Annotated in this window: 54 protein-coding genes; 35 read left to right on the top strand and 19 right to left on the bottom strand. The window is 33.3% G+C overall.

Features of this window, described 5'->3' with window-relative positions; translation table 11 throughout:
- Positions 1-19: 19 nt before the first annotated feature.
- Both B3L86_RS12605 and B3L86_RS12610 read right to left on the bottom strand, forming a co-directional pair.
- Positions 20-1,390 carry a dihydrolipoamide acetyltransferase family protein gene (locus B3L86_RS12605; RefSeq protein WP_291119785.1) on the bottom strand — a complete coding sequence of 457 codons (1,371 nt, stop codon included), beginning with the start codon at positions 1,388-1,390 and terminating at the stop codon, positions 20-22.
- 138 nt (positions 1,391-1,528) lie between these two features.
- Positions 1,529-2,698 carry a glycosyltransferase family 2 protein gene (locus B3L86_RS12610; RefSeq protein ID WP_291119787.1) on the bottom strand — a complete coding sequence of 390 codons (1,170 nt, stop codon included), beginning with the start codon at positions 2,696-2,698 and terminating at the stop codon, positions 1,529-1,531.
- Between the two features lie 178 nt (positions 2,699-2,876).
- Here B3L86_RS12610 and B3L86_RS12615 point away from each other — a divergent pair, with 178 nt between their 5' ends.
- From B3L86_RS12615 to B3L86_RS12665, 11 genes are all read left to right on the top strand, one after another.
- Complete coding sequence (locus tag B3L86_RS12615; protein ID WP_291119790.1) at positions 2,877-4,736, top strand: ABC-F family ATP-binding cassette domain-containing protein; 1,860 nt, start codon at positions 2,877-2,879, stop codon at positions 4,734-4,736.
- A gap of 97 nt (positions 4,737-4,833) precedes the next feature.
- Positions 4,834-5,676: a class I SAM-dependent methyltransferase gene (locus tag B3L86_RS12620; protein ID WP_291119793.1), complete on the top strand. Its 843-nt coding sequence runs from the start codon at positions 4,834-4,836 to the stop codon at positions 5,674-5,676.
- Positions 5,677-5,756: 80 nt separating this feature from the next.
- The gene (locus B3L86_RS12625) at positions 5,757-6,446 is read left to right on the top strand and encodes an ABC transporter ATP-binding protein (RefSeq protein ID WP_291119796.1); all 690 of its coding nucleotides are present in this window, start codon (positions 5,757-5,759) and stop codon (positions 6,444-6,446) included.
- Positions 6,447-6,632: 186 nt separating this feature from the next.
- Complete coding sequence (locus B3L86_RS12630) at positions 6,633-7,493, top strand: ATP-grasp domain-containing protein (RefSeq protein ID WP_291119799.1); 861 nt, start codon at positions 6,633-6,635, stop codon at positions 7,491-7,493.
- Between the two features lie 109 nt (positions 7,494-7,602).
- Positions 7,603-8,172: a cob(I)yrinic acid a,c-diamide adenosyltransferase gene (locus B3L86_RS12635; RefSeq protein WP_291119801.1), complete on the top strand. Its 570-nt coding sequence runs from the start codon at positions 7,603-7,605 to the stop codon at positions 8,170-8,172.
- A gap of 178 nt (positions 8,173-8,350) precedes the next feature.
- Entirely contained in the window at positions 8,351-8,572 is a 222-nt protein-coding gene (locus B3L86_RS12640; RefSeq protein WP_188361882.1) for a DUF2795 domain-containing protein, read from the top strand.
- A 78-nt stretch (positions 8,573-8,650) separates the two neighbouring features.
- Entirely contained in the window at positions 8,651-11,998 is a 3,348-nt protein-coding gene (secA, locus tag B3L86_RS12645) for a preprotein translocase subunit SecA (RefSeq protein ID WP_291119805.1), read from the top strand.
- A 204-nt stretch (positions 11,999-12,202) separates the two neighbouring features.
- Positions 12,203-13,039: an MlaE family ABC transporter permease gene (locus B3L86_RS12650; protein ID WP_291119807.1), complete on the top strand. Its 837-nt coding sequence runs from the start codon at positions 12,203-12,205 to the stop codon at positions 13,037-13,039.
- Complete coding sequence (locus B3L86_RS12655) at positions 13,036-13,785, top strand: ABC transporter ATP-binding protein (protein ID WP_291119811.1); 750 nt, start codon at positions 13,036-13,038, stop codon at positions 13,783-13,785. Before B3L86_RS12650 ends, B3L86_RS12655 begins: the two co-directional genes overlap by 4 nt.
- A 6-nt stretch (positions 13,786-13,791) precedes the next feature.
- Positions 13,792-14,556, top strand: coding sequence for an MlaD family protein (locus B3L86_RS12660; protein ID WP_291119814.1), 765 nt, complete (start codon positions 13,792-13,794; stop codon positions 14,554-14,556).
- 45 nt (positions 14,557-14,601) lie between these two features.
- Positions 14,602-15,174, top strand: coding sequence for a hypothetical protein (locus B3L86_RS12665; protein ID WP_291119816.1), 573 nt, complete (start codon positions 14,602-14,604; stop codon positions 15,172-15,174).
- Between the two features lie 142 nt (positions 15,175-15,316).
- Here B3L86_RS12665 and B3L86_RS12670 read toward each other — a convergent pair whose 3' ends face one another.
- Positions 15,317-16,714, bottom strand: a complete 1,398-nt coding sequence (locus B3L86_RS12670) for an FAD-binding oxidoreductase (protein ID WP_291119820.1) — start codon at positions 16,712-16,714, stop codon at positions 15,317-15,319.
- A 32-nt stretch (positions 16,715-16,746) separates the two neighbouring features.
- Entirely contained in the window at positions 16,747-17,658 is a 912-nt protein-coding gene (locus tag B3L86_RS12675; RefSeq protein WP_291119823.1) for an AEC family transporter, read from the bottom strand.
- A 119-nt stretch (positions 17,659-17,777) separates the two neighbouring features.
- Here B3L86_RS12675 and meaB point away from each other — a divergent pair, with 119 nt between their 5' ends.
- The 4 genes from meaB (at position 17,778) to B3L86_RS12695 (ending at position 20,576) form a co-directional block, all read left to right on the top strand.
- A complete protein-coding gene (meaB, locus tag B3L86_RS12680) occupies positions 17,778-18,863 on the top strand; it encodes a methylmalonyl Co-A mutase-associated GTPase MeaB (protein WP_291119825.1) in 1,086 nt (361 codons plus the stop codon).
- A gap of 148 nt (positions 18,864-19,011) precedes the next feature.
- Positions 19,012-19,245: a helix-turn-helix transcriptional regulator gene (locus B3L86_RS12685; RefSeq protein ID WP_188361891.1), complete on the top strand. Its 234-nt coding sequence runs from the start codon at positions 19,012-19,014 to the stop codon at positions 19,243-19,245.
- A complete protein-coding gene (locus B3L86_RS12690) occupies positions 19,238-19,564 on the top strand; it encodes a HipA N-terminal domain-containing protein (protein ID WP_188361892.1) in 327 nt (108 codons plus the stop codon). Before B3L86_RS12685 ends, B3L86_RS12690 begins: the two co-directional genes overlap by 8 nt.
- Entirely contained in the window at positions 19,551-20,576 is a 1,026-nt protein-coding gene (locus B3L86_RS12695) for a HipA domain-containing protein (RefSeq protein WP_291119830.1), read from the top strand. Before B3L86_RS12690 ends, B3L86_RS12695 begins: the two co-directional genes overlap by 14 nt.
- 57 nt (positions 20,577-20,633) lie before the next feature.
- Here B3L86_RS12695 and B3L86_RS12700 read toward each other — a convergent pair whose 3' ends face one another.
- The 7 genes from B3L86_RS12700 to B3L86_RS12730 all read right to left on the bottom strand — a co-directional run bounded on the left by B3L86_RS12700 (position 20,634) and on the right by B3L86_RS12730 (position 28,236).
- Complete coding sequence (locus B3L86_RS12700) at positions 20,634-20,861, bottom strand: hypothetical protein (protein ID WP_188361894.1); 228 nt, start codon at positions 20,859-20,861, stop codon at positions 20,634-20,636.
- Between the two features lie 47 nt (positions 20,862-20,908).
- Positions 20,909-22,087, bottom strand: coding sequence for an AIR synthase related protein (locus B3L86_RS12705; protein ID WP_291119835.1), 1,179 nt, complete (start codon positions 22,085-22,087; stop codon positions 20,909-20,911).
- An 81-nt stretch (positions 22,088-22,168) separates the two neighbouring features.
- Positions 22,169-22,999, bottom strand: a complete 831-nt coding sequence (locus tag B3L86_RS12710; RefSeq protein ID WP_291119838.1) for an OmpA family protein — start codon at positions 22,997-22,999, stop codon at positions 22,169-22,171.
- Positions 22,996-23,880, bottom strand: coding sequence for an OmpA family protein (locus B3L86_RS12715; RefSeq protein ID WP_291119841.1), 885 nt, complete (start codon positions 23,878-23,880; stop codon positions 22,996-22,998). Before B3L86_RS12715 ends, B3L86_RS12710 begins: the two co-directional genes overlap by 4 nt.
- 290 nt (positions 23,881-24,170) lie before the next feature.
- Positions 24,171-26,360, bottom strand: a complete 2,190-nt coding sequence (locus B3L86_RS12720) for a glutamine synthetase III (protein ID WP_291119844.1) — start codon at positions 26,358-26,360, stop codon at positions 24,171-24,173.
- 149 nt (positions 26,361-26,509) lie between these two features.
- A complete protein-coding gene (locus B3L86_RS12725) occupies positions 26,510-27,445 on the bottom strand; it encodes a calcium/sodium antiporter (protein ID WP_291119847.1) in 936 nt (311 codons plus the stop codon).
- A 269-nt stretch (positions 27,446-27,714) separates the two neighbouring features.
- Complete coding sequence (locus B3L86_RS12730; protein WP_291119849.1) at positions 27,715-28,236, bottom strand: hypothetical protein; 522 nt, start codon at positions 28,234-28,236, stop codon at positions 27,715-27,717.
- A 105-nt stretch (positions 28,237-28,341) separates the two neighbouring features.
- Here B3L86_RS12730 and B3L86_RS12735 point away from each other — a divergent pair, with 105 nt between their 5' ends.
- Positions 28,342-28,908, top strand: coding sequence for a DUF1543 domain-containing protein (locus tag B3L86_RS12735; RefSeq protein WP_291119852.1), 567 nt, complete (start codon positions 28,342-28,344; stop codon positions 28,906-28,908).
- Positions 28,909-28,941: 33 nt separating this feature from the next.
- On the opposite strand, the gene B3L86_RS12740 is transcribed toward B3L86_RS12735, so the two are convergent.
- Entirely contained in the window at positions 28,942-32,916 is a 3,975-nt protein-coding gene (locus B3L86_RS12740) for a hypothetical protein (protein WP_291119855.1), read from the bottom strand.
- A gap of 324 nt (positions 32,917-33,240) precedes the next feature.
- Here B3L86_RS12740 and B3L86_RS12745 point away from each other — a divergent pair, with 324 nt between their 5' ends.
- Both B3L86_RS12745 and B3L86_RS12750 read left to right on the top strand, forming a co-directional pair.
- On the top strand, positions 33,241-33,393 hold the full coding sequence (locus B3L86_RS12745; protein WP_291119858.1) for a hypothetical protein: 153 nt from the start codon (positions 33,241-33,243) through the stop codon (positions 33,391-33,393).
- Positions 33,394-33,406: 13 nt separating this feature from the next.
- On the top strand, positions 33,407-33,817 hold the full coding sequence (locus B3L86_RS12750; RefSeq protein ID WP_291119860.1) for a nuclear transport factor 2 family protein: 411 nt from the start codon (positions 33,407-33,409) through the stop codon (positions 33,815-33,817).
- Here the strand turns inward: B3L86_RS12750 and B3L86_RS12755 are convergent, their stop codons facing one another.
- Complete coding sequence (locus B3L86_RS12755) at positions 33,818-34,822, bottom strand: metal-dependent hydrolase (protein ID WP_291119862.1); 1,005 nt, start codon at positions 34,820-34,822, stop codon at positions 33,818-33,820.
- Positions 34,823-35,019: 197 nt separating this feature from the next.
- On the opposite strand from B3L86_RS12755, the gene B3L86_RS12760 reads away from it, so the two are divergent.
- Together B3L86_RS12760 and B3L86_RS12765 are read left to right on the top strand one after the other, a co-directional pair.
- A complete protein-coding gene (locus B3L86_RS12760) occupies positions 35,020-36,060 on the top strand; it encodes a Fic family protein (RefSeq protein ID WP_291119865.1) in 1,041 nt (346 codons plus the stop codon).
- Positions 36,061-36,224: 164 nt separating this feature from the next.
- Positions 36,225-37,097, top strand: coding sequence for an alpha/beta fold hydrolase (locus B3L86_RS12765; protein ID WP_291119868.1), 873 nt, complete (start codon positions 36,225-36,227; stop codon positions 37,095-37,097).
- A 50-nt stretch (positions 37,098-37,147) separates the two neighbouring features.
- Here the strand turns inward: B3L86_RS12765 and B3L86_RS12770 are convergent, their stop codons facing one another.
- On the bottom strand, positions 37,148-40,582 hold the full coding sequence (locus tag B3L86_RS12770; protein ID WP_291119871.1) for a methylmalonyl-CoA mutase family protein: 3,435 nt from the start codon (positions 40,580-40,582) through the stop codon (positions 37,148-37,150).
- 281 nt (positions 40,583-40,863) lie between these two features.
- Here B3L86_RS12770 and B3L86_RS12775 point away from each other — a divergent pair, with 281 nt between their 5' ends.
- On the top strand, positions 40,864-41,574 hold the full coding sequence (locus tag B3L86_RS12775) for a DUF4197 domain-containing protein (RefSeq protein ID WP_291119874.1): 711 nt from the start codon (positions 40,864-40,866) through the stop codon (positions 41,572-41,574).
- Positions 41,575-41,761: 187 nt separating this feature from the next.
- Here the strand turns inward: B3L86_RS12775 and B3L86_RS12780 are convergent, their stop codons facing one another.
- A complete protein-coding gene (locus tag B3L86_RS12780; protein ID WP_291119880.1) occupies positions 41,762-42,547 on the bottom strand; it encodes an alpha/beta fold hydrolase in 786 nt (261 codons plus the stop codon).
- Positions 42,548-42,663: 116 nt separating this feature from the next.
- Here B3L86_RS12780 and B3L86_RS12785 point away from each other — a divergent pair, with 116 nt between their 5' ends.
- Positions 42,664-42,819, top strand: a complete 156-nt coding sequence (locus B3L86_RS12785; RefSeq protein WP_291119883.1) for a hypothetical protein — start codon at positions 42,664-42,666, stop codon at positions 42,817-42,819.
- On the opposite strand, the gene B3L86_RS12790 is transcribed toward B3L86_RS12785, so the two are convergent.
- The 4 genes from B3L86_RS12790 to pyrF all read right to left on the bottom strand — a co-directional run bounded on the left by B3L86_RS12790 (position 42,814) and on the right by pyrF (position 46,149).
- The gene (locus B3L86_RS12790) at positions 42,814-43,614 is read right to left on the bottom strand and encodes an ABC transporter substrate-binding protein (protein WP_414655135.1); all 801 of its coding nucleotides are present in this window, start codon (positions 43,612-43,614) and stop codon (positions 42,814-42,816) included. The two genes, B3L86_RS12785 and B3L86_RS12790, sit on opposite strands and share 6 nt — an antisense overlap.
- A gap of 22 nt (positions 43,615-43,636) precedes the next feature.
- Positions 43,637-44,437 (bottom strand): MORN repeat-containing protein, encoded by an 801-nt coding sequence (locus B3L86_RS12795; protein WP_291119887.1) that lies wholly within the window; start codon positions 44,435-44,437, stop codon positions 43,637-43,639.
- An 11-nt stretch (positions 44,438-44,448) separates the two neighbouring features.
- Entirely contained in the window at positions 44,449-45,255 is an 807-nt protein-coding gene (locus B3L86_RS12800; RefSeq protein ID WP_291119890.1) for a DUF2490 domain-containing protein, read from the bottom strand.
- Positions 45,256-45,333: 78 nt separating this feature from the next.
- Positions 45,334-46,149, bottom strand: coding sequence for an orotidine-5'-phosphate decarboxylase (gene pyrF, locus B3L86_RS12805; protein ID WP_291119893.1), 816 nt, complete (start codon positions 46,147-46,149; stop codon positions 45,334-45,336).
- Between the two features lie 158 nt (positions 46,150-46,307).
- Between pyrF and B3L86_RS12810 the strand changes: the two genes are divergently transcribed.
- The 13 genes from B3L86_RS12810 to B3L86_RS12870 all read left to right on the top strand — a co-directional run bounded on the left by B3L86_RS12810 (position 46,308) and on the right by B3L86_RS12870 (position 54,820).
- Positions 46,308-46,493 carry a CsbD family protein gene (locus B3L86_RS12810; protein WP_291119896.1) on the top strand — a complete coding sequence of 62 codons (186 nt, stop codon included), beginning with the start codon at positions 46,308-46,310 and terminating at the stop codon, positions 46,491-46,493.
- Between the two features lie 61 nt (positions 46,494-46,554).
- Positions 46,555-47,694, top strand: coding sequence for an AI-2E family transporter (locus B3L86_RS12815; protein ID WP_291119899.1), 1,140 nt, complete (start codon positions 46,555-46,557; stop codon positions 47,692-47,694).
- Positions 47,695-47,762: 68 nt separating this feature from the next.
- Entirely contained in the window at positions 47,763-48,320 is a 558-nt protein-coding gene (locus B3L86_RS12820) for a helix-turn-helix domain-containing protein (RefSeq protein WP_291119901.1), read from the top strand.
- A 7-nt stretch (positions 48,321-48,327) separates the two neighbouring features.
- Positions 48,328-48,774, top strand: coding sequence for a response regulator (locus B3L86_RS12825; RefSeq protein ID WP_291119904.1), 447 nt, complete (start codon positions 48,328-48,330; stop codon positions 48,772-48,774).
- Between the two features lie 3 nt (positions 48,775-48,777).
- Positions 48,778-50,550 (top strand): sensor histidine kinase, encoded by a 1,773-nt coding sequence (locus B3L86_RS12830; protein ID WP_291119907.1) that lies wholly within the window; start codon positions 48,778-48,780, stop codon positions 50,548-50,550.
- 11 nt (positions 50,551-50,561) lie between these two features.
- The gene (locus tag B3L86_RS12835) at positions 50,562-51,557 is read left to right on the top strand and encodes a YihY/virulence factor BrkB family protein (protein WP_291119910.1); all 996 of its coding nucleotides are present in this window, start codon (positions 50,562-50,564) and stop codon (positions 51,555-51,557) included.
- Between the two features lie 185 nt (positions 51,558-51,742).
- Positions 51,743-52,276, top strand: a complete 534-nt coding sequence (locus tag B3L86_RS12840; protein ID WP_291119913.1) for a hypothetical protein — start codon at positions 51,743-51,745, stop codon at positions 52,274-52,276.
- A gap of 10 nt (positions 52,277-52,286) precedes the next feature.
- Complete coding sequence (locus B3L86_RS12845; protein ID WP_291119923.1) at positions 52,287-52,928, top strand: porin family protein; 642 nt, start codon at positions 52,287-52,289, stop codon at positions 52,926-52,928.
- Positions 52,929-52,952: 24 nt separating this feature from the next.
- On the top strand, positions 52,953-53,105 hold the full coding sequence (locus tag B3L86_RS12850; RefSeq protein WP_291119926.1) for a lmo0937 family membrane protein: 153 nt from the start codon (positions 52,953-52,955) through the stop codon (positions 53,103-53,105).
- A gap of 20 nt (positions 53,106-53,125) precedes the next feature.
- Positions 53,126-53,395 (top strand): YtxH domain-containing protein, encoded by a 270-nt coding sequence (locus B3L86_RS12855; protein ID WP_291119929.1) that lies wholly within the window; start codon positions 53,126-53,128, stop codon positions 53,393-53,395.
- Between the two features lie 8 nt (positions 53,396-53,403).
- Positions 53,404-53,790, top strand: a complete 387-nt coding sequence (locus tag B3L86_RS12860; protein ID WP_291119932.1) for a hypothetical protein — start codon at positions 53,404-53,406, stop codon at positions 53,788-53,790.
- Positions 53,791-53,796: 6 nt separating this feature from the next.
- Positions 53,797-54,138 carry a hypothetical protein gene (locus B3L86_RS12865; protein ID WP_291119935.1) on the top strand — a complete coding sequence of 114 codons (342 nt, stop codon included), beginning with the start codon at positions 53,797-53,799 and terminating at the stop codon, positions 54,136-54,138.
- Positions 54,139-54,157: 19 nt separating this feature from the next.
- Positions 54,158-54,820, top strand: a complete 663-nt coding sequence (locus B3L86_RS12870) for a DUF6565 domain-containing protein (protein ID WP_291119938.1) — start codon at positions 54,158-54,160, stop codon at positions 54,818-54,820.
- The last annotated feature ends 44 nt before the right edge of the window (positions 54,821-54,864 follow it).

Genomic DNA, 54,864 nt, shown 5'->3' on the forward strand with positions numbered 1-54,864 from the left:
AAAATAGTTTTACTTTGTTTTAAAATTCTCTATTTTCACTGAAACCTTCTAGATAATCAGCTACTCGTTTTACGAATTGTCCACCTAATGAACCATCTACTACACGGTGGTCATAACTGTGTGACAAGAACATTTTGTGACGAATTCCGATGTAGTCTCCGGTTGGAGTTTCAATTACAGCCGGAACTTTTCTGATAGCTCCTAAAGCTAAAATGGCTACTTGTGGTTGGTTGATAATAGGTGTTCCGAAAACGCTGCCGAAAGTTCCCACATTAGTAACTGTATAGGTTCCGCCTTGAATTTCGTCAGGTTTTAATTGGTTATTTCGAGCACGATTGGCTAAATCGTTTACTGTTTTTGTTAAACCGACAAGGTTAAGCATATCTGCATTTTTAATAACCGGAACAATTAAGTTTCCGTTTGGTAATGCCGCAGCCATTCCTAAATTGATGTTTTTCTTTTTGATGATGTAATCTCCTTCAACAGAAATATTAATCATCGGGAAGTCTTTGATGGCTTTTGCAACAGCTTCCATGAATATTGGAGTAAACGTTAACTTCTCGCCTTCTCTTTTTTCAAAAGCATCTTTCACTTTGTTTCTCCAATTTACAATATTAGTGACATCCACTTCAATGAACGACTGCACGTGAGCCGACGTTTGTTTGGATGCTACCATATAACCTGAAATCAGTTTTCGCATACGATCCATTTCGATGATTTCGTCTTGACCGTTTACGGAAACCGGAATTTTTTTCTCTGGAGTTGATTCTACTTTTGGAGATTCAACCTTTGAAGATTCAACTTTTGCTTCTGCTTTTGGAATTTCTGCAACAACAGCTGCTTGCTTTGGAACCGCAACAGGTTGATTGGCTCGGTCTTTTACATAAGATAAAATATCATCTTTTGTTACACGGCCTTCTTTTCCTGAACCTTTAATGGTTTCCAATTCTGCAATTGAAACACCTTCTTCTTTAGCTATATTTTTTACTAATGGCGAAAAGAATTTTTCTGATGAAGAAAAATCTACTGCTGCCGGCTCAACGGTTTGTACAATTTCTTTAGCAACTTCAATTGTTTTCTCAATTTCTTTAACCACTTCAACAATTGGAGCTTCTTCAACAACTGGCGATGCTACCGGAGGATTACCTCCTTCTGTATCAATAATAGCTATCGTTTGACCTACTTGAACAACATCATCCACCTGAAATAGAATCTCCACCAAAGTACCAGAAACCTCAGATGGAACTTCGCTATCAACTTTGTCAGTAGCGATTTCCAAGACGGCTTCATCGGCATCGATTTTCTCTCCAACTTTTTTAAGCCAATTGGTAATTGTTGCTTCGGCAACACTTTCACCCATTTTGGGCAATTTTAATTCAAATTTTGCCATATCTTTAACCTAACGGTTTATTTTGTGTTTCAGTTTGCGAAATTACTAAAAAAAGGATTGGTTTTTGTAATTATCAATAAAATTTCAATGTCAATTACAAAAATCAATGTTAACTTCAAAAATTAATAATCAAAATCATTATTTTTCAATCATCACGACTTCTCCTCTATCGTTGCTGCTGTTGCTTCCAATCATAAAATCACTTTGATTGGGAATGATTTTAAAAGTTACTTTTTCATTTTTATACAATTCCATTGCTGAAATGATGCTTGAAAAAGTCAAATCGTTCTGATCAAAAATGATTTCAATGTTCGAATTTATTCCTTTTAATAGCGAAGGTAATTCATTTTTAAAAGAGGATGATAGCCTTTTAACATTTTTTCCTAACAATTTTTCTAGTTCTTCTTTTAATAACTCATTTTCAGAAATTAAAATATAATTGTCAATTTTTCTATTGGAAACTCTCGCTTTATTTTTCTTTAGAAAAGCAAAAAAGAAACTTCCAACTTTCATAAAAACACTAAAAAAAGATGATTTTTTGAAATGTTTGGCATAAAAATAATCCATTGCCTCTTGAAAACGTTTCATATACGTTCCGTCTTTCACGGTGCTTTCTCCTTTATAATGAATGACGGTGGTTTCGGCAAAATAATAATTCCATTTTTCTTTTTTCAAAACCATGTAACTCAAGTCAATGTCATCGGAATACATAAAACAATTTTCGTCGAATCCGCCGACTTCATTGTATAAATCACGTTTCATTAGCATAAATGCTCCCACCAAAATATCTACTTTTCCGGATTGATTTTCAGTTAAATGCTCAGCATAATATTGATTGAATAACTGAACTTTCGGAAAAATTTTATACAACCCGAAGATTTTTGTAAACGCCACCCAAGGTGTTGGAATGCCGCGTTTGCTCTCGGGGAGGAAATTTCCGGTGCCGTCGATGAGTTTGCAACCTAGAATTCCGAGTTTGGAGTTGGGAGTTTGAAGTTGGGAGTTTAAAATTTTTGTGAAAGTATCTTCTGCGACAACGGTGTCGGGATTGAGAATGCAGATGTATTCGCCTTTTGCTTCAGCAGCTCCAATGTTGTTTCCTTTTGGGAAACCGGTGTTATCGTTGTTTTCAATGAGTTTGATGTGAGGAAAACGGGTTTTCATCATTTGACAACTATCGTCGGATGAATTATTGTCGATTACAATTATTTCACCGTCAATGTGTTGCAAAGCGGCTTGAACACTGAGCACACATTGTTCGAGAAAATAACGAACATTGTAATTTAGGATGATGACGGATAGTTGCATAGGACAAATATAATGTGAAAATGTGGCAATTTGAAAATATTACACCCTATAGGTTTCAAAAACCTTTAAGGTGTATAAGTCATGTAGTTTTAGTAATTCGTTTCAGAAAAAATAAAGCATTACTTTTGCACTTTTAAAATCATTGACTAATTGGCAAATTGCCACATTTATACATTAAATGAACTATCTTTCAGTAGAAAATATATCCAAATCCTTCGGCGAACGCGTGTTGTTTGACAATATTTCGTTTGGCATCAACAAAGACCAGAAAATTGCTTTTATTGCAAAAAATGGTTCGGGAAAAACAACCATTATGAACATTATTAACGGTTTTGATGAACCGGATACGGGTCAAGTGGTGGTTCGAAAAAATATCAGAATGGCTTTTTTGTCGCAAAAACCTAATTTACAAGATGAATTGACGATTGAAGAAAGCATTTTTGCCAGTGATAACGAAACGCTGAAAGTAATTGAACAATACGAAAAAGCATTAGAAAATCCGGAAAATGAAGAAGCTTATCAAAAAGCGTTTGATTTGATGGACCAACACAATGCATGGGATTTTGAAACCCAATTCAAACAGATTTTGTTCAAACTGAAGTTGGAAGATTTTAAATTGAAAGTCAAAAGTCTTTCGGGTGGACAAAAAAAGCGACTTTCGTTGGCGATTATTTTGATTAATCGTCCGGATTTATTGATTTTGGATGAGCCAACCAACCACTTGGATTTGGAGATGATTGAATGGTTGGAAAGTTATTTTGCCAAAGAAAATATCACGTTGTTTATGGTGACGCACGACCGTTTCTTTTTGGAACGTGTTTGTAATGAAATTATCGAATTAGACAACGGAAAACTATACCAATACAAAGGAAATTACTCCTATTATCTCGAGAAAAAAGAAGAACGAATTGCTTCTGAAAATGCTAGTATTGACAAAGCTCAAAATCTTTTTGTGAAAGAATTGGCTTGGATGCGTCGCCAACCGAAGGCGAGAACCACCAAATCAAAATCTCGTCAGGATGATTTTTATGTGATTAAGGAAAAAGCCGAGAGTCGCCGAAAAGAAAATGTGGTCGAGCTTGAAATCAATATGGAACGAATGGGAAGCAAGATTATTGAGCTTCATAAACTGTATAAAAAATTCAAAGACCGAGTGATTCTTGACAATTTTTCGTATGATTTTCAACGTGGAGAACGCATTGGAATTATCGGAAAAAACGGAACAGGGAAATCGACTTTTTTGAATATTTTGACTAAAACCATGTTGCCCGATGCCGGAAAAGTGGTGATTGGCGAAACGATTAAAGTTGGTTATTATACGCAAAGCGGCATCAATCCGAAACCGGGTCAGAAAGTAATTGATATTATTAAGGAATACGGCGAATATATTCCGCTTACGAAAGGGAAAATTATTTCGGCTTCGCAATTGTTGGAACGTTTTCTTTTTGATGCAAAAAAACAATATGATTTTGTAGAAAAATTAAGTGGTGGCGAATTGAAAAGATTGTATTTGTGTACGGTTTTGATTCAGAATCCGAACTTTTTGATTTTGGATGAGCCTACAAATGACTTAGATATTGTAACCTTGAATGTTTTGGAAAGTTTTTTATTGGATTTTCCCGGATGTTTGTTAGTAGTTTCGCACGATCGTTATTTTATGGATAAAATTGTAGATCACTTATTTGTCTTTCGTGGCGAAGGTGAAATTGAAGATTTTCCGGGTAACTATTCCGATTTTAGAGCTTACGAAGACAGTGCCGATGTAGCTTTGAAAGAAGAAAACAAAGCTGATAAAAAAGCATGGAAGCAAAATAATCCGGCTGGAAATTTATCGTTTAACGAACAGAAAGAATTTCAAAAAATAGAAAGAGAAATCAAAGATTTGGAATTTGAGAAAAAGCAAATCGAACAGTTATTTGCCGATGGAAAAGTAGCGGATGATGCTATTGAGAAAAAAGCGAATGAACTTCAAATAATTATAAAGAAATTAGAAGATAAAGAAGAAAGGTGGTTTGAACTTTCTTCGAAAATGGAATAAAGTAGCACTAAGAATCACAAAGTTAAACACAAAGTTTCACTACGTTTTTTTCTTATTGTTACTTTGCGTTACTTTGTGACAAACATTGTGAGACGCTGTGCAACACTTCCTAAAATCTTATTTCAAGTTTCTACTAAATTCCAAAAACGAACATGGCGTTCACTCCCCATTTGTGTTTGATTTGGTGACGAATTGCTTTTATGATGAAACGAATTACTATGAATATGAAAACATCATTGATTATAAAAAATCTTTGATAGAAGACAAAACTAAAATTAACGTAACTGATTTTGGGGCAGGTTCACGAATTTTCAAAACCAATCGAAGAGAAGTATCAAAAATTGCTAAAATTGCCGGTATTTCAACTTACAGGGCAAAACTACTATTTAGATTAATTAATTATTTTCAACCATCAACTTTTTTAGAACTTGGAACATCTCTGGGAATTGCCACATATGCTGCATCAATTGCTTTAAAAAACACAAAAATTATTTCGGTCGAAGGATGTAGGGAAACTTCACAATTCACAAGTAATAAATTTTTAAAATGTTTTAATTTAGAACAGTTAGAAAATATAGATTTTATTAATTCTGAATTTGAAATATTTCTCCATGATTTTGATAAATCGTCATTTTCGGATACCGATTGGAATATGGTTTATTTTGATGGAAATCACTCTAAAGTAGCAACTTTAAAATACTTTGATATTCTAATTGAAACAACTACAAATAAAACCATTTGGATTTTCGATGACATTCACTGGTCCAAAGACATGGAAGAAGCTTGGGAAATAATTAAACGTCATCCAAAAGTTACCGTTACAATTGATACCTTTCAATGGGGGATTGTATTTTTTAGAAAAGAACAAGTGAAAGAGCATTTCATCATCAACCCAAATAAAAACATCAGTTCTTATATTTTTGAACGAATTAGGATTTAATTTGTAACAAAGTCCGATTTTTTTCTACTTATAAGAAAATTATAATTTTTGAATTCAAATTTCTAAATTCTCAATAAAACATGGCAAATCCATTAATTAAAATAACCAATCTAAAACGAGACTTTGTTTTGGGAAGTGAAATCATTTATGTTTTAAAAGGCATTGATTTAGAAATTAATAAAGGGGAATATGTGGCGTTAATGGGTCCATCGGGATCAGGAAAGTCAACGTTAATGAATCTTTTAGGTTGTTTGGATACGCCAACCTCCGGGACCTATATTCTAAACGGAAAAGATGTGAGTCAAATGGATGATGATGAACTGGCAGATATCAGAAATACAGAAATAGGGTTTGTTTTTCAAACTTTTAATTTAATGCCCAGAACAACAGCATTAGACAATGTTGCCTTGCCAATGGTCTATGCAGGTTATTCTAAAACAGATCGAAACATTAGAGCCTCAGAAGTTTTAAAACAAGTTGGTCTTGATGATAGAATGGATCACAAACCCAACGAATTGTCAGGTGGTCAAAGACAACGTGTTGCTGTCGCAAGAGCGTTAGTCAACAAACCTTCTATTATTCTTGCTGATGAACCAACCGGTAATTTGGATAGCAAAACATCCGAAGAAATCATGAATTTATTTAATGAGATTCATGCTAACGGAAACACTGTCATTGTTGTAACGCACGAAGAAGACATTGCGGCTCATGCCCACAGAATTATTAGATTGCGTGATGGATTAGTTGAAAAAGATGAAAAAGTAAAATAATAAACTTCCATTTTTGTAACTTTGTTTACATCGTTACAATCCAATTATGAAAACCTTAATTATAGCAATAGTTGTACTTTTTGCAGCAGTAGTTCTTGTTTCAAGAATGGCGAATAAACAAAGAAACAATCGCCGAAATAGAAATTTCAAAACCAATTATTACTCCAAAAAGAAACAAAACTAAAAATGAAAATAGGCATTTTAACCTGTGCTCGTTTACCTGAACTTTTAGAATCAGATCAAAAATTAATTCCTTTATTTGCTCAATATTCCATACAAGCTCAAGCTGTTGTTTGGGATGATGAGTCAATTGATTGGACTCAATTTGATTTCCTCATTTTCAGAAATACGTGGGACTATTATCAAAAAGAAATTACTTTTAATTTATGGTTGGATAAAATCAAATCATTAGGAATTAAGACATTCAACCCGATCTCCGTCATTCAAAAAAACAAACATAAATTTTATTTAAAAGAATTAGAAAAAGAAGGAATTTCAATACTTCCTACGATTTTTTTAGAAAAAAATTCATCTCAAAATTTACGAAATTTAATTCCCGAGAATTGGGAGAAAATTGTAATTAAACCAGCGTTTTCAGCCGGAAGTTATTTGACCAAATTAATTGATCGAAGTGAATTAGAATCGATTCAAGAAGAATTCAACGAACATTTTGAAACCAAAGATTTTCTTTTGCAAGAATTTCGTCCGGAAATAAAAGATTTAGGCGAAACATCCTTTATCTTTTTTGATGGAAAATTTTCACATGCCGTGAACAAAAAACCAATCGAAAATGATTTTCGAGTTCAAATTCAATATGGCGGAAAATATACTTTAATTGAACCCAATCAAGATTTAGTACTTCAAGCCGAATTAGTTGTATCAAAAATTCCTGAAAAATTACTTTATGCTCGTGTTGATGGCATTGTTATCGAAAATAAACTTCACTTGATGGAAATCGAACTCATTGAACCCGATTTGTATTTCGACTTGTCTGATGGAGCGAGAGAGCGATTTGTAGAAGGTTTTTTAAAGGTGCTAAGAAACTAAGGTTCTAAGGCTCTGAGGTTATTCCTTACTATCTTAAAACTACGATTTAATTCAGCCCAATTAAAAAAACTTAGTACCTTAGCAACTCAGATACTCAGAACCTCAAAAAATGAAAATATACACCAAAACCGGCGACAGCGGAACCACTGCACTTTTTGGCGGAACACGTGTTCCCAAACACCACATACGTATTGAAAGCTACGGAACGGTGGACGAATTGAATTCACACATTGGATTGATTCGGGATCAAAACATCAATCAATTGTATAAAAACATTCTAATTGAAGTGCAAGACCGACTTTTTACCGTTGGAGCCATTTTAGCTACTCCTCCGGAAAAAGAAATTTTAAAAAATGGTCAACCGCGTTTAAACATCAATAGAATTTCTGAAGAAGACATTCAATTATTAGAAAATGAAATTGATTCGATGAACGATGCATTACCTCAAATGACGCATTTTGTGCTTCCCGGCGGACATACAACTGTGTCATATTGTCATATTGCAAGATGTGTTTGCCGAAGAGCAGAACGCCTATCGGTGCATCTTCACGAGTTAGAACCGACAGATGAGCAGGTTTTAAAATACTTAAACCGACTTTCTGACTACCTTTTTGTGTTGGCACGAAAGTTGTCATTTGACCTTCAAGCGGATGAAGTAAAATGGATTCCGAGAAAGTAGTTGGCAGTCATCAGTCATCAGTATAAACTGAACACTAAAAAACTGAATACTGAACACTATTTTAACCACGTTCTTACCTTTAAAAAAGTAAAAAAACACTTTTTGGTAAAATAAATCACTTTTTACTTGACTATTTCAGTAATAAATTTATTTTTGCATAAAATTAAACCGCTAGCAGATGTATTGGACATTAGAATTGGCATCGTATTTAAGTGATGCACCGTGGCCAGCCACTAAAGATGAATTGATTGATTATGCCATCCGAACCGGTGCTCCATTGGAGGTGGTTGAAAATCTTCAATCTATTGAAGACGAAGGTGAAGTGTATGAATCAATGGAAGAAATTTGGCCGGATTATCCAACTGACGAAGATTATCTTTGGAATGAGGATGAATATTAAAAAAATAAAAAACTAACCCGAAAAAGTCTCATTAGAGGCTTTTTTTTTGTATAAATTTGCATTCAATAATAAAAAAATATGAGTATTTTAAACAGTATACTTAAGGCTTTTGTGGGAGACAAATCAGAAAAAGATGTCAAAGCAATCCAGCCCTTACTTTCAAAAATTAAAACTTTTGAATCTAACCTAAGTTCTTTATCGCACGACGAATTGCGTGCGAAAACTAATTTCTTTAAAGAAAAAATCAAATCGTCCAGAGCCACTCAGGATGATAAAATTGCAGCTTTAAAGATTGAAGTTGAAGCCACTGCCGATTTTGACAAAAGAGAAGATCTTTATGTCTTGATTGACAGTTTAGAAAAAGAGGCTTATGAGAATTCTGAAAGAACTTTATTAGAAATTCTACCTGAAGCTTTTGCTGTTGTAAAAGAAACTGCAAAACGATTTAAAGACAACACACAAGTTGTTGTAAAAGCAACACCAAAAGACATTGAACTTTCTGCTACAAAATCCTATATTTCTATTGAGGGTGACAACGCTGTTTGGTTAAATTCATGGAACGCCGCAGGTAAAGAAATTACTTGGGACATGATTCACTATGATGTCCAGTTGATTGGTGGTGTGGTTTTACATCAAGGTAAAATTGCCGAGATGCAAACAGGTGAAGGAAAAACTTTAGTAGCCACGCTTCCACTCTATTTGAATGCTCTTACCGGAAACGGAGTTCACTTGGTTACTGTGAATGATTATTTAGCAAAACGTGATAGCACTTGGAAAGCTCCTATTTTTGAATTTCATGGCTTAACAGTTGATTGTATTGATAATCATCAACCAAACACTGAAGCACGAAGAAAAGCGTATGAAGCTGATATTACCTATGGAACCAACAACGAGTTTGGCTTTGATTATTTAAGGGATAATATGGCTCATTCTCCTGAAGATTTGGTACAACGCAAGCACAATTATGCCATTGTCGATGAGGTCGATTCGGTTTTAATTGATGATGCCAGAACGCCATTAATTATTTCGGGTCCGGTGCCTCAAGGAGACAGACATGAATTTAATGAATTGAAACCAAAAGTTGACAACTTAGTAACACTTCAACGAAATTTAGCTACCGGATTTTTAACTGAAGCCAAAAAACTCATTAAAGAAGGCAACACAAAAGAGGGCGGATTTAGTTTATTAAGAGCTTATCGTGCACTTCCAAAAAATAAAGCACTAATCAAATTTTTAAGTGAAGAAGGAATTAAACAATTACTTCAAAAAACTGAAAATTTTTATATGCAAGATAACAATCGCGAAATGCCAAAAGTTGATGAAGCTTTGTATTTTGTGATTGAAGAAAAAAACAACCAAGTTGAATTAACCGATAACGGTATTAAATTCCTATCAAAAGATACAGACGAAAGTTTCTTTGTACTTCCTGACATTGGTACTGAAATTGCACGTATCGAAAAAATGAAGTTGGAAAAAGATGCTGAAGCTGAAGAAAAAGAAAAACTTTTTCAAGACTTTGGAATCAAATCTGAACGCATTCACACACTAACACAATTATTGAAAGCATATACCCTTTTTGAAAAAGATGTGGAATATGTAATCATGGATAATAAAATCATGATTGTTGATGAACAAACCGGACGTATCATGGACGGTCGTCGTTATTCTGACGGTTTACATCAAGCAATTGAAGCCAAAGAAAATGTAAAAATTGAAGCAGCAACACAAACATTTGCTACGGTTACGCTTCAAAATTATTTCCGTATGTATAGCAAACTTGCCGGTATGACCGGTACTGCTGTAACTGAAGCGGGAGAGCTTTGGCAAATTTACAAATTGGATGTGGTAGAAATTCCAACCAACCGTCCGATGGCAAGAAAAGATCAAGAAGATTTGATTTATAAAACCACTCGTGAAAAATTCAATGCTGTAATTGAAGATGTAACAAAATTATCTCAGGCCGGAAGACCTGTGTTAATTGGAACAACTTCAGTTGAAATTTCAGAATTGTTGAGTAGAATGTTGAAAATGCGTAACATTCCACACAATGTCTTGAATGCTAAAATGCATAAAAAAGAAGCTGAGATTGTAGCCGAGGCAGGAAATCCAGGAGTTGTAACTATTGCAACCAACATGGCAGGTCGTGGAACCGATATTAAATTATCTGCTGAAGTAAAAGCTGCAGGCGGTTTAGCCATTATCGGAACAGAACGTCATGATTCCAGACGTGTAGACAGACAGTTACGTGGTCGTGCCGGTCGTCAAGGAGATCCGGGAAGTTCACAGTTTTATGTTTCGTTAGAAGATAATTTAATGCGTTTGTTTGGTTCAGAACGCGTTGCAAAAGTTATGGATAGAATGGGCTTGAAAGAAGGTGAAGTAATTCAACATTCAATGATGACCAAGTCTATTGAAAGAGCTCAGAAAAAAGTAGAAGAAAACAATTTTGGTGTTCGTAAACGTTTATTAGAATATGATGACGTTATGAATGCTCAAAGAGAAGTAGTCTACAAAAGAAGAAGACACGCTCTTCACGGGGAACGTTTGAAAGTAGATATTGCAAACATGCTTTATGATACTTGCGAAAATATTATTACTGCAAATAAATTATCAAACGATTTCAAGAATTTTGAATTTGAATTAATACGCTATTTTTCAATCACTTCTCCTGTTACAGAAAGTGAATTCAATAAATTAACTGAAATCGAATTAACCGGAAAAGTTTATAAAGCGGCATTAAATTATTATCAAGAGAAAAACGGTCGTGATGCCAGAGAAGCTTATCCGATTATTAAAAATGTTTTTGAAAATCCAAACAACCAATACGAAAGAATTGTTGTTCCGTTTACTGATGGTAGCAAAACTTTGAACGTTGTTACCGATTTGAAAAAAGCATATGAATCAGAAGGTCGTCAATTGGTTACTGATTTTGAAAAAAACATCACTTTAGCCATTGTTGACGAAGCTTGGAAAAAGCATCTTCGCAAAATGGATGAATTGAAGCAATCGGTTCAATTAGCGGTTCACGAACAAAAAGATCCATTACTAATTTATAAGTTTGAAGCATTCAATTTATTCAAAGCCATGCTAGATAATGTGAATAAAGAAGTTATTTCATTCTTATTTAAAGGCGATTTACCAAATCAAAACGCAAATATTAGTGAAGCTAGGGAAGTTCGTCAAAAAGAAAACTATAAAACATCTAAAGACGAAATACCAAACAGTGACACATTAGCAGCTCAAAATCGTGAAGCAGGACAAACACAACGTCAACATGTAACTGAGACTATAGTTAGAGATGCTCCAAAGATTAATAGAAACGATACTGTTACTATAAAACATGTAATGAGTGGAAAAACTGAAACCATGAAATTTAAAAAAGCTGAAAGCATGATTGCCGGCGGCGAATGGGTTTTGGTTCACTAGACTAAAGTAATTCAAAAAAGTAATCCTCAATTGTTTTTCAATTGGGGATTTTTTTTGTGCATCTTGTAATAATCATGTAATTATAAAATAAAGTTATGTAACACTTTCAATGTCGAATTTTTTCACCTTTACATCATCCAAATTTTATAAAATTTATCCTTAAAATCGAAACTGTAAATAAGATAGTATAAAAAGAATTCAACTATGAGGAATGACATTGCAAATGCATCGATTACTAAAACTAAAAGCCGAATTATCGCTTTAAGTGAAAAATCTATTGCTAAAAAGGAAGAAGCTTTTTCCTTTTTTTCTAAAATATCCGATGTTACCCTTTTTTTGATTTTAGTTTTCAAGGAAACCTTTTCGCGTGATTTTGAATTCAAAGAGTTTATAAAACAATGTTATCAAATAGGTTATAAAACGCTCCCACTTATTTCAATTACAGGAACAATTATGGGTTTGGTACTTACTATCCAATCACGACCTGTTCTATTAAAATTTGGAGCAGAAACCATGTTGCCAAGTATGGTTGCTCTTTCTATTATTCGTGAAATGGGTCCCGTTATTACGGCTTTGATTTGTGCCGGAAAAATTGGTTCAGGTATTGGAGCGGAATTAGGCTCCATGAAAGTAACTGAACAAATTGATGCCATGGAAGTTTCTTCTACCAATCCCGTTCGATTTCTTATAGTAACTCGAGTTTTAGCAGCAACATTGATGATTCCGTTGTTGGTTTTATATGCAGATGCTTTAGGAATTTTGGGAAGTTGGCTTGGTGCAAATATCAAAGGTGATGTTTCATTTGTTTTGTTTTTTTCACAAGCTTTTAGACATGTTGAATTCATCGATTTATTTCCAGCCATAATCAAAACTTTCTTTTTTGGAGCAGCTATTGGTTTGGTGGGTTGTTATAAAGGATTTAATGCAGGAAGAGGTACAGAAAGTGTTGGAAAAGCAGCAAATTCTGCTGTTGTTTTAGCCTCTTTATTAGTAATCATAATTGATATGATTGCTGTTCAAATTACTGATATGATTATATGAAGACCGAAAATACAAATAGAAAAAAAGTGGTTGAAATCTCAAATCTCAAAAAATCATTTGGTGCCGATTTGATTTTGAAAGACGTTTCATTGTCATTATTTGAAGGTGAAAATTTAGTTGTTCTCGGTAAATCAGGAACAGGAAAATCCGTTTTAATAAAGTGTCTCGTCGGATTATTACCAACTGATAGTGGTTCAATAACCGTGTTTGATGAAAATATGACTTCTGCTTCGGGTGAAAAACTAGCTTTGATTAGAGAAAAAATGGGCTTTCTGTTTCAAGGAGGAGCTTTATATGATTCGATGACAGTTAAAGAAAACATCGAATTTCCATTACGCAGAATAAAAAAAGAGTTAACCGAAAGTCAAATAGAAGAAAAAGTAAAAGAAGTGCTTGAAAATGTTGGTCTGGCCGATTCAATCAACAAAATGCCTTCTGAACTTTCGGGTGGAATGAGAAAAAGAATCAGTCTTGCAAGAACTTTAGTTATTGATCCAAAAATTATGTTGTATGATGAACCTACAACCGGACTTGATCCTGTTACATCAAACGAAATTAGTGAGTTGATTGTAGAGGTTCAAAAAAAATATAAAACAGCATCGATAATTATTACTCACGACATTAAATGTGCTCAAAAAACAGCCAACCGAATCATAATGTTAGACGATGGTTTGGTTTTTAAAGAAGGTACATTAAACGATTTTGAAGCATCTAACGAACAATTAATCCAATCATTTTTTAATTAAAATAATATGAAAGAGCATTCACAAAATTTCAAAATACGATTAGGCCTTTTTATAGCGATTGGCATCTTCCTCTTTGTTGTAGCCATATTTTTAATTGGTAAACAAAAAAACTTATTTAATCCGGTTTATTCACTAACTACCACTTTTTATAATGTAAGTGGGTTGCAGGTTGGGAACAAAGTCCGTTTTTCAGGAATTAATGTTGGAACTGTAGATGCGGTAACAATTATTAATGACTCAACCGTAAGTGTAACAATGTTTATTAAAAAAGATGTTCAAAAATTCATTAAAACAAATAGTGAAGTAAGCATAGGTTCTGAAGGATTAATTGGTGACAAACTACTTCAAATATCTCAAGGAACCAGTAATGCAAACTTTGCAAAAGATGGTGCCGCACTAGTTTCTAATGAGCCAATTGAACTTGATGAAATAGTTGCGAGTTTAAAAGTTACTGCCGAAAATGCCGAGATAATTTCAGACGAATTAGCCGAGATAATGATTGCAATTAACAGTGGTGAAGGAACATTAGGAAGATTGATTAATGACCCAAAAATTGCAGAAAATTTAAGCCAAACTATGTCAAACCTAGAAAGTAGCTCAAAAGGTTTAGATGAAAACATGGAAGCTGCCAAAGAAAATTTTTTACTGAGAGGATTTTTTAAACGAAAAGAAAGAGCCACTCTAAAAGCTAAAAAAGCTGCGGAAGAAAAAAAGGAAAAAGAAAGAAAAATTGAAGAAGAAAAAAAGAAAGCAGCATTAAATAAAAATTAACTCTTCTTTTCGTAAAGATGCTTATTTTTGACAAAATACTTTGCCATGAAATTAATTATTACTTTTCTTTTAATATCAACCCTTTCATTTGCTCAATCTGTTGAAGCCTTAAAAAGCGAAAGCAAAAAAATGTATGATGCTTCATACAACATGGATTTTGAAAAAGTTTTAGACTACACCTATCCAAAAATATTTGATATTGTTTCTAAAGACGTTTTATTACAAGGCATGGACCAAGCATTTCAAAATGATGTCCTACGAATCAGGTTGGTTTTTCCTGAACCAAAATTTTCATATTCTGAATTAAAAAAAATTGAAGATAGAACTTTTTGTGTCATTAGATACAATAGTGCTATGCGAATCATCTTTGAAGAGCCATTATCCGCAGAACAAATCACTGAAATGACTAATTCGTTTAATGAAAATATGAAAAATAAGAAAGTTACTTTTGAAAAATCAAGAAACGGATTTTATGTTGAAGGAGAAGAAATCATGATTGCAGTTGCAGATGAATTGACAAATAGCGAATGGAAATTCATCAACTATGACAGTAATCAAAGTAGAATTTTTCAAATGATTTTTAATGAATCCATAAAAAAAGAACTCGGATTGAATTAAAACATCATACCTTTACTGAATAGATTATAAAAACAAATCTCATGGCTAAAGGTAAAGACGTTCGGAAAACAGTTAAAAAAGAACCTCTTAAAACTCCAAAAGAAAAAAAAGAGGAGAAAAGAGAAAAGAAAAATAAACGGGATTAACCCGGTAAAATCTTGCCCGGATTTAATATCCCATTTGGATCAAAAACAAATTTTATTCGTTCCATTAATTCCAAATGAGTTTTGCTAAAAGCAATACTCATATAATCTTTTTGCACATATCCAATGCCATGTTCTCCTGAAAGTGTGCCTTTTAATAAAACCGTTAATTCAAAAATTTCTTTAATTCCTTTTGGAACTTCTGTTTGCCAATTTTCATCTGACATATTTCCTTTTATAATATTCACATGCAAATTTCCATCGCCAGCATGACCATAACAAACGGATTTAAAACCATACTTTTTTCCGATGGATTTAATTCCATCTAATAATTTTGGTAATTCATAACGCGGCACAACCGTATCCTCTTCCTTATAAATTGAATTGGATTTGACCGCTTCTGCAATACTTCGCCGCATTTTCCACAAGGCATTTTTTTCATCTTCGGTATCTGCAAAAAGAATGTCATCAATTTGAAATTGTTCCACCACTGTCATTATTTTTTCGGCTTCAGCCAACAAAATTTCAGGATAATTTCCATCTACTTCAATGAGTAAATGAGCTTGAATTTCATTTTTCACTTGCACATTCAATCCATCAATGTATTCTACTGCCCAATCAATGGCATCGCGTTCCATAAACTCTAATGCACTGGGTACAATTCCTGCTCTAAAAATGGCAGAAACCGCTTCACAAGCCTCATTAGCTTTGTAAAACGGAACTAACATCAATACGTTATGCGTGTTTTTGGAAAGTAACTTCAAAACAATTTTAGTGACAATTCCCAGCGTTCCTTCGCTCCCAACCATCAATTGAGTCAGGTTGTATCCTGTTGAATTTTTTAATGTATTGGCTCCGGTCCAAATAATATCTCCGGTTGGCAAAACCACTTCTAAATTCAAAACATAATCTTTGGTAACACCATATTTTACAGCTCTCGCTCCACCGGAATTTTCGGCAACATTTCCGCCAATGAAACAACTTCCCATACTACTTGGATCAACCGGATAGAAAAGTCCTTTTTCAGAAACAGCTTCGCGTAACACTTGTGTAATCACACCAGGCTCGGTAATCACTTGCAAATTTTGTTCATCAATGGATAAAATTTTATTAAATCGTTCCATCGATAGTCCGATTCCACCTTGAACAGATAATGCTCCGCCACTCAACCCTGTTCTACCACCAATGGGAACTACAGGAATTTTATATTGATTGGCGATTTTTAAAATCTCAGAAATTTCAGTTGCGTTTGAAGGTTTCACCACAACATTTGGCGGAAAAACATAATCTTCCGTTTCATCATGACCATAGTGATTTCGTGTTTCTACATCAGTAAAAACAAACGATTGACCGACAATAATTTCTAATTTTTTGAGAATATCCTGTGTAAGTTGCATGCTGTAAATTTAACTCAATAAAGGTAAAAAAATTATATCATTGTTAATACCCAATACCAAAAAGCTAGCGTTAAAAAAGATAACGGAATACCAACGCCAACCATCATACTACTTAATTTGGGTTTTAACCCATATGTTGAAGCCAAAATTGACCCGGTTATCATCGGTGCCATGGCAGATTGCATGATGGAAACATCAATTTGAACGCCATCTGCACCTAAAATTATTTTATATAAAAGCAAGAAAAAAGCAGGCATTAAGAACAATTTAAAAAATAATCCTAGAGTTAAAAAATTCCAGTGTTGACTGTTTTTATCAATTTTTAATTGCAATCCAACTGCAACTAAAGCAATAGCGGTTACTGTACTTCCTAATTTTAGAAAAACAGTTTGCATTAATTCGGGGAAATCGGTTTGAAATAGATTTAAAAAACAAGCAATTAAAAAGGATATGAAAGGTGGAAATAATAGAATTTTTGAAACTATTGATTTTGTATTTGTTTCTCCTTTTGAAAAATAAACAGCAGCCGCTACAGCCAAAGTGGCCGTTACCACAAATGACCCCGGTTGATCCACAAAAATGGCAGTTTGTAATCCTTCTTTACCATATAATGCTTCCGATACAGGATAACCAATAAAAGCAGTATTTGATAATCCGCCTGTAATGACAAGACAACCCGTTAATTTTTTTGACCATCCTAGCCATTTTTGTAAAATTGAAAAAAACAAAAAAGACAATGCAAATCCGAGCCAAGCTATTCCTAACGGAAATAATAATTTTGAAGAAATTTCAATTTTTGGAATGTAATACAACGCCAATGAAGGCAAAGAAATATAAATTACGAAATGGTTTAAAGCAATGTGACCGTTTATTGGAAAAGATTTGATATATCGCAAACCAACTCCTAAAGCCAAACAAAGAAAAAGCAAGATTATATTTTCCATAATTGAAATTGGAATGTAAAAATACCATTATAAAATTGTTCTTTCAATTTTTGGTACTTTTTTTAATCACTTGAATCTCTTGTTGATTTTACTTACTTTTACTACTTGAAATTAATTTTGTGAAAAAAACAAATCCAAATAAATCCGCTTTAAGTGAAAAAGAAGGTGTTCCTCAACCGGAATTCATCAGTGATTTGGTTGTGAAAAACATTAAGCAATTTCGAAAAATTCAACCGTCTTCTGATGAATTGATTGATGGAATTTTAAAAGGCAACATTTCCGACTTAAGTCGTGCCATTACTTTAGTAGAAAGTACAAATCCCAATCATTTAAACAAAGCAAATGAAATTATTGCCGCTTGTTTACCCCATTCAAATGAATCTATTAGAATAGGAATAACAGGCGTTCCGGGAGTTGGTAAAAGTACATTTATTGAAGCTTTTGGAAAACACTTGACTTCATTAGGCAAAAAAGTAGCTGTTTTGGCTGTTGATCCAAGCAGCACCATTTCTCACGGTAGTATTCTTGGAGATAAAACCCGAATGGAAGAATTAGTTAAAGATAAAAATGCCTACATCAGACCTTCTGCATCGGGTGAAACTTTAGGTGGTGTTGCCAGAAAAACACGTGAAACTATCATTCTTTGTGAAGCCGCCGGATTTGATACCATCATTATTGAAACCGTTGGTGTGGGTCAAAGTGAAACGGCCGTTCACAGTATGGTTGATTTCTTTTTGTTATTAAAAATTTCAGGTGCCGGCGATGAATTGCAAGGAATCAAACGAGGAATCATGGAAATGGCCGATGCCATCGTAATCAATAAAGCTGATGGCGATAACATCAAAAGAGCAAAACTAGCCAAAACAGAATTCAATCGAGCATTACACTTATTTCCGGCAAAAAAATCAGGTTGGATGCCTACAGTTTCTACTTGTAGTGCCATTACCAAAGAAGGAATTGATGCCGTTTGGAAAACCATATCTAATTATTTAGAATTGACACAATCCAATACTTATTTTCAAGATAAAAGAAAAGAGCAAAATCAATATTGGATGATGGAAACCATTAATGAACAATTGAAGAATCATTTTTACAATCATCCTGAAATTATTCATTTATTGGATAAAAAGAAAAAATCGGTTCAAAATAATGAAATTTCACCTTTTGCAGCAGCTTTAGAATTGCTTTCTACTTACTACAAATAATTTTTTTATACCCTATCTAATTCATTTTTGATTAAATATCAATTATTATATCCAAAAAGGTATAAAATATTGGTAAAATTTAAAAATATACCTTTTATGGTGTGATTTTTCAATATTTTTGTATATTTGTAGTTTAAAAGGTATAAATATGCGAGAAAATTTAACCGATTTAAGTAAGCACATCAAACTAAAACGCAAGCAAAATAAGCTTACACAGCCAGAACTAGCTTTAAAAGCCGGAGTTGGTTTGCGATTTGTTCGAGATTTAGAACAAGGGAAAAGCACTTTAAGAATGGATAAAGTGAATGATGTATTACGATTATTTGGAGAGACATTAGGACCGGTTCCAATGGATCGAGATAAATTGATAACAAATGAATAGAAGCGGAAAAGTATATATGAAAAATGAGTACTGCGGAACAGTTTTAGAAACTGATCATGGTTATTTATTTCAATATGATACAGAATATTTAAAAAAAGAAAATGCTCAAGCAGTGAGTCTAACATTGCCACTAACTGAAAAACCCTTTCAAAGTAAAACCCTTTTTGCATTTTTTGATGGATTAATTCCGGAAGGTTGGTTGTTAGACATCGCAGAGAAAAATTGGAAAATTAATTACAAAGACAGAATGGGTTTGCTCCTCACCTGCTGCAAAGATTGTATTGGAGCTGTAAGTGTTCAAAGAAATGAAGAACTATAAAAAAAAATATTTAGCACGATTAGAACAAACTACCAGAGAAGTTCAGGAACCTGAAACTTTTTATGGTAGAAGATGTTTGTATTGCTATGAACCACTTGTTGATAGTAATTCAGATTTTCATGAAGCGTGCAACAAACGCTTTTTTGGACAATTAAAAACTCCTCAACTCAATTATAATTTGGAAAACTTACAAGAATTAGCTTCAAAAGTCATCCAAAGTCAAATGGCGGTTACAGGAGTTCAGGCAAAAGTTTCGTTGAGTTTATTCAGAAAAGAAGAAAAAAACTTAACCAAAAAACTAACTATCGTAGGGCTTTATGGTGATTATATACTCAAACCACCTTCGGAGCATTATGAACAATTACCTGAATTGGAAAGTGCTACCATGCATATGGCAGATGTTTGTGGAATAAAAGTTGTGCCTCATAGTTTAGTAAAGTTGCAAGATGAAACCCTTTGTTACATCACAAAACGTATGGATAGAACCAGAAAAACCAAACTCCACATGGAAGACATGTGTCAATTAAGCGAACGATTAACCGAAGATAAATACAAAGGAAGTCACGAGCAAGTGGCTAAATTGGTGTTGAAATTTTCAAGTACACCGTTATTGGATGTGAGTAATTTTTATGAACAAGTGCTATTTAGTTTTTTTACCGGAAACTCCGATATGCATTTGAAGAATTTTTCCTTACTGGAAAAAGAAGGGCAAGGTTTAAGTTTGTGTCCGGCTTATGATTTAGTGCCAACAGCATTAGTAAATCCAGCAGATACCGAAGAATTGGCTTTGACTTTGAATGCAAAAAAAAGAAAACTAAAATATATAGATTTTTTATCCGCTTATGAAAATGGTGGTTTGAATAAGAAAGTTTTAGATAATACCTTAGAACTTTTTGTCTATGCCAAACCCGAAATGGAAGCCGTTTTAGAAAAGAGTTTTGTGAGTGATGAATACAAATCAAAATATTACTCTCTAATTGATAGCAGATATAAGCAATTAAATTTGATATAAATTGATATACAAAAAAAGCCGTTTTAATTTTATTTGAAACGGCTTAAATTTTAAAAATTATTCTTCGTAACGTTCCATTTCTCTATCATAAAAAGCACCGGCTAACTCAATTAATTTTTCTAATTCAGTTTCCAATTCTTTTTCATCTTCAACATCAACCTCTTCGATGATTTCAACTTCGTCATCTTTTAAATTGATTATAAAACGAGGATATTCTAAATGAATGATAAATATATCTTCAGGGAAATCAGTGTTGTCAGCTAAAACAAATTTTGGTAAGTCCATTTTTTTTATGGTAATTGGTTATTGGTAATTGGTTAAATATAAATGAATTAGTATTCAAATGTACCAAATTCACTGGTAATCGTTAATTTTTTATTATCGGATGCCTCTACTCTACCTACAATCTGAGCATCAACATTGAAAGATTTTGAAATCTCGATAATGTCGTTAGCAATTTCAGCCGGAACATAAAGCTCCATTCGGTGACCGCAATTGAACACTTGATACATTTCTTTCCAGTTGGTTTTTGATTGTTCTTGAATCAGTTTAAACAAAGGTGGAATCGGAAATAAATTATCTTTTATAATATGAACATTATCAACAAAATGTAGAATTTTTGTTTGAGCTCCACCGCTACAATGCACCATTCCGTGAATGTCTTTTGATGTGTACTTTTCCAAAATCTTTTTGATAATCGGAGCATATGTTCTAGTTGGAGAAAGGACTATTTTTCCGGCATCAATTGGACTATTTTCAACCGAATCAGTCAACTTCACTTGACCTGAATATACCAAATCACTTGGTACTTCAGCATTATAAGTTTCAGGATATTTATCTGCTAAATATTTTGAAAAAACATCATGACGAGCAGAAGTCAATCCATTGCTTCCCATACCTCCATTATATTCTTTTTCATAAGTAGCTTGACCAAAGGAAGCTAAACCAACAATTACGTCACCTGGTTTAATGTTAGCATTATCAATCACATCGCTGCGTTTCATTCGAGCTGTAACAGTTGAATCTACAATGATTGTTCGAACTAAATCACCAACATCTGCTGTTTCGCCACCAGTTGAATGAATGGTTACGCCAAACGAATTTAACTCTTGAATTAATTCCTCGGTTCCGTTAATTATGGCAGAAATCACTTCGGCTGGAATTCTATTTTTATTTCTTCCTATGGTTGAAGAAAGTAAAATATTATCGGTTGCTCCAACACAAAGTAAATCATCAATATTCATGATTAAAGCATCTTGAGCAATGCCTTTCCAAACAGAAATATCTCCTGTTTCTTTCCAATACGCATATGCCAAAGACGATTTTGTTCCTGCTCCATCAGCATGCATTAACAAGCAATAATCCGAATCATTTGTCAAATAATCCGGAACAATTTTGCAAAACGCTTTTGGAAACAAGCCTTTGTCAATATTTTTAATGGCATTATGTACGTCTTCTTTTTCGGCAGAAACACCTCGAAGTTTATAGCGATTACTGGTATCAGAACTCATAAAAAAATGTGTGTTGTTGTTTGGCAAAGATACATTTAATGTAATTAAGTCGCAAAGTGAAAAGTGATGAAAAAAGGAAAATTAGTTTTCCATAATTTCTATTTCAACTCTTCTGTTTTTTGCACGTTCTTCTTCATTTTTTTCAGGAATGGTAAAGATTGGTTTAGAAGTTCCGAAACCTTTGTATGAAATTCGCTTTTTATCAATGCCTTTTAGATTTAAATAACGATAAATAAAGCGAGATCTTTGTATAGAAAGCTGCAACTCTTTTGTATTTTCATTGCAACACATGTGACCTTGAATTTCAATTTTCAAATTCGGATTGTCATTCAAAACTTCAACTAATTCATCCAAACTTGGTTCTGATTCTTTAACTACCCGAAACGTGTTAAAATGAAAATTTATTCCTTCCAATCTAATTCTATCCCCTTTTTTAACTCTAGAAATTTTCTCTCTTAACGGAATTAGTGGGTCGTCAAACAACATTGGTTTTCGATTTTCCCATACATTTACTTTCAATTTATCCTCTGAATCAACCTTTAAATTTCTATAAAAAACAACTACTTTTCTGTTTTCAGCTTGAATTTTTGATTGCTTAAAATTTTTACCATAAGGTATTTTTTGTAAACCTTCGTTAATTTGAATTGCATTATTTTTTAGAATTTGCAAAACTTCATTAATTCTTTTTTGAGATAAAATCAAATTGTATTTTTGAGTGTCAACACTATCACAATGACCGTGAAGCTCTAAGATTTCTGCATTTTTGTTATTTTGCATCCATTTTTCAAAATAGGTTAACGAAACCTGATTTGGGATTGAAGCATTGAAGTCAAAGAATATTTCAAATTTTTCTTGAGCAGAAATGTTATTTCCGAAAAGGAGAGAAAATGCTATGAAAAATAGTTGTTTCAATTTTTTATAATTTCAATTTCTACTCTTCGGTTTGCGGCTCGCTCTTCTTCATTTTTTTCAGGTAATGTAAAAATGGGTTGAGAGCTTCCAAAACCTTGATAAGACAATCGGGATTTTTCAATTCCGTTATGTATCAAAAACTGCTGAATAGCCTTTGCTCGTTGGGTGGACAAATTATTTCGATCTGTTGGCATACAACAAAGATGTCCTTGAATATTAATTTCCAAATTTGGATTTTGCTGCATTACTAGTAACAATTCATATAATTTACCACGACTTTCATTTACAATTGCAAAAGTGTTTAAATGAAAATTCAAATTGTCAATTTTTAATTTTTCACCAGGTTTAGATTCGTCAATTTTTTGCATGAACTCGCGATTCAATTCGTATTCTGATACTGAACCGTTTGGGTTTTTAATTTGAATTATTTCAGGAAAAATTCGTTTGGGTTTTTGAATTGGAGTTTTTTCAATTGGTTTGATTCCTAAAATTTCGTCTTCTCTATGTAAATCCTTTTCTTCTATAAAATAAACTGTTACTCTCCTATTTTTTGATTTGTCTTCACTTTGTTGGTGCTGCTTCCCGTAGCTTCGAGTTTTAAAATCCGAACGAATTGCTACTTTATTTTCAATTTCATTAAACACAAAATTTACTCTTTTTTGAGCTAAAGTATCATTAAAACCAATCGAGCCATCTTCATCTGTATAACCGTTTATTGCCACTATCTTGACCTTACTGTTTTGTTTTATCCAATCATTCAATTTCGATAATTCTGATTTTTTCAATTCAAATTGATTACTATCAAAATAAAAAGAAGTTTGTTCTTGGCTATTTATAGATAAAATATTAAAGAAAAATATAAAAATCAACAATCGTGACATTAGAATGGAATTTTAATAGATAACGAATATAATGAAAAATAATTTTGAATACTATTAAAATCAAAAAGGGATGACCAGAGTCATCCCTTTTTTTGTGGTAAATTCTTTGGAAATATAGTTAATGTTTTTTTGAAATTTAAAAATTTATAACAAAAATTTAAATTTTTACAGAGCTAAAGTAGCAATAAATTTACAATTACAAAACAATTTATTATACATTTTTTTTACATTAAATCACATAATTAATTTGAAATAAAAAAAAACCACTCTATTTGAGTGGTTTAAATTTATTATTTGGTAAACAATAATTCTCTGTATTTGGTTAATGTCCAAATTTCATCATCAACAAGTAACTCTAATTTATCAGAATGATATCTGATTTCTTCGAAAAATGGTTTCACTTTATTGCAATAAGCAATGGCCATTTTTTCGGCATCAGTTAAATTATTTGCTTTCTTACGTTCTTCAGTCATTTGGCCAACTTTACTATTTATGCCTTCAATGTGTTCTGAAATTTCTTTGATTAAGCTAATTTGTTCTCTTGCGATTTTTTCGAAATCTTTTCCAAAAATTTCTTTCAAACCTCTAACATTTTCAATTAAAACATTTTGATATCGAATAGCTGTAGGAACAACATGATTTCTGGCAATATCACCTAAAACTCTACCTTCAATTTGAATTTTCTTGGTATATTCTTCTAATTCAATTTCATATCGAGCTTCCACTTCTACATGATTCATTACATTCAATTCTTCAAACAAGGCAATAGCTTTTTTAGAAACTTTAGCTTTCAAAGCTTCAGGAGTAGTTTTATGATTACTCAAACCTCTCTTTTTAGCTTCTTTTTCCCAAGCATCACTATATCCATCTCCTTCAAAAAGTATAGCTTTTGTTTGTTTGATGTATTCTCTCAAAACATTGAAAATAGCTTCGTCTTTTTTCAAATCATTTTTCTCAATCAACGTGTCTACTTCAGCTTTGAAATCTTTTAATTGTTTTGCAACAATACTATTTAAAGTTGTCATTGCATTAGCACAATTGGCTGATGAACCCACTGCTCTAAATTCAAATTTATTTCCTGTAAAAGCAAATGGAGACGTTCGGTTTCTATCAGTGTTATCCAAAAGTACATCCGGAATTTTGCCTACTACATTCAATTTTAAATCTGTTTTTTCTTCCGGGGAAAGTTTCCCTGTTGACACTCCCTCTAATTCTTCTAAAACTTTTGTCAACTGTTGACCAATAAACACAGAAATAATTGCAGGAGGGGCTTCGTTAGCACCTAATCTATGATCGTTACTTGCAGAAGCAATTGCAGCACGAAGTAATTCTTCATAAACATTAACTGCTTTTATGGTATTAATAAAGAATGTTAAGAATTGTAAGTTACTCATTGGTGTTTTGCCCGGACTTAACAAGTTGATACCAGTGTCTGTAGCTAACGACCAGTTGTTGTGCTTACCAGATCCATTCACCCCTTTAAAAGGTTTTTCATGGAACAAAACTCTGAACTCATGACGCTCTGCTACTTTTTGCATTACATCCATCAACAAAGAATTATGGTCTACTGCCAAATTGGTTTCTTCAAAAATTGGAGCTAATTCAAATTGATTTGGTGCTACTTCATTATGTCTTGTTTTAACAGGAATTCCCAAAAGCATACATTCATTTTCTAGATCTCTCATATAATTTAATACACGAGTTGGAATTGATCCAAAATAATGATCTTCCAATTGTTGTCCTTTTGCTGACGTATGTCCTAACAACGTTCTTCCGGTTGCTAAAATATCAGGTCTTGAATTCGCTAAAGCGGTATCAATAAGAAAATATTCTTGTTCCCAACCAAGAGTTGGAGTAACCTTTTTTACATTTTTATCAAAATATTTACAAACATCAGTTGCCGCTTCATCAATGGCATGAAGAGCTCTTAATAATGGTGTCTTATAATCCAACGCTTCTCCTGTGTAAGATACAAATACCGTTGGAATACAAAGTGTGGTTCCGTAAATAAAAGCCGGTGAAGTTGGGTCCCAAGCGGTGTAACCCCTTGCTTCAAAAGTATTTCTGATTCCTCCATTTGGAAAACTAGAGGCATCCGGCTCTTGTTGAGCTAATTGATCTCCACCAAATTTTTCAACCGGATCACTTCCATCAAAAGACGTTTCAAAAAAAGCATCGTGTTTTTCAGCAGTTGCACCTGTTAAGGGTTGAAACCAATGCGTATAATGGGTTACTCCTTTTGTTAAGGCCCATTCTTTCATTCCCATCGCAATATAATCTGCTAATTTTCTATCAATTTTAGTCCCATGTTGTACAGCACTTTGAACTGCCTTGTAAGCATCGGGGGTTAAAAATTTTCGCATTGCTTTGTCATTAAAGACATTAGCTCCAAAAATTTCGGATTTTTTTCCAATTTCTTCCACTTTTACAGGTTTTCTACCTAAAGTTTCTTTTAATGCTTGAAAACGAATTGTTGACATAGATGATAATTTGAAGGATTACTATTTTTACGTTGCAAATTTAATACTTTTTAGATATAAAACAATTAACCCCCTATTTTTTTAGGGGGTTAATTAAAAAAAATAATATTATAATTCAAAATACCTACAAAAAATAGGGTCAACACATTTTACATAAAAGTCAAATAAATAAAAGTACCATAAGCTATCACTAAAACAAAACCTGCTTTTCTATCCAAATATCCTTTTTTAGGAAGCATGACTAATGGAATTAAAATAAAAGAAAATGCCAGCATCCAAATGATGTCAAAGGACATTAATCTATTGTCAACCAGCTTTACAGGATGAATAATAGCTGTTAATCCTAAAACTGACAGAATATTAAAGATATTAGAACCTATTATATTCCCAATTGAGATGGAGCTTTCTTTTTTCACAGCAGCAATAATTGAAGCGGCAAGTTCCGGTATACTTGTACCAATTGCAACAACAGTAACTGCAATAACTCGATCGGAAACACCATAAGACTCTGCTAGATTAACAGCCCCTTTTATTAATAGCTCAGAACCTCCCCATAATCCTAAACCACCTACTCCTAAGAAGAATACAACTTGATACATAGGCATTGCTTTTTCAAGGGGAATTTCAACTTCTGATGGGGCTTTCTTTTGGAACTTGATTAAGTATATTACAAAACAAATCAAGAGTAAAAATAAAATCATGCCTTCTATTCTACTTATCTCACCATCATACTGTAAAATTCCAAACAACAAAACGGAAGAAATTAGCATTGCCGGCCAATCCGTTTTAAAAAATGATTCATCAACTTTCATAGCATTGATAATCATAACAATTCCGAGAATTAACCCAATATTAGCAATGTTGGAACCAATTACATTTCCTAAAGCGATATCGGGAAAACCTGCCATTGCAGACTTAATACTAACTATTAATTCCGGTGCAGAAGTGGCAAAAGAAACCACTGTCATTCCTATAATAATTTTTGAAATGTTTAATCTTAAGGACATCCCAACAGCCGACTTCAGCAACCAATCACCTCCTAGTACTAATAAAACTAAACCAGCTATAATTAAAATAAAATCCATTAGTCAATTTTTTTTACGAAAGTATAAAACGTTAATGATAAATAAATCATATTACTTAATAAAAAAATTGCATGATTTACAGCAATAAAAAAGGGGTGCCTGTAGACACCCCTTTAGTTAAATTAGTTAGATTTATCTTTAACTAGACATTTCTCTATAGACAAAAAAGATAACTAAAAATAAAAACACTTTATAAGACAAGTCTTATGTTTAAATAAAAAACAATTTTTGATTAAAATTATAATTTACAAATAATTAAAATCAATTAGTTATAAATTAATTCTTTCAGAGAATAATTTTACATCGGCTTCAGTAAGACCATACATTTCCATAACTTGATCATAGTTACTATAATCCATTTTAGCAGAGAAATATCCGGGGATAATTACTATTCTAAATGTTTGATTGTTTAGAAACTGAGGGGTTGTTCCCAAATCATATGTACCACCAGCATAAATTGTAAAATCAACTCTACTAAAGTCAAAATCATAATCTAATTCTCCTTGATTTAAATACAACGTACGTGGAATTTGTTGCCAAATTGGCGTTGAGGAGTTAATTGTACCATCCATTCTATAAATTAGAAGAACGTCTGAATTTAAAATCGGGGGAATTAGTTCTCGATAAATTGAATATCCAAATTGATTACTAAAACCAAAATTAACATTTCTCAATTCAAAAACTTCTGCTTCAACCGAAACACCATCTCTACCCGGAACCCCTTGAGGTCCTTCACAACTTTGTAACGTTATCATCCCGATAAACGCTAAAATCAATGTAATTTTTTTCATATTTTTTTGTCTTAATGATTCGTATTAAAATACTTTTTCAATACTTATGCCAAAGTTATCTTTTTTTGCATGAAATCTACTTATTTTATTTTTTACATTTGACATATGAAAGAAAAACTCACTCTATACATGGTTATGCTTGGTTGTAAACCACCGGGAAGAATAACCGAGCAGCACGATATTTTTTTTGGAATTGGAAAATCTTTAACCGATTTAATTCCCGAAATGAAAACTTTTTGGCCGGAAGCAAAAGGTAAAATACATATTGACGCTTGGCGAGAGGTAACATTTGTGGATGGTTTTTCTCTGGAAGTAACTGAAAGAGATTCAACTGATTCAAAAGATAATAAATTATTTTTTATCAACTTAGGGGGTTACAAAGAAAATGAATTTGAAGAATATCACTATAAAATTATAACGGTTGCAAAAAATAAAGCTGAGGCAATTAAGAAGTCCAAACAAACAACTTTTTATAAGCATTGTGGTTTTAAAGGAGCCACTTCACATATTGATGACAAATATGGTGTAGATGTAGATGATATTTATGAAATTGAGGATTTATTATCTGTTGAAACAAAAAAGAACTTTCAAATTCAAATTCATTCCACTAATTCCTCTGTTGAGAATATGCTTCACATTGGTTATTTAAAAATAAAAAAACCGTCAGAATAAATCCTGACGGCTTCTCCGTTAAAATTACCTTACTTATTTTCTGGCTTTAACAATTGTTTTGGTATTTGATTCTCTATCCGTGGTAATTCTTACCATAAATAGTTGCCCTTCGTTTCTGGCAAAACTCATATAGATATTTTCTTCTTTGTGTAAATACCCTTTTGTATCTACATTTCTATAAACCAGAATTCCTCTGTAATCAAAAATTTCAATGGTTACTTTTGAATCATACTCAAAATTATATTTAATTGAAATCTCTTCTTGGAACGGAACCGGATAAATATCAAATAATTCTTTACCCAAAGTCGTCTCTGCAATTCTCGATTGAATTTGATTTATAGGATTGTTATGTGCATCTATTGAACAACCTGCGTTATTTAATTCATCCAAAGCTATAGCTAAATTATTAACTGCATTACCATTGGAAGCAAATGCATTGTTTACTGTGGTAATTAATAATTGTGCATTATTCAAATAAGGCTCCCCATAATTCACAAATTCATGACAAATATTAAGCAATGCTGCAACCGATTGTCTTCCAAGATTGGCTGCACCTCCACCACCTAGATTTAAAACTTCCATAAAAGTTTTGTTTTTAATGTTATTAGGAGCACTGGTAAATACCGTTCCATATTTAGCACTTGGACTATAAGTTCCACACCAGTTTTGTGGGAAATTTTTCCAATAGCCAATAGTACAACCATCAAAGAATTCACATTCCGGTCTTGTAACCACTACCTCATCTTGTGAAGTACATCCATTTGATAAATCGGTAACTGTAAGAACATATGTTCCTTCCATATCCACAGTTGGAGTTGCTGTATCTGCACCGGAAACTATGTTTCCATCTAATGTAGACCAAGAGAAAATAACATTCAAAGTAGTTGAAGATCCTGACAACTGTACTGTAGAAGTATCACACGAAATTTGAGCATCATCTCCCGCATTTGCATTTGGTGGTGTGTTATTTAAAGTAACCAATGCAACATCAGTAGCGGTACATCCATTATCAGGATTAGTAACTGTTAATGTATACGTTCCAGCTGCATCTACGGTAGGCGTTGCCGTATCAGCTCCAAAAGCGATATTACCTCCATTACTTGCTACCCATGCAAACGTTGCACCAGGTGTTGTTGAAGAGCCACTTAAACTTACTGATTTTGAAGTACAATTCAATTCCTTATCCGCTCCTGCATTTGCGTTTGGCGGTGTGTTATTTATAGTAACCAAAGCTACATCTGTAGCTGTACATCCATTTGCAGGGTTTGTTACCGTTAAGGTATAGGTTCCTGCTGCATTCACGGTTGGTGTAGCTGTGTTAGCTCCTGAAACAATATTTCCGCCATTGCCAGCCACCCAAGCAAATGTTGCTCCCGGTGTGGTTGAAGAACCGCTTAATGCAATAGATGTTATTGTACAAGTAAGTTCTTTATCCGCTCCCGCATTTGCGTTTGGAGGTGTGTTGTTCAAGGTAACTAACGCCACATCAGTAGCTGTACAACCGTTATCCGGATTTGTTACCGTTAAGGTGTATGTACCCGCCGCATTTACTGTTGGTGTCGCTGTATTACCTCCTGAAACAATATTTCCGCCATTACTAGCTACCCAAGCAAAAGTTGCCCCCGGAGTGGTTGAAGAACCGCTTAATGCAATAGATGTTATTGTACAAGTAAGTTCTTTATCAGCCCCAGCATTTGCGTTTGGAGGTGTGTTATCTAGGGTAACTAATGCCACATCAGTAGCTGTACAACCGTTATCCGGATTTGTTACCGTTAAGGTGTATGTACCCGCCGCATTCACTGTTGGTGTCGCTGTGTTAGCTCCTGAAACAATGTTTCCGCCATTACTAGCTACCCAAGCAAATGTTGCTCCGGGTGTGGTTGAAGAACCGCTTAATGCAATAGATGTTATTGTACAAGTAAGTTCTTTATCCGCTCCTGCATTAGCGTTTGGAGGTGTGTTATCTAGGGTAACTAATGCCACATCAGTAGCCGTACAACCGTTATCCGGATTTGTTACCGTTAGGGTGTATGTACCTGCCGCATTCACTGTTGGTGTCTCTGTATTAGCCCCTGAAACAATATTTCCGCCATTACTAGCTACCCAAGCAAAAGTTGCTCCCGGTGTGGTTGAAGAACCGCTTAGTGCAATTGATGTTACTGTACAATTAAGTTCTTTATCAGCCCCAGCATTTGCGTTTGGTGGTGTGTTATCTAGAGTAACTAACGCCACGTCAGTAGCCGTACATCCGTTAGCAGGATTTGTTACCGTTAAAGTATAGGTTCCTGCTGCATTCACTGTAGGTGTCGCTGTATTAGCTCCTGAAACAATGTTTCCGCCATTGCTGGCAATCCAAGCAAATGTTGCTCCCGGTGTTGTTGAAGAACCGCTCAATACAATTGAGGTTACTGTACAAGTTAATTCTTTATCCGCTCCAGCATTTGCGTTTGGAGGCGTCTTGTTTTCTGTAACCGTAACTGTATCTTCTGCAAAACAGCCAACAGGACCTGCATTTGCTCTAACCGTATAAACTCCGGGATTAGAAACTACAGGAGCGTTTCCAACTAATTCTGGTCCTAATTGACCCGGACCAGGTGAAGGCCCATACCACTTAATTGTAGCTCCCGGCGGAGTAATATTTGTAGCCGTTAAAGTGGCCGTTGGATTGGTACATGTTAATTCATTACTTGCATTGGCTGTAACGTCAACATCCGTAATGTTTCCGAATAAAAAGGGGCCGGAAAAGTCTTTTAATTCTGCCGTAAAAGAAGCAGAAGATCTCGTTTTCACTAATAAACTACCTAGTAAATTATTACAAGGTCCATCATCGTTTGATCTACTATCAAGACCTAAAGCAGTTAAGTTAATTCCAAATTCCGCAAACTGTAAGGCTTTCATGTCATCAAAATAGGCTGCATTTCCTTCTTGGCTTCCCCAAGGAGCTCCTAGCGTTGGTGCTGTTACATTAACTACAGCAAATACTGTAGCTTCTGCTGTTGGATCTTTTGTGGTAATTCCTGCATATCCATAAATACCTGCTCCATTTCCTTGGTCAAAAGTTCCGGTAAGACTAAATGGTCGATTTGGTCGTGAATTAAAATTTGCAATATCTGCACTTGACATCCAAATTCGTACACTTGCTTGTGGATTAGCACCTCCATTTGCAAAATCTATAGCAACTAAAATATCACCCGGAATATCGATACTCCCATCAGGTTCAAAAACCCAAGCTGTATGACCGGCATCCGGCCCTGCATTAATTAATGCATTCCCACTGAAAGTCACTTCTCTTCTGAAAAATTCAAAATCGGTATGCGAATTACCATCAGCTGAAACTGTGGTTGCTCCGCCAAAACCCCATAAAATTCCGGTAGGTGACTGAGCCAATGCTGCGGGAGAAATGTCTCTTCTCAAATAGCCAAAAACATCAATTAAGTCATTTTTTGGAGGTGTTCCACCGCTACCCAGTGTCCATGTAGTAGGATTATCCCCATTTTTATTTGAGTTTCCACTAAATACTGATGTATCGTTATTGCTTTGAGCTGAATTATTATCTCTAGCATATACGGCATCAATCCATATGTTGGTACCTAAAATTGTATTATAAGGTACTGACATTCTTTTCTCGAAAGAGAAATTGTTATTGGCTAAAATAGATGCTTTAATACCTGCGGCATTAGTAACATCAATTACTCCGAGTCCTGACCCGGGCCATAATGAAGGGTTAGCAAACCAGTCATCTGTTCCAATCGGACCGGCTAAATTTCCAAATTGAAGCCTGTTAGCATAAACATCGGCATCAATACCAAAGTTCGCTTTTAGAGCAGCACCTGCTACGATTTGAGCTTTAGATTCTTGAAATGACAAGAAAATTACACCTATAAAAAGTGTAGTGAAAATTGCTTTCAAAACGTTGTTTAATTTTTGAAAACCTGAATTGCCTGATTTCCAAAAAAATATTGGAACACCATGGAATAATTCGTTACGAAAATGTTTTTTTTGTTTCATAATAATAAGGTTTAGATAAACCATATCATTACTAAGTAAGAAAATTTAAGAGAGAGGCAGTAGTTAAAAAATTTCTCTTTTGAAGTTTAAGTTAAACAAAATTACGAATGACGAAAACACTAATCAACACAAAATTTTAATTTGATTACTGTTCAACAATTATTAATTTGTTTTTGAAAATAGAAAGCAAATTTAACATAAATATTAACACATGCAAATTATTTTGTTGTTTTTTTAAACTTTTTACATTTTTTTATCAATATTTCCTACAATTAAATATTTAAACTGTTTAATTAATTATCTTTAATTTTAAAAACAAAAACTATGGGAAGAAATAATCCGAAAAATATAAAAATACATAACGACAAGTTACACAAAGAGCAAGCCAAAAAGAAAGAAAAGGAAATGGCGAGAAAAGAGAAACTGAAAGCCATTGTTCGGAAGTTTAATAGTGATGAAAATGAAACTACTAACTAATTAAATCATTGCTATGAAAAATTTACTTTTGATTACTTTCTTATTTTTCAATATTTCTTATGGTCTTGCCCAAGACAAGGCTACCATTGAAAAAGAAGCCACTGCCCTAGCCCAAGAACAATTGGATGGCTACAACAAACGTGACATTGAAGCTTTTTTGCAACCTTACAGTGAAAATGTAAAAGTATATACTTTTCCCGATCAACTTTTGTATGAAGGAAAGGCTAAGATGCGAGAAGAATATACGGCGATGTTCAATCAATTACCCGATTTGTATTGTAAATTAGTAAACCGAATTGTGCTAAACAACAAAGTCATCGACCATGAAGAAGTTGTCTTTATGAAATCTGAACCCAAACTCTATGCGATTGCGGTTTATACAATTACGGATGGTAAGATTAGTGAGGTTCGATTCATACAGTAGTTAATTCCCTTGCAACCTAATCCAAAGCTTCCTCAATAATTTCTTAGCTTGTTCTCGATTTTTATTTGGTAATTCCATCGCTTTGACCTCCCCTTTTTCTTCAGTAATTTGATAACTGAATGAAAATTGAAAATCATTTTCATCTGTATTCATCACACCAAACCGCAAATCATTGAAAAGGAGTTGATTTTCTTTTTGGGTGATGCAGTACCAACCTTCTGAGATTCTTTTAAGTTGTTTGATTACTGCTTCGTTTTCATAGTCAGTAATCAATTCCTTTTGTTTTGGAATAAATTGAAATTGAATGGGTTTTGTATCAAAAAAAGAATAGTCGCCAATGTAATAACCGTTTTCCACTTTTACGTTGGTGGTCCATAAAATGATATTGAATGGCGATGGTTTGACCACAATTTCTTGATAGGAAATATTCTTTTCTTCCAATTGTTTTTCAAATTTATTCGTTACGATTGATTGTACTAAAAGCGTGAGAAACAAATACGAAGTGCTCACAATCAATCCGATTCTATTCCAAAATAGTCGTTTAGGGTTGTCTTTCTTTTTCTTCATTGAAAGAATCAGAAACACTAAAAACGGCAAAGTATACAGCGGATCAATCACAAAAATGGATTGCAATGAATAGCGGTTTTCGAGTGGCCAAAACAATTGCGTTCCCCAAGTGGTGAATAAATCGAGTAAGGCGTGGGTTTGCAAAACAAGGTAAGAAAACAACGTAGCTTCTTTAAAATTTACTTCATTTTTCCTTTCTAACTTTTGCAATATCCATCCTAAAATGGGAGAAAGAACAAGAAAAAACAAAACAGAATGGCTGAACCCCCGGTGAATATCTGTTGCCGTTAACGGATCCAAAAATTTACCGTAAAGCACATCCAAATCGGGAATGGTTCCAACAATGGCACCGTAAAGAATGGCTTTGTTGCCAATCTTTTTACCGAGTACTTGATTGCCCACTGCAGCTCCGAGAACGATTTGACTTAGTGAATCCATTTGGAAAGTTTGTGCAAAAATAGTTATTCGCTTACTAGTTTGATAATGAGATGCTCTTTTTTAAGTTTTAATTAAATGGATTTGAAATTTTTTTGACACTTTCGTATCATAATTGAATAGTATCGTATCAAATCGTATCATTTTAGAGTTGCACTTTCAAATCATTTGCGTATATTTGCGTATCAAAACGTATCATTATGAAAAATGGAGTCTATAATTTTAAGCTAAATATCGATTGGAAGCTGATTAAATTAATCAGTGCAATAGATCGTTTTGATGCCAATTGGACAGCCATTGAACGAAAAGAAGGACAAAGTCTCAAGGAATTAAAAAATGTTGCAACTGTGCGAAGTGTTGGAGCTTCCAACCGAATTGAAGGCAACAAAATGAGTGATGAAGAAGTAGATGTATTACTTCAAAAAATTGACATTACAAAACTAACCGATAGAGATGCTCAGGAAGTAGTTGGTTACTTTGAAGTAATGGATTTGATTTCAGAATCATTTGAAAACATCAATCTTGTTGAAAGTCATATCAAAAGTTTACACAATAGTTTGCTAAAATATAGTGCAAAAGACCAGTGGCACAAAGGCAATTTTAAATCACACAGTAATGCTGTTGAAGCCTCATTTCCTGATGGAACAAAACAAATTATTTTTCAAACTACTGAAGCAGGATTCGCAACAGAAGACGCAATCAGGCATTTACTCAACTGGTATAACGTAGAAAAAGAAGTACATCCCTTAATCAAAATAGCCGCTTTTGTGTATGATTTTTTGAGTGTTCATCCCTTCCAAGACGGAAACGGAAGATTGAGTCGGTTAATTTCTACGCTTTTATTACTCAAAAACGGGTATAGATGGATTCAATATGTGAGTTTTGAACACGAAATAGAAAATCGAAAAAACGAATATTATCAAGTGCTGAGAAGTTGTCAGGCACAACGTCCGAATGAAGATATTACGGAATGGACAAATTACTTTTTAAGTTGCTTATCTAATATTCAATCGCAATTGACGAGGAAATTGGATAAAAGCGGTAAGGAAACGCAACTTTCACCCAAAGAAAAATTAATTTATACCATTATTCAAAACAGACCTCATATTCAGTCTGGTGAAATTGCTGAAAAGTTAGCGATACCCTCACCTACCGTTAAACGTATTTTGACAGCATTAATCAATAAAGAAATGATAGAAAAGCAAGGTAGTGGCCGTAATGTTAGCTACACTATAAAATAAAAACAACAATAAATGAATTATCTCCTAATTAAATCCATTTAAAAAAGTTTACACAAAAATAGGCATTCTGATTGTGTAAATTATGTAATGATATCACTTAATCTTATAACACAAAAGTTAAAATTTAATAGACCTTTATAGTTATAATTTTAAATTTATTTATAATGGAAAAGTCTCATTCAACTCTCAATAGCACAATCGAAGTCAATAACATAAAACTATCCTATAATGATGTGGGAATTGGAAAAATACCGGTTGTTTTTTTGCACGGTTTTCCTTTCAATAAATCAATGTGGGATAATCAATTAGCAACTTTTAAGGATACGCATCGATTTATCTCGTTAGATTTTAGAAGTTTTGGACAGTCGTCGAATGATGGTTCTGAATTGAGCATGGATTTATTGGCAGATGATTTGATTGGATTTTTGAATGCGTTGCGATTGCGAAAAGTGATTATTTGCGGTCTCTCAATGGGTGGGTTTGTGACCTTGAATGCTGTTAAACGTTTTCCGGAACGCTTTGCTGCTTTGATTTTGTGTGATACCAATTGTGTTGCCGACACTTCAGAGCAAAGAGAAAAAAGGGATGAAGTTATCGAAGAAATTGAGAAAAACGGTACGTCGAAATTCTCGGCTACGTTTTTGGATTCGCTTTTTGCTGATGACACCTATTCCTCGAAAAAACAACTAGTAGGAAAAATAAATGCCGACATTTTGGCCAATACACCGGAAGTCATAACAGCCGGTTTGAAAGCGTTGGCAACCCGAACGGAAACGTGTTCTTCTTTGGTGGAAATTGCTGTTCCAACGTTGATTATTTGTGGTCGTGAAGATGAAGTGACTCCGTTGGAACAATCGGAATTTATGAATAAACAAATTAAAGATTCGACTTTGAAAGTGATTAATAATGCCGGACATTTATCCAATATGGAGCAACCGGAACTATTTAATGCAGAGCTTTTAGAGTTTTTGTCATCGGAACCGATTATCACGATGGTGAATTCGATTAAAGAGCCTAATGCGAATTTGTTTGTGTAAAAAAAGAGAGGCAAAAATTAAAATTTGCCTCTCTTTCTTATTTATGGTATCTACATATTCCTCCTATACTGCCCACCCACTTCAAACAACGCACTCGTAATTTGACCAAGCGAACAATATTTGGTGGCTTCCATCAAACGTTCAAAAATATTTTGGTTGTTGATAGCGGCTTCTTGCAAGCTGTTTAATTGTTCGTTTACTTTTTGCTCGTGCAATTGGTGTAAGGTTTCTAAGGTCTTAATTTGAAATTGTTTTTCTTCTTCGGTGGCACGAATTACTTCTGCCGGAATCACCGTTGGAGAACCTTTTGAACTTAAAAACGTATTCACCCCAATGATTGGGAAATCGCCATTGTGTTTTAAGGTTTCATAATACAACGATTCTTCTTGAATTTTAGAACGTTGGTACATGGTTTCCATTGCACCTAAAACACCGCCACGTTCTGTGATTCGGTCGAATTCTTGTAAAACGGCATCTTCCACTAAATCGGTTAATTCTTCGATGATGAACGAACCTTGAATTGGGTTTTCGTTTTTGGCTAAACCTAATTCTTTGTTGATAATCAATTGAATAGCCATCGCACGACGAACGGATTCTTCGGTTGGTGTTGTAATGGCTTCGTCATACGCATTCGTGTGCAACGAGTTGCAGTTATCGTAAATGGCATACAAGGCTTGCAACGTGGTTCGGATGTCGTTGAAATCAATTTCCTGAGCGTGCAACGAACGTCCGGATGTTTGAATATGGTATTTCAACATCTGAGCTCTTTCGTTTGCTCCGTATTTATTTTTTAAGGCTTTTGCCCAAATTTTTCTTGCCACACGACCAATCACGGCATATTCCGGATCGATTCCGTTGGAGAAAAAGAAGGATAAATTGGGTCCGAAATCGTTGATGTTCATTCCGCGACTCAAATAATATTCCACGTAAGTGAAACCATTCGCCAGCGTGAACGCCAATTGCGTGATGGGGTTTGCCCCTGCTTCCGCAATATGATAACCCGAAATTGACACTGAATAGAAATTACGTACGTTCTTTTTAATGAAATATTCCTGCACGTCACCCATCAAACGAAGAGCGAATTCGGTGGAAAAAATACAGGTGTTTTGTGCCTGATCTTCTTTTAAAATATCGGCTTGAACGGTTCCGCGAACTTGTGCTAAGGTTTTAATTTTGATGTCTTGGTACACGTCTTGCGGTAGCACTTGGTCTCCGGTTACGCCTAATAACATCAACCCTAAACCGTTGTTTCCTCTGGGAAGTTCGCCGTTGTAGGTTGGACGAACGAAACCGTTTTTCTTGTAGATTTCGTTGATTTTTTCTTCTACCTCAACTTGTAAATTATTTTCGATGATGTATTTTTCACAATTCTGATCGATGGCGGCATTCATAAAAAAGCCAAGCAACATCGGAGCCGGACCGTTGATGGTCATACTCACAGACGTTAACGGATGACTTAAATCGAAACCGGAATATAATTTTTTGGCATCGTCTAAACAGCAAATGGAAACCCCGGCATTACCAATTTTTCCGTAAATATCCGGACGTAAATCGGGGTCGTTTCCGTATAATGTTACTGAGTCAAACGCCGTTGATAAACGTTTGGCGGGTAAACCTGCACTCACATAGTGAAAACGTTTGTTGGTTCGCTCCGGTCCGCCTTCTCCGGCAAACATTCGCGATGGATCTTCGCCTTCTCGTTTGAACGGATACAATCCTGATGCAAAAGGGAATTCTCCGGGAACGTTTTCTTGTAAATTCCATTTTAAAATATCACCCCACGCTTGGTATTTTGGCAACGCTACTTTTGGTATTTGCGAATGCGAAAGTGATTCGGTGTGCGTTTGAATTTTGATTTCTTTGTCCCGAACTTTGAACGAATAAATCGGATTTTTGTATTTATTTACTTTTTCATCCCACGTTAAAATGATTTCCCAGTTGAATGGGTCGAGGTTCATTTTTACACGGTCGAATTCTTTGGTTAATAAACTCAAAAACTCTTTATTGGTTGTGGATGCTGCGTTTTGTAGTTGTTCTTCGTTGATTCCGAATTTGGTTAAACCTAATTTGTTGATGTGACCAACTGATTCGATGGTTTTGTAAATTCCGTATAATTTTTGAGCGACATCTACTTGTGATAAAACCGTTTCGTCATACTTGCGGTTATTTTCTGCAATTTCAGAAAGATAACGTGTTCTGTGTGGTGGAATGACGAAAATTTTCTCGCTCATTTCACGTGTGATTTCGAAGGTAGATTTTAAATCCGCTTCTGTTTTTTCGACGATTTTGTCCATCACTTTTTTGTAAAGTGTGTTCATTCCCGGATCATTAAACTGCGAAGCAATTGTTCCAAAAACCGGTAGTGAATCTAAATCGGCATCCCAAAGATTATGATTCCGTTGGTATTGTTTTTTCACATCACGAAGTGCATCAAGCGAACCTCTTTTATCGAATTTGTTGATGGCGACTAAATCAGCAAAATCAAGCATATCGATTTTTTCCAATTGGGTTGCGGCACCGAATTCAGGTGTCATTACATATAACGAAACATCGGAATGTTCGATGATTTCGGTATCACTTTGACCAATTCCGGAGGTTTCGAGGATAATGATGTCGTATTTTGCTGCTTTTAGGACTTGAATAGCTTCGGCAACATATTTTGATAACGCTAAATTGGATTGACGAGTAGCCAACGAACGCATATAAACTCTAGGATTATTGATGGCGTTCATTCGGATTCTGTCACCCAACAAAGCTCCGCCTGTTTTTCGTTTGGATGGATCTACGGAAATTAATCCAATTGTTTTTTCAGGGAAATCAATTAGAAAACGACGAACTAATTCATCTACTAACGATGATTTTCCTGCTCCGCCTGTTCCGGTGATTCCGAGAACGGGAATTTTGGAGGTTTCATTTTCTCTGTGAATAGTGTCTAACGTTTCTTTGGCAATATCCGGAAAATTCTCTGCTGCTGAAATGACGCGAGCGATTGAACGTGGATTTTTTTTGTATAATTCTTTGGCTTCTCCATTCAAATTATCGCCAATTGGGTAATCGGATTGTTGCACCAAATCATTAATCATTCCTTGCAAGCCCATGGCACGACCGTCATCGGGTGAATAAATTCTGGTGATTCCGTAATCGTGAAGGTCTTTAATTTCTTCGGGAAGGATTACGCCTCCTCCACCGCCAAATATTTTGATATGACCGGCTCCTTTTTCTTTGAGCAAATCGTGCATGTATTTGAAATATTCGTTGTGGCCACCTTGGTAGGATGTCATCGCAATTGCGTTGGCATCTTCTTGAATGGCGGTGTTAACGACTTCTTCAACGCTTCTGTCGTGGCCAAGGTGAATGACTTCTACGCCTGTGGCTTGAATGATGCGTCGCATGATGTTGATGGCTGCATCGTGTCCGTCAAAAAGGGATGCGGCAGTTACAATTCTTACTTTATTTTTAGGAATATAAGGAGTTGCTTGTTCCATTGATAAAAAAATGATGTTTTTGAGGGTGCAATTTACGGAATTAATAAAAAATAATATGTTTTTTTTGTTTCAAGTTGGATTTTTGAACACGGATTTTGAAATATAAGGACTCTAAACTTGAAAGAATATTTTTTTGCCACAAAGATTGAAAGGCACAAAGCTTTTGGAAACTGAAAATTGACGCTTCAACCTGAAACTTGAAACCTTAAACTTTTAACCAACAGAAACAAAAAAGGCATGCTATTTGTTTACTTTTGAACCATTAAATTTATTCTACTATTATGAAAAAAACTATTTTATTTTTGTGTGCCTTTTCTTTTTTCAGTTGTGCCGAGATGCAACAAATTGCCAATCAATTTCCTCAAACCGGTGGAATGTTAGGTAATGCTGATATTTCAAACGGACTAAAAGAAGCGTTAAACAATGGTATTGACAAACAAGTTTCTACGTTAACCAAAGTGGATGGTTTTTTTAAAAATGAAGCGGTAAAAATTTTATTGCCGGACGAATTGAAAGTAGTCGATTCGAGATTACGTTCAATGGGTTTGTCAAGTTTAGCAGATGAAGGTTTAAAAGTATTGAATCGTGCTGCAGAAGATGCCGTAAAAGAAGCTACACCAATTTTTGTTGATGCTGTGAGACAAATGTCTTTTAATGATGCCAAAAATATTTTGATGGGTAATCAAACTGCTGCAACTTCTTATTTACAGAACACCACCTCCAATGCGTTGTATTCTAAATTTAATCCGGTGATTAAAAATTCGTTTTCAAAAGTTGGTGCTGATCAAGTTTGGTCCAACATTATTACAAAATACAATGCTATTCCTTTGGTTACAAAAGTTAATCCTGATTTAACCGATTATACTACCAACAAAGCCATGGAAGGCGTTTTTAAAATGATTGCTGTGGAGGAAAAAGAGATTCGTACGAATTTGAATGCCAGAAGTTCTGATTTGTTGAAAAGGGTTTTTGCGATGCAGGATGGTAAGTAGGGTGATGGTAATGGGTAATGGGTTTTCACTTCATGCTAAAATTTTAATTATCAATAACATATATATAACAAATGCTTAACACAAAGAATTGAAAATTCTGCCGATATTTGCAATATAAATTTAAGGTTTGTTTGGTTAGAGTTAGTTAGTAAAAAGAAAGTCAGTGTTTGAGACCACTGACTTTTTTTTATGCTTTAGACTGAACGAATGTAATGACTGCCGTATTGAAGTGAAGCGGTTGCTCTACATTTACTACGTGTCCGCAGTTTTCTATCACAAATAATTCTGCTGTTTTATAATGTTTTTCAACTACTTGACGAACCGACGGTAAAAACATATAATCTTCTTCTCCCATAACATATAAGGTTGGAATATTAATTTCTACTTGACGAAACCACCGCAAAACCGGATTGATTTCGGCAGTAAGCTTAAACCATTTTATAAATTCTTTTTGATATAATTTTTTGGCTTCATTAATGAAAAGTAAACGTGATTGTTTGTGGTTTTTCTTTGGCATTATAACGAAAGCAAAAAATCGATACAGCACTAAATACGGTAAAACGTATTTGAAAATGTTTCCTAATTTCATAAGAATCTGCGAACGGAAATTCATTTTTAAAATGGCTCCACCCATAATCATCGATTTTACTCTAGTGGGATGCATTTCTGCTAATTGTCTGATAACTATTGTTCCCAATGAAATTCCCACAAAATGTGATGCCTCAATTTTTAAATGATCAATAACTTCAAAAACATCTTGTGCAATGGATTGAAAAGTATACTTTTTTTGAAAACCAGCAGATAAAGTCGGTTTTGAATCTCCATGCCCCCTCAAATCCAATAGCAACACATTGAAATGTTTTTGAAATTCTCTAATTTGTTTGAACCAAATGGATGAACTCCCTCCTGCTCCGTGAACAAAAGTGACCCATTCTGTGCTGGAATCATTGTTATAAATGGTATAAGCAATCACTAATTTTGGATTTTCAACAAAAATAGTCTTTTTATCAACAATTGCAATCTTAACAATTCATAATGAAAATTTAATGTTTCAATAATGTACCTTTGCTAAAATAAAATTTCACCCCAATGAAAGGCGTATTTAAAGAAAACAAAGATTTGATTTTTATAAAAGAAGAATTCAATGCTTTTCTGAAAAAGAAAAAACAACCTATTGCTGAAAAGCAGGAAGAAGCTCAAACAGAAAACCAAGAAACGCTTATTCTGGAAGAAGTGGAACTATAACTTTTCGTGTATCTTCTTGAAATAATCAAAAGCTTTTAAAATTCGGCTTCCGTACCAAGAGAACATTTCCCCATCTACAAAAATGGTTTTGGCGTGGTGTGTACATCGCCCAATTTCAAAAGCGTGTTGGTCTTTAAACGGATATGGTTCTGAAGACAACAATACCAATTCAGGATCACCTTCTTGCCTGATTTTTTCCAATTCAATCTCAGGATATCTCCCTTTTGATTCATATATATTTTGAAAGTGATTCAATCGTAACATTTCATTAATAAAAGTATCTTTACCGGCTACCATGTATGGATTTGCCCATATAAAATAAGCTACTTTTCTAATGGGTTTCTCTTTGATATATTTTTGAAAATCGAGGTAAGCAAAATTGATTTTATCGATCCATTTTTGGGCTTCAATTCTTTTGTTGCATAGCATTCCGAAATCTGAAATCATTTGAAAATTATCTTCAACAGTAACGATATTGGTTACCCAAACCGGACATATTTGGCTCAATTCATCAACAATTTCTTTGGTGTTTTCTTCTTTGTTACAAATAACAATATCGGGTTTTAAAGCAAGTATTTTTTCATATTTGATTGTTTTTGTTCCGCCAACAATTTGCTTGGTTGACTTAAAATGAGGTGGATGAACACAAAATTTTGTGATGCCCACAATGGCATCTTCTAAACCTAAATCATATAAAAGTTCCGTTTGAGAAGGCACAAGAGAAACAATTCGTTTGGGAGTGGTTTCAAATGTATGTTGATTCCCAAGTTGGTCTGTAAATTTTTTTGACACTATTGTTGTGATTTTTGAGAACTAATTATTTCAGTACATCATTTTCCCAAATTCCTTCTTTCTTCAATTTATTACTTTTTGTATAAAGTTTTCCTTCGCCGTTTCGTTTATCATTTTTCCAATAGCCTTTATATACTTCACCGTTCTTCCATTGGTATATGCCATAACCTTCTCTTTTATCGGCAACAAATTCTCCTTCGTATTGCTCGTTGTCTTTCCATGTAAAAATTCCATTTCCATGGCGGAGATTGTTTTGCCAGTATCCTTTATAAATACTTCCAGTTTCAAAAATCCCAACACCAAAACCTTCTGCAACACCATTTTTGGTTTGTCCTATGTATTGAAATTTTTTACCCTTTGAGCTTGTTAGATTTAAAATGCCACTTGCCATTTGAAGTTCATTCAACTTCAATTTAGCCACTTCTAAGTCGCTTTTTGTTTTTACTAAATCCTTGGCCGTGTCTTCATCAAAGGCAATTATAGTATCATGTACTATCCTTTCTTTTTGACTCAAAACAATTTTTGAGGAAACGTTGTTCATTCTATTTTGCAACAAATCCAAGGTATTCGAAAAGAGTGAATCTGAGAACGGAATTGCTTCAAACATTGCATTGGCTTCTTCTTCAAATCCTTCCAAATATAAATGTGTGGCCTGAAAATATTTTTTAAAAAATGCTAAAGAATCTGTTTTTTCAGTGTGACTTTCTTTCCACTTTTCTAATTCCCTAGTTTGTTTCTCCATTTTAGAGTTATACACAAAATAGAAACAAATCCCCGTTAAAAAGATGCTGCCTAGAATTGCTATATAATTTACTTTTTTAGTCATACTATTTTCTTTTAATCGGAGTATCTTACTTGTTGCTCATCTGATTTCCAAAGACCACTTAACTGATCGATATACAATCCAACCATAAATCCTCTTCCGTGGTCAAACTCGAATCCGGTTGCTCCACGAGTTCGAAATCGATCAACATATCTTAATTCAACTCGGGCAACATCTAAGAATCGATAACCCAAACCAACATATAATCTATTTTGATTAAAAGTATTTAGCACCACATTTTTGCCCATATTTAATCCAATTTCATTTGAGACTGCTGCATAAAGTGTTTTATTTTCATAAAAATCATTGGAATTAATCATGTATCTAATTCGATACCGAAATCGAAAACGAGTGAAGAAACGATAATCCTCTGCATTGGCTTGTTCTTGCCAACGCAATTCGTATCGATACCGCCAAGTATGCATCCATTTTCCGTTGTCGTGTTTGTAATGGTGGAAAAACTGAAAAGTTGTTCTTAATTCATGATAGGAAGGTCGATCAAAATCTTCCGGTTTCCCGATATATTCATTGGTATACATATATCCGATAGGTGAAACAGAAAGTCGGGAATTTTTGGTAAATTGATAGTTCACCCAAGGTCGTATGCTTGTTCGAAGATGGCTATCGAACATACTTCCTGAATTTAATTCATTTTTACTACGATATACATAATCAACTCCAACGCCCCAATTTTCGTTGAAAAACTCATTAATTTCGGTTTTGTGCCAAAATACACTGTGCGGATAAACAACTTTACTCTCTTGGGAGTAATTATGTAGTAGGGGAAAAAGTAGAAGTACGAATAAAAATTTACTTTTCAAATCTTTGTTTTTTTAGGTAGGAAAAACAAAAATAGGTTTCTCAGTAAAAATTAAAAAATTAAACTCGTTAATTTCCTGCTAATTTTTGAGAATTTCTTCCATCTCCTTTTGTAATTTCAACGCTTCCTCTCTGGCTTTTTCTGCAAAATCACTTCCCTTAGAAGCATAAATAATGGCTCGTGACGAATTGATTAATAAGCCAATATTTGCATTTAACCCACATTTACAAACTTCTTTTAAACTTCCACCTTGTGCTCCAACTCCGGGAACTAAAAGAAAACTATCGGGAACAATCTTTCTGATTTCCGTAAAATATTCTGCTTTGGTGGCTCCGACTACATACATTAAATTTTGACTGTTTTTCCAAGTTTTTGAAGTTTCCAAAACGTGTTTATAGATTTCTGTTTCACCGGAAAGCTTCGTTTGAAAATCAAAAGCTCCTTCGTTGGAAGTTAATGCCAGCAAAATGGTGTGTTTGTTTTCAAATGCCAAGAAAGGTTCTACTGAATCTTTTCCCATATAAGGAGCAACGGTAACGGAATCAAAATTCAAATCTTCCAAAAAAGCTTTGGCATACATGGAGGATGTGTTGCCAATATCACCTCGTTTGGCGTCGGCAATGGTAAATAGTTCAGGAAAGTTTTGATTGATATAATCAATGGTTTTTTGAAGCGATTGCCAACCTTTTAACCCGTAAGCTTCATAAAAAGCGGTATTGGGTTTATAGGAAACACATAAATCATGAGTAGCATCAATAATGGCTTTGTTGAATTCAAAAATTGGATCTTCAGTTTGAAGCAGATGAGAAGGAATTTTAGTTAAATCAACATCCAAACCAATGCATAAAAATGATTTTTTTTGTTGAATCTGTTCAATAAGTTGTGTTGTTGTCAAGACGATAGTTATTTGTTGTTTGGCAAATTTACAAAGATGATTCTACACTTTTTGTAGAATCATATAACAATCTTAAAAAATTATATAACGTGCTACAATTGCTCTTGTAATAACTTTGTAAAAGTAAAAGTAGTATTAATTAAAAAAAACAAATTATCATGGACACTAGCGAATTAAAAGGAAAATGGAATGAGTTAAAAGGTAAATTAAAACAAAAATATGCTGATTTAACAGATGATGATTTACTCTATGTTGAGGGAAAAGAAGACGAACTTTATGGGAGAATTCAACAACGAGTAGGTAAATCAAAAGAAGAAGTTAAAGATTTAATCGATAAACTTTAAAAAAAATTAAAAGAGGAATTTTTTCGATTCCTCTTTTTTTAACCTAACCAATACTTTTTGTATGATAACCGGTGCAAAAAAAGAAAATTCCAATTGCATAAACCTGATTTACATTATAAGTTTGGTTTTTGTTTTATATGTGCTTAAACCTGTTGTTGTACCTATAATTATTGCAATAATTTTAAGCGTTTCAGTATTTCCTTTCGTAAACTTTTTAGAACGAAAACTACATTTCAACAGAATAATTTCTGCTGCTTCTGCTGTTTTTCTTCTTTCGCTTTTGGTGTTTGCCATAATTACCTTTATAGGTTTTCAACTTTCTGATATATTGGAAAAAGGTCAGCTGTATGCCATAAAATTAAGTGAGGTTTACAACACACTTGCCGGAAATTTTGAAAAATATCTAGGTATTAGTAAAAATGAATTGTCTTTAAAAAAGATCAATCTTGGTGATACTTTAAAAGACAATTTTTCTAGTGTTATAAATTTTTTATCATTATCAGGCAGTTTTTTTGCTGATGTAGTATTGATACCACTATACATGTTTTTTTTATTAATATACCGTAAATTTTTTAAGAGTTTTATTTATCGAGCTTTTTCAAAAGATGGTAATACTTTAAAAGCAAAAGCAATTTTAAGTAAGCTATATGAAGTACAACAAAACTACTTGATAGGGCTATTTTTAGTTATGGGTATTGTTGGTATTCTAAATTCTATTGGTCTTTTGCTACTCGGAATTGACAATGCCATTTTCTTCGGTTTTTTGGCTGCTTTATTATTACTAATTCCCTACATCGGCATTATTATTGGATCTTTACTTCCCGCTTTAGTTGCTTTAGCTACAAAAGACTCTTTGTGGTATCCGGTTGGTGTTATTGCTATTTTTGCTTTTATTCAATTTATTGAAGGAAATTTTATCACTCCAAAAATTACGGGTTCAAAAGTGAGCATCAATGTATTTGTAGCTATTTTGTCTATCATCTTATTTTCAATGCTTTGGGGAACAGCTGGAATGATTGTTGCCTTACCGGTAATTGCTAGTTTAAAAGTTATTTTTGATGCTACTCCAGAATTAAAACACTATGGGTTTTTGATTGGTGAACCTCTTGATGAACATTTGAGAAGTAATGCCAGAGTTCGATTGAAAATTTGGAAAAAAATAAGGGCAGAAAAACAAATAAAAAGGTATATAAAATTCTAGTTTAGTTGCACTTTAAAGTACACTTTTAAAAAAGAATTAGTTACATTTACTGAATAAATTACCTTTTAATGAAAGCAATTTTAAAATTTGACTATCCTGTTTTTACTAAGAAAATAATTGAAGAAAAACTTAGTCCTTTTGGTTTGAATTTTTCTGTTGTAGGATTTGGAGAAATTGAATTTCATGAAGATGTTCCTTCTGAAAAATTTGACGCAATAGTAGCATTATTAAATGAAATTGGAATTGAAGTTCTTGAAAATCAAAAAAATATATTAGTTCAAAAAATAAAAGATACAATAATTGAGATGGTGTCAAGTGAAGAGCCTCTGTCAGTAAAAAGTTCAGTTTATTTGACTGAAAAATTAAATCACAGTTATGGTTATCTATCCAACTTATTTTCTGAAGTTACCTATACATCGGTTGAAAATTTTATCATTATTCAGAAAATTGAAATTGCCAAACAACTAATTATAAATGACCAATTATCTTTAACCGAAATTGCCTACAAACTCAATTATTCCAGTGTAGCTCATTTGAGTACTCAATTTAAAAACTGTACCGGAATTACCCCATCTGCTTTTCATCGGATTATATCCAAACGAAAAAATAAAACATTAAACAATTAAACCATTTATGCAAAAAGAATATATATCGATAGCCCTTGCCGATGATGATGTAGATGACCGCCTTTTTTTTAAAGATGCTTTTGATGAATTAAAAATTAATACCATCGTAAATACCTATTGTGATGGTGAAGAATTAATGAATTTTTTGAATACTGAAAATTCAAAATTACCAAACATTATTTTTTTGGATTTAAATATGCCCAGAAAAAATGGTTTTGAATGTTTATTAGAAATTAAAAAAAATAAAAAATTTGATTCTATCGCTATTGCCATTTATTCCACATCTTCTTCAGAGGAAGATATTGAAAACACTTTTGTAAATGGTGCCAATATTTACATAAAAAAACCAAGTGATTTTGCTACTTTAAAAAAAATAATTAGTGAAGTTGTCACACTAAATTGGCAATACCACACTTCCGGTTTAAACAAAGAAAATTTTCTGCTGCGACTATAACACATGACATCAAACAGTTTACACAAATCAACTTTATTACTACGAATAGCCTTTGTTATTTCGTTAGCAGTTATATTGTTTACCGCTTCAATTTCATATAAACACATTATAAATCTCAACAAATCAAGAGCATTAGTAATTCATTCTTATGAAGTGCAACTTGAATTGGAACGAATTATTTCCTATATAAAAGATGCAGAAACTGGCTATAGAGGTTATTTGCTTTATGGCGATACTTCTTTTTTAGATTCTTACACAAATTCCAGAGAAAAAGTAAACAATTCTTTTTTTAACCTAAAAAAATTAACGGAAGACAATCAATCACAACAAAAAAAACTCAAGGAACTTTACCATCTAATTGTTTTGAGATATACTTACTTTAATAAAAGTTATGAAGATAAAGATCTTTATAAAAAATATTATGAAGCCAATGGCAAAAAAGTAATGGATGATATCAGAAGTAAAGTGGATGAAATGACTTCTCTGGAAAACAGTATCTTAAAAGAAAGAGAATTTAATTTTCAAGACAATGTTTCTTATACTCCAATTTATACTCTATTAGTAATTTTCATCACGCTGCTATTTATAATTTTAGCTTATTTGAAAATAAATAGCGATTTCAATAAAATTCAACTTTCCAATTCTCGACTAAGAGTTTCGCAAGAATCTTTACGTCAAGCAGAAATCTTGGGTAACTATAGCAGTTGGTTTTGGAATTTAGAAAAAAAAGAAGTGCAATATTCTGATAACCAATTTCTGATGCACGGATTAAAACCGCAAGAATTTGAAGCTACACAAGATAGTTTCTTAAAATTTGTTCATCCTGATGATATTGATATGGTTTCTAAAGCAATGGAAGATATTCTAACCAAAGAAAGTTTACCTACCATTAATTATAAAATTATAAGAAATGATGATGAAATAAGACATTTGCGTTCAGTTGGAAAATTATTCATAAACCGTTTTGATGAAAAAATCATAATTGGAACAACACAAGACATAACTTCAGATGTTCAAAAAGAGGAAATACTAAGACACAAAAATACTGACTTAGAACGAAGCAATAAAGAATTAACCGAATTCAACTATGCAGCAAGTCACGATTTACAGGAACCCTTGAGAAAAATTCAAACCTTTATTTCAAGAATTGATGAAAAGGAAAAAGATAATCTTTCACCTTTAGGTAAAGAATATTTAGATCGAATTGTAGTTGCTGCAACAAGAATGCGGGTTTTGATTGACGATTTATTGCAATATTCAAGAACTAACAAAACCGAAAACAGTTTTGAGGAAGTTAACTTAAATGAGACTGCATCTGCGGCTGTTCAAGAATTATCGCAATTGATTGAAGAAACCAATGCCTCTGTTGATTTTGAAGAAATGCCCACTATTGATGGAATCCCCTTTCAACTGCGACAATTGTTTATCAACTTAATTAACAATTCTATTAAGTATAAAAAATTAAATACAGATCCTGTCATAACAGTAACTTATGAAAAGGTAAAAGCTAAAGAAGATGATCAAATTGACGACAACTCCAATAGAATTTATCATAAAATTTCTTTTTTGGATAACGGAATTGGCTTTCAACCGGATGATTCTAAAAAAATATTCCAACTTTTTAATCGTCTTCATGCCAAAGACAGTTATCCAGGAACTGGAGTTGGTCTAGCAATTTGCAAAAAAATCGTCAAAAATCATTACGGTTTTATCTGTGCCAATGGACAACCTGATGAAGGTGCTCTTATCACCGTTTATTTGCCAACAGAATTCTAAAACCAGTACAAATGCCTCCAATCAAAACCTATACTAAATCTTTTTATGAAGTTGTTAAAGATACAATTAATGGCTTCTCTGAGTACAAAATACTAAAAATGAGTGCCTCATTGGCCTATATAACAGTATTTGCACTAGCACCACTCCTGCTGGTTATTCTATTCATTTGTGATGTTTTTTTGGGAAGAGAGGCACTTGAAGGGGCTATTTATTCTCAAATGAAAGATTTTCTTGGACCATCAGCAGCAACACAAATTCAATCGATGATTCAAAATTTGGCATTATCACCAAACAGCACCATTGCCGCTATTGTCGGAATTGGAACTTTAATTTTTGCTGCAACATCCGTTTTTGCAGAAATTCAAGATTCCATAAATACAATTTGGAGTTTAAGACCAAAAAAGAGATCGGGAATTTGGCTATTTATCAAAGCTAGATTATTATCATTTGGTGTGATTGGAAGCTTGGGTTTTATAATGTTAGTAGCCCTTGGTTTTTCTACAGTGCTAGACGGAATTAGCCTTCAACTTACTCAAACTTACCCTCAAATCAACCTGGAATTTATTTATTTTTCAAATATTTTAGTGACTTTTCTAGTTACATCGTTGCTTTTTGGAGCCATTTTTACAATTCTCCCTGATGCGGAGATTTCATGGAAACAAGTTCGTGTAGCCGCTTTTACTACTACAATCTTGTTTATGTTTGGAAAATTTTTAATTACATTTTATATCTCAAATTCAAATATTGGTGATGTTTACGGTGCTGCAGGATCAATTGTAGTTTTAATGGTTTGGGTATATTATTCCTCTGTTATTTTATACTTAGGAGCAACATTTGCTAAATGTTATGCCATAAAATTTGCTGAACCAATCCGACCTTCTAAATATGCAGAAATTGTTCAATATATAGCTGTAACCACAGAAGCTGAAACAATTCAATCAGCAGATAATGAAATAAAAGAACTTAAAAAAGAAGATAAAATCGCTATTGAAAATATAAAAACTTAATTAAATATAATTACCATCTAAAAACTAAAAAATCTCATGTAATAATGAGATTTTTTTTTTGCTAAAAATTAATGATAACATGCTAAAATTAAGGAAAGTGGTAATTCTATAACAAATCTAAAATATCTTGTAAGGAAGTAAATACTTGTTTTTTGCAACTTTGTAATGTTAAATTAAACTAACAAATGAACCAAACCGTTACAAAACGAATTTTTAAAACAATGCTTATTGCAATTTTTGCATTATTCTTTACTACAGATTGTACCGAAAAGAAAAATACTAATAAAAGTGATAGTAAGATAGACTTAAAAAACATTAGTAACATAAATAATATAAGTCTAAGAGTTGCAGTAGTAAGAAATGAATTAATTGAAAAAAGTAACGACAGTATGATTGTGGAACTTTTAGTAAAGCAACAAAAAAATCACAATCAAATAGATTCTATTTTAAAATCTGTAGCCCAAAACAATTTAATTATTCTTTCTGATACTGTATTTCAAAAACAAAACATAATAAAGACCATTTCAGAAAATCAATTGGAATTTTTTTTAGAATATATTAAAAATCAAAAAAGAGAATTAGAAGTAACGAGAAAATTAAATCGCAACTCTCAAATGAATGATTACTATCAACTTAAGATTGACGAATTAAAAAAAAATATAAATGAAATTAATGAAATAATTAAATCTCGAAAAATAAATCTACAACAAACCTACTAAAAATTAAACCATGAAAAAATTAGCTTTTATTATTTTATTAAGTTCAGCATTTGCAACTTCAAATGCTCAAACAAACGATTCTTCAACTTCAGGAGCAAGTTTTGGTTTCAAAGGAGGGGTAAACTTCTCCAATCTCTATACTGACGATGTTGATGACAACAATGTACTAACAGGTTTTAATGCAGGTATATTTATATCGCTGCCTTTAACTGAAATGTTTTCCATTCAACCTGAGTTTTTATACACAACAAAAGGAGCTGAGTTGGTGTATAACAATGCTTTTGCTCAAGGTACCGGTAAATTCAGATTAAATTATATTGAAGTGCCTGTTTTATTGAAAGTCAACTTGACTAATAATTTAAATATTCATGCCGGACCTTATTTTGCCTATTTAATTGATGCAAAAATTAGTAATGAATCATCTAGCGGAAATTTTGACTTTGAAGACAATCTTAACAATGATGATTTTAACAAATTTGATTATGGATTATCTGCCGGAATTGGATTTGATTTTGACTCATTCGGAATTGGAGCCAGATACAATTATGGTTTAGCAACTGTTGGAAAAGAGAGGGATTTTTTGGGCTCAACTTACACATTCCCGGATGCTAAAAACAGTAACTTAAGTATTTATGCAGCAATTAAATTTTAATTAGTAACCTTAAAAACAGTCATTATGTCAAACTTGTTATATACCATCGCAGTAATATTAGTGATACTTTGGGCTCTGGGATTTTTTGTCTACAGCATAGGGTCAATTATTCACATATTATTAGTCATTGCAGTCATTGCAATTTTATTTAGACTAATAAAAGGAAGTAAAATATAAACCATTTAAATATAATTATTATGAAATCAGGAAATGTAGTATTAGGAGTTTTAGGCGGTTTAGCCGCTGGAGCAATTTTAGGTGTATTGTTTGCACCGGATAAAGGTGTAAATACCAGAAAAAAAATTGCCCAAAAAAGTAATGAACTTAAAAACAATGTAAAAGATAGTTTTAATGATTTTTTAAGTTCAGTTGAAGATCAATACCACAATATTTCTTCTAAAGCAGGAGAATTTGTGGATGAGGGAAAAGCAAATCTGGAAAAATTTAATCGCGAGTTAAACAAATAAGAACACCTATGGAAAATATAGCCACAAATATTGAAAAACTTTATGATAAAGCAGAACAGTATTCAAGAACAAGTGTTGAACTTATTAAATTGAATGCTATAGACAAATCATCTGATGTAATTTCATCACTTGCTGTTATTGCTTCTTTAGCTTTCATTGTGGCTATATTTACCTTATTTGTTAATATCGGAATTGCTCTGCTTATCGGAAATATGCTAGAGGACATTGCATTAGGTTTTTTTATCATTTCGGGTTTTTATGTTGTTTTGGGAATAGTAGTTTTTATTTTCAGAAAATCATTAATAAAAATTCCGATTGATAATTTAGTTGTGGGAAAATTGATGAAGAAACGATACCAAAAAAATCTAGAAACTCAAATCAATAATTCAAAATAGACAACTATGAAAAAGTTAAATCAAACCGAATTATTAGATCAGAGAATTGCAGAATTAACCTTGCAACACAATCAAGAATTGGTTGAACTAAAACAACAGTTTCATGCTGTTAAAAACAGTATGTCTCCAACAAATATTGTACAACAAGGTTTAAATGGATTCTATCAAACTTTTGTAAATAAAGAAAATCTGATGTCCACAATACTAAGTATTATTGGCGGCTATGTCTCAAAAAAAGTGGTCATTGGAAAATCAGATAGTTCAATAAAAAAAATAATTGGAAATGTTTTACAGTTTTTCGTGACCAGTTATTTAACAAAGAAAAATACAAAAACTCAAACCGAATAATAACAAAAAATTTAAAAAAATGAAAAATTTAAAAATCCTTTTTGTAGCTGCAATAGTTGCTGTCACATTTGGCTCGTGTACTGATGAAAAGAAAACACAAGCTGACAAAGCCGTAAACAATTTTACAAGCTATGTTGACTCGCTTAGCGGTGTTGCTGCTGAAAACATGTCAGAAAGCTGGGAATCTGTTGAAAACACTTATATTGATAAAAAAATACAAGCAGAAACTGCATTGGAAAATGTAGAAGATAGAATGGAATGGGATAATAAAGTTGATGAATCTTCAAAAAAATATGAAGAATACAAAATGAACTATCTTGCCATAAGACAAACTATGGAAGCTCAGAATGCTAAAGCAAAATTGAGAAGTTCACTTTTTAATGGTAGAGAAATTGGTAACGATATGGACTTTAGCTGGGTTAACAAAGATAACATTTTGAACACGTTTGATACTTTTGTAAATACCGTTGCAGATAATAAGGATAAGTATTCAAGAGAAGATTGGGATGAAATCAAAATGCTTTATGAAGCATTGGGTACTCGAAAAAATACCGTTGAAAAAGAAGGTTTAACTTCATCTGATAATATGAAAATTGCAGGTCTAAAAGTTAAATTTGCACCAATGTATACCCTAAATAGAATGGGAGCAAAAGCTGAAGAAAACGCCGAAGCAAAACAATAACCTACACCTATTTTGAATGAAAAGAAGCCGTCTCACAACTAGAG

This window comes from Flavobacterium sp. UBA6135, from assembly GCF_002428305.1.
Lineage (GTDB): Bacteria > Bacteroidota > Bacteroidia > Flavobacteriales > Flavobacteriaceae > Flavobacterium.

Bases quoted from the DNA above. Each gene is read 5' to 3' on its own strand.
- B3L86_RS12720 (WP_291119844.1), bottom strand. From the start codon at position 26,360: ATGTCAACAATTCGTTTTCAAGCATTAAAAGAAACTTTAGGTAGAAAA.
- B3L86_RS12665 (WP_291119816.1), top strand. From the start codon at position 14,602: ATGAAATTAATTATTACTTTTCTTTTAATATCAACCCTTTCATTTGCT.
- B3L86_RS12705 (WP_291119835.1), bottom strand. From the start codon at position 22,087: ATGAGTTCTGATACCAGTAATCGCTATAAACTTCGAGGTGTTTCTGCC.
- B3L86_RS12840 (WP_291119913.1), top strand. From the start codon at position 51,743: ATGAACCAAACCGTTACAAAACGAATTTTTAAAACAATGCTTATTGCA.
- B3L86_RS12870 (WP_291119938.1), top strand. From the start codon at position 54,158: ATGAAAAATTTAAAAATCCTTTTTGTAGCTGCAATAGTTGCTGTCACA.
- B3L86_RS12855 (WP_291119929.1), top strand. From the start codon at position 53,126: ATGAAATCAGGAAATGTAGTATTAGGAGTTTTAGGCGGTTTAGCCGCT.
- B3L86_RS12605 (WP_291119785.1), bottom strand. From the start codon at position 1,390: ATGGCAAAATTTGAATTAAAATTGCCCAAAATGGGTGAAAGTGTTGCC.
- B3L86_RS12715 (WP_291119841.1), bottom strand. From the start codon at position 23,880: ATGTCACGATTGTTGATTTTTATATTTTTCTTTAATATTTTATCTATA.
- B3L86_RS12610 (WP_291119787.1), bottom strand. From the start codon at position 2,698: ATGCAACTATCCGTCATCATCCTAAATTACAATGTTCGTTATTTTCTC.
- B3L86_RS12695 (WP_291119830.1), top strand. From the start codon at position 19,551: ATGAAGAACTATAAAAAAAAATATTTAGCACGATTAGAACAAACTACC.
- B3L86_RS12820 (WP_291119901.1), top strand. From the start codon at position 47,763: ATGAAAGCAATTTTAAAATTTGACTATCCTGTTTTTACTAAGAAAATA.
- B3L86_RS12660 (WP_291119814.1), top strand. From the start codon at position 13,792: ATGAAAGAGCATTCACAAAATTTCAAAATACGATTAGGCCTTTTTATA.
- B3L86_RS12730 (WP_291119849.1), bottom strand. From the start codon at position 28,236: ATGAAAAAAATTACATTGATTTTAGCGTTTATCGGGATGATAACGTTA.
- B3L86_RS12815 (WP_291119899.1), top strand. From the start codon at position 46,555: ATGATAACCGGTGCAAAAAAAGAAAATTCCAATTGCATAAACCTGATT.
- B3L86_RS12795 (WP_291119887.1), bottom strand. From the start codon at position 44,437: ATGACTAAAAAAGTAAATTATATAGCAATTCTAGGCAGCATCTTTTTA.
- B3L86_RS12765 (WP_291119868.1), top strand. From the start codon at position 36,225: ATGGAAAAGTCTCATTCAACTCTCAATAGCACAATCGAAGTCAATAAC.
- B3L86_RS12670 (WP_291119820.1), bottom strand. From the start codon at position 16,714: ATGCAACTTACACAGGATATTCTCAAAAAATTAGAAATTATTGTCGGT.
- B3L86_RS12615 (WP_291119790.1), top strand. From the start codon at position 2,877: ATGAACTATCTTTCAGTAGAAAATATATCCAAATCCTTCGGCGAACGC.
- B3L86_RS12850 (WP_291119926.1), top strand. From the start codon at position 52,953: ATGTCAAACTTGTTATATACCATCGCAGTAATATTAGTGATACTTTGG.
- B3L86_RS12860 (WP_291119932.1), top strand. From the start codon at position 53,404: ATGGAAAATATAGCCACAAATATTGAAAAACTTTATGATAAAGCAGAA.
- B3L86_RS12770 (WP_291119871.1), bottom strand. From the start codon at position 40,582: ATGGAACAAGCAACTCCTTATATTCCTAAAAATAAAGTAAGAATTGTA.
- B3L86_RS12725 (WP_291119847.1), bottom strand. From the start codon at position 27,445: ATGGATTTTATTTTAATTATAGCTGGTTTAGTTTTATTAGTACTAGGA.
- B3L86_RS12845 (WP_291119923.1), top strand. From the start codon at position 52,287: ATGAAAAAATTAGCTTTTATTATTTTATTAAGTTCAGCATTTGCAACT.
- B3L86_RS12625 (WP_291119796.1), top strand. From the start codon at position 5,757: ATGGCAAATCCATTAATTAAAATAACCAATCTAAAACGAGACTTTGTT.
- B3L86_RS12735 (WP_291119852.1), top strand. From the start codon at position 28,342: ATGAAAGAAAAACTCACTCTATACATGGTTATGCTTGGTTGTAAACCA.
- B3L86_RS12825 (WP_291119904.1), top strand. From the start codon at position 48,328: ATGCAAAAAGAATATATATCGATAGCCCTTGCCGATGATGATGTAGAT.
- B3L86_RS12640 (WP_188361882.1), top strand. From the start codon at position 8,351: ATGTATTGGACATTAGAATTGGCATCGTATTTAAGTGATGCACCGTGG.
- B3L86_RS12655 (WP_291119811.1), top strand. From the start codon at position 13,036: ATGAAGACCGAAAATACAAATAGAAAAAAAGTGGTTGAAATCTCAAAT.
- B3L86_RS12740 (WP_291119855.1), bottom strand. From the start codon at position 32,916: ATGAAACAAAAAAAACATTTTCGTAACGAATTATTCCATGGTGTTCCA.
- B3L86_RS12810 (WP_291119896.1), top strand. From the start codon at position 46,308: ATGGACACTAGCGAATTAAAAGGAAAATGGAATGAGTTAAAAGGTAAA.
- B3L86_RS12865 (WP_291119935.1), top strand. From the start codon at position 53,797: ATGAAAAAGTTAAATCAAACCGAATTATTAGATCAGAGAATTGCAGAA.
- B3L86_RS12755 (WP_291119862.1), bottom strand. From the start codon at position 34,822: ATGGATTCACTAAGTCAAATCGTTCTCGGAGCTGCAGTGGGCAATCAA.
- B3L86_RS12785 (WP_291119883.1), top strand. From the start codon at position 42,664: ATGAAAGGCGTATTTAAAGAAAACAAAGATTTGATTTTTATAAAAGAA.
- B3L86_RS12835 (WP_291119910.1), top strand. From the start codon at position 50,562: ATGCCTCCAATCAAAACCTATACTAAATCTTTTTATGAAGTTGTTAAA.
- B3L86_RS12650 (WP_291119807.1), top strand. From the start codon at position 12,203: ATGAGGAATGACATTGCAAATGCATCGATTACTAAAACTAAAAGCCGA.
- B3L86_RS12700 (WP_188361894.1), bottom strand. From the start codon at position 20,861: ATGGACTTACCAAAATTTGTTTTAGCTGACAACACTGATTTCCCTGAA.
- B3L86_RS12690 (WP_188361892.1), top strand. From the start codon at position 19,238: ATGAATAGAAGCGGAAAAGTATATATGAAAAATGAGTACTGCGGAACA.
- secA (WP_291119805.1), top strand. From the start codon at position 8,651: ATGAGTATTTTAAACAGTATACTTAAGGCTTTTGTGGGAGACAAATCA.
- B3L86_RS12635 (WP_291119801.1), top strand. From the start codon at position 7,603: ATGAAAATATACACCAAAACCGGCGACAGCGGAACCACTGCACTTTTT.
- B3L86_RS12775 (WP_291119874.1), top strand. From the start codon at position 40,864: ATGAAAAAAACTATTTTATTTTTGTGTGCCTTTTCTTTTTTCAGTTGT.
- B3L86_RS12745 (WP_291119858.1), top strand. From the start codon at position 33,241: ATGGGAAGAAATAATCCGAAAAATATAAAAATACATAACGACAAGTTA.
- B3L86_RS12675 (WP_291119823.1), bottom strand. From the start codon at position 17,658: ATGGAAAATATAATCTTGCTTTTTCTTTGTTTGGCTTTAGGAGTTGGT.
- B3L86_RS12685 (WP_188361891.1), top strand. From the start codon at position 19,012: ATGCGAGAAAATTTAACCGATTTAAGTAAGCACATCAAACTAAAACGC.
- B3L86_RS12630 (WP_291119799.1), top strand. From the start codon at position 6,633: ATGAAAATAGGCATTTTAACCTGTGCTCGTTTACCTGAACTTTTAGAA.
- B3L86_RS12760 (WP_291119865.1), top strand. From the start codon at position 35,020: ATGAAAAATGGAGTCTATAATTTTAAGCTAAATATCGATTGGAAGCTG.
- B3L86_RS12830 (WP_291119907.1), top strand. From the start codon at position 48,778: ATGACATCAAACAGTTTACACAAATCAACTTTATTACTACGAATAGCC.
- B3L86_RS12750 (WP_291119860.1), top strand. From the start codon at position 33,407: ATGAAAAATTTACTTTTGATTACTTTCTTATTTTTCAATATTTCTTAT.